Here is a 57,671-nt window from a genome sequence, read left to right on the forward strand (position 1 = left end):
TTGCTGCCACAGCAGATTGATTCCCTGTGGCAGCGCCGGCTGTTGCGCGGCAAAGCCCTGCTCCACCAGCAATTCGCTGAGCTGGCCGGGCAAGTCCAGCAACTGCTGGGCCTGACCTATGTCCATCACCAGCGTGCCGGGTGGCACCGCCGCCCTGACCTGCAAGGCTGGGAGCGGCCGGGCATTCACCGCCTGCGGGCGCTGGCCCTGCTGCCAGCCCAGCTCGGCCAGACTGTCGGCGGCAATCCAGCTCTGCCCCTGATCCAGCAGAAAGAGCTCTAACTCAGCGGTTTCTTCCACCACCTGCGCCAGTGCCCCCTCGCTGGGCAGCGTCAGCGGGTCAATGCCGACCACCTGCAGACGCTGCGGTCCGGTCGGGCCGTCAAACAACAGGGTTCCCTGCAGCAACGGTGATACCGGCCAACCCGCCCGGCGCAGTTGCACATAGATATCCTGGTTGATCAGACCGCTGCCTTCGGCGACCAGCAGGCTCTGCTGAGCGCTACCAAACAGCTCCGCGGCACGCTGGTAACTGTCACGCGCCTGGGTATTCAGCGCCTGCACGCCGCTCCACAGCGCGGTGGCCAGCCACAGGCCAAGCAACAGGCAGGCCGCCTGCAGTGGATGACGGCGCCAATGGGCCAGCAGCGCCCGCCAGCACAGCCAAAAGCGACCCATCACAGCAATTGCCCGCGCACCAGCTGGCGACAGGCGTCCAGACGCGCAGCCTGGCGCTGGCTATGGGTCACCATCAGCAGGCTGCTGCCGCTGTCCGCCACCAGCTCCAGCAACAGCGCCATCACCTCATCGGCATTCTGTTGATCAAGACTGCCGGTCGGCTCATCCGCCAGAATCAATGGCGGGCGCGACGCCAGTGCGCGTCCAATGGCGACCCGCTGCTGCTGACCACCGGACAGCTGCTCGGGATAGCGCTGCAGCAGGCTGCCAAGGCCCAGGCGATCGACCAGTCGGGCCGACCATTGCGGGTCGTGGCGACCATTGAGGCGCGCCTGGAAGTCCAGGTTGGCGGCCACATCCAGCGCCGGAATCAGATTGAACTGCTGGAATACCAGCCCCAGACGCTCGCGCCGCCAGACCGCACGCGCCGCCTCCGGGGCAGCTGGCAGCCTGTCGCCGGCCAGCTGTATGCTGCCGCCGTCGGCCTGATCAAGGCCGGCAATCAGGTGCAGCAGAGTGCTCTTGCCGCTACCGGATTCGCCCATCAGGGCCAGACTGCTGCCGGCCGTCAGGTCCAGATCCAGATCGTGGATGACCGTCAGGGGGCCTTCGGGGGTCAGGTACTGCTTGGACAGGGCACGGATGTGCAGCATCGCAACGACCTTGGCAATGCCGGCTGTTGCCGACAGGTAGCGGCTTCAGCAGCGGGGGACTCTGGGCTTAAGCGTCTTTGACACTAGCGCCGTAGCCGGCACACGTCCAGCTCGGAAAGCAACCGGACATTTCTGCAGACAACAAAAAACCCCGCCGAAGCGAGGCTTTGCAGAATATTGTCCTGATCATCCCTAATGGCGCGTCTCCAGACACTGTCCATAATCCCTGTTGCTATGCGTGCTTCCTGCGTGCTCCCTGCGAAACACATAGTATCCAGCGCGACACTCCGGGCAAATAGGCCATTGCCACCAGCACTTGTAAGCATTTGCTTACAAAGACAGCGCCTGTGCCAGACAATCCGGCACGGACGCTGCTTGTCCGGCTCAGAACTGCTCGGCAGCCAGTTCGAACAACGGTTCGCTGCCGGCACGCACCGACTCGCTCAGCGAGTGAATGCGCGGCAACAGACGCTTGATGAAGAAACGGCCAGTGCTCAGTTTGGCCTGATAGAAGCCATCGCTGTCCTGGTCCAGTTTCGCCAGTGCCGCCTTGGCCATGCGCGCCCACATATAGGCGTAGGCGGTATAACCAAACACGTGCAGGTATTCCACCGAAGCGGCACCCACTTCGTTGGGGTTGCTCTGGCTGCGCTCGATCACCAGCTCGGTGAGCTGCTCAAGGTTTTCCAGCGCCGCCGCCAGCGGTTGCACAAACTCGGCCAGCGCCTGGTCACCATTGGCCGCAATAAAGCCCTTGATCTCGTCGGCAAACACACGGAAGAAGGCGCCCTTGTTGGCAACTGTCTTGCGCCCCATCAGGTCCAGCGCCTGAATGCCGTTGGTGCCCTCGTAGATTTGTGCAATGCGGACATCGCGCACCAGTTGCTCCTGGCCCCACTCGCGAATATAACCATGACCACCGAATACCTGCTGGCCGTGCACACAGCTTTCCAGCCCCAGATCGGTGAAGAACGCCTTGGCCACCGGCGTCAGCAACGCGACCAGATCCTCACCCTTGCGGCGCACTTCGGCATCATCGCTGTACTTGCTGATATCCAGCTGCGAACCAACGTAGGTGGAGAAGGCGCGGCTGCCTTCGGTCAGCGCCTTGATGGTCAGCAGCATGCGCCGAACATCCGGGTGCACGATGATCGGGTCAGCGGCCTTTTCCGGCTGCTGGGCACCAGTCGGTGCGCGGCTCTGGATGCGATCACGGGCATAGGCCACAGCGCTCTGGTAGGAGGCCTCGGCACAGCCGATGCCCTGAATACCGATCGACAGGCGCTCGTAGTTCATCATGGTGAACATGGCGTTCAGGCCCTTGTTGATCTCGCCGATCAGAAAGCCACGAGCACCGTCAAAGTTCATCACGCAGGTGGCCGAACCCTTGATACCCATCTTGTGCTCGATCGACCCACAGGCAAGGCTGTTGCGCTCACCGAGGCTGCCATCGGCATTGACCATGAACTTGGGCACCAGGAACAGCGAAATCCCCTTGGGACCGGCCGGCGCATCAGGCAACTTGGCCAGTACCAGGTGGATGATGTTCTCGGTCAGGTCATGCTCGCCACCGGTGATGAAGATCTTGGTACCGGTGATCAAATAGCTGCCGTCAGCCTGTGGCTCGGCCTTGGTGCGGATAATACCGAGATCAGTACCGGCATGCGGCTCGGTCAGGCACATGGTGCCAGCCCAGGTGCCGCCATACAGGTTCGGCAGATAGGCCTGCTTCAGCTCCTCGCTGCCATGCGCGTCCAGTGCCAGGCAGCAGCCGGCGGTCAGTGCCGGATACAGGGCGAAGCTGTTATTGGCGCCATAGACCATTTCCTCGACCTGCACGCCAAGCGTCTTGGGCATACCCAGCCCACCAAACTCAGGATTACCAGCAAAACCTACCCAGCCACCCTCGGCATAGGTACGGAAAGCCTCCTTGAAACCACTCGGAGTAGTCACCACACCGTCCTTCCACTGGGCACCCTCCTCGTCACCGCTACGGTTCAGCGGAGCGATGGTCTGCGCGGTGATTTTGCCTGCCTCTTCCAGCATGGCATCGGCGGTCTCGGCATCGATCGCACCGTTCAGGCCGGGCAGGCTCTGCCACAACTTGTCGGCTTCGAACACTTCATTGAGGACAAAACGGATATCACGCAGGGGGGCTTTGTAGTCAGCCATGGGGGGCTCCTCTAGCAAAATCGTACCCGGACCATACCGGGAAACTGCCAGAATTGTACCTTGCAAACATTTACGCCGATAGCGTCCCTATATGACTTTTTCTTTATTTTCAGTCACATTTTATCCATTTCCGCTATCAGCCAAGAGCAGCCTGCCTGGTGATCAATAAAAAACCCCGACCACAAGTGGCCGGGGCTTCCGTTTCTTTCATCAGGCTCAGAACTGCTCGGCGGTCAGCTGCATCAGACAGTCGGCGCCCGCTTCCAGTGCCTCGACGTGCGCCTGGGCGCGCGGCAGCAGACGCTTGAAGTAGAACTCCTGGGTCGCCAGTTTGGTCTGGTAGAAGTCCGCCTCGCTGGTACCCGCATCCAGTTGCTGCTGGGCAACCAGGGCCATCTTCAGCCAGAAGAAGGCCAGGGTCACATAACCGGAGAACATCAGGTAGTCGACCGACGCAGCGCCAACTTCATCGCGGTTCTGCATGGCCTTCATGCCGATCTTGGTGGTCAGCTCGCCCCACTGGCCGTTCAGCTGAGCCAGCTTCTTCACATAGCCGCCAAGGGTCGGATGCGCCTCATTGGCCTTGCAGAACTGGTGAACCTGCCTGGTAAAGGCCATCAGCATCTTGCCCTGGCTACCCAGCACCTTGCGACCCAGCAGGTCCAGTGCCTGGATACCGTTGGTGCCTTCATACAACAGGGCGATACGGCAGTCACGCATCTGCTGTTCCTGGCCCCACTCCCGAATGAAACCATGGCCGCCGAACACCTGCACGCCGTGACTGGTCACCTCAAGGCCGGTTTCGGTCATAAATGCCTTGCAGATCGGCGTGAGGAAGGCCAGCTGGTTTTCGGCATCAGCCCGCTCCGCCTCGTCACTGGAGTAATGCGCCTTGTCCAGCAGCTGTGCGGTGTAATAGGACAGCGCACGGTTACCCTCATTGAAGGCCTTCATGGTCAGCAGCATGCGCCGCACGTCCGGATGAACGATGATCGGGTCTGCCGGCTTGTCGGGGAATGCCGGGCCACTCAGGGCGCGCATCTGCAGGCGATCACGGGCATAGGCCACGGCGCTCTGGTAGGACGCCTCGCCATGGCAGAGACCCTGCATACCGGTACCCAGACGGGCATGATTCATCATGGTGAACATGCAGTTCAGGCCCTTGTTGATCTCGCCGATCAGGAAGCCGGTAGCGCCCTCGAAGTTCATCACACAGGTCGCCGAGCCCTTGATACCCATCTTGTGCTCGATCGAACCACAGGCCAGGCTGTTGCGCTCACCGACCTCACCGTTGGCGTCCGGCAGGAACTTGGGCACGATGAACAGCGAGATACCCTTGGTGCCGGCCGGCGCATCAGGCAGCTTGGCCAGTACCAGATGGACGATGTTCTCGGCCATATCGTGTTCGCCGCAGGAAATGAAGATCTTGGTACCGGTGATCCTGTAGGTGCCATCAGCCTCGGGCACGGCACGGGTCTTGATCAGGCCCAGATCGGTGCCGCAATGCGGCTCGGTCAGGCACATGGTGCCGGTCCAGTCGCCAGGGGTCAGCTTGCTCAGGTACAGATCCTTTTGTGCCTGGGTGCCATGCGCACGAATCGCTGCGGCACAACCGTGCGACAGCCCCGGATACATGCTCCAGGCATAGTTGGCAGAAGCCACCATTTCACTGATGACCAGTCCCAGTGAGGCCGGCAGACCCTGGCCGCCATACTCGGTGGGGCCAGTGATCGAGCCCCAGCCATTCTCGACATACTGCTGATAGGCTTCCTTGAACCCTTTGGGCGTAGTCACCACACCATTTTCGATATGGCAGCCTTCCTCGTCTCCGATGCGATTCAGCGGAGCCAGTACCTCACCGGCAAACTTGGCGCCCTCTTCCAGAATGGCATTCACCAGGTCAGGTTCGACATCCTGCAGACCCAGGGCCTGGTAGCCCGCGGCGAAGTCAAAAACCTCATCCATGACGAAGCGCATGTCGCGCAAGGGTGCTTTGTATTCAGGCATTTTCTTCAGCTCTCCGAAAGGGTGGCACGGACCATACCTGCCACCTGGAATTCATACGACCGTTTGGACACTAAATTGCCGGTGGCAAGAGGGTCAAGCGCCCGCAGGCTACATTAAATGCCTTGATACAAGCCCATAACACAGACTGCCCCAAGCCGATGCAGCGCAGGCGATAAACCGGCTTTTTATGCAATTTAGCTATATCAGAATCATTTTTTTGACTTGGACAATACTAACGCCCAGCATTAATGTGACGCCCCAGACGGGTTCCGCAGCGCGGAGCCGATACCTCACACGAGATTCAGGTTACCTATGAGCTGGGACTCCTTGCCCATGTTCGGCGTTGCCGCCCTGCTCTGCTGGGTGTTTTACGCCTTCGCCCGGGAACGCTTCAGCCCCGATGTCGTGGTTGGTATCGCCGTAGCCGTGCTGCTGGTCAGCCAGTTGCTGACTCCTGCCGAAGTCCTCGGCGTGCTGTCCAACAGCGCTCCGATCACCATTGCCTGCCTGTTTATCCTGTCCGCTGCACTGGAGCGCACCGGTTGTGTGGAATCGCTGGGCAATCTGGTCGGCCGCGCTGGCGGCGGAAGTAGCTGGCGCACCCTGTTCAGCCTGATGCTGACCGCCATGCTGCTGTCGACCTTTATCAACAACACCCCGGTCGTAGCGATTCTGACACCGGTCGCCATTGCCCTGGCTACCCGGGTTGGCAGCAAGCCATCGAAAATGCTGATCCCGCTGTCCTACGCCACCATCCTCGGCGGCACCATGACCATGATCGGCACCTCGACCAACATTCTGGTCGACGGCGTGGCACGGGCCAATGGAATGGCGCCATTCAGCATGTTCGAAATTACACTACCGGGCCTGATTATGGCCGGCATTGGCCTGGCCTTTATCCTGCTGTTTGGCCAGCGTCTGCTGCCTGACCGCGAAAGCCTGTCAAAACAGCTGCGCCCTGACCAGAGCCGTACCTTTATGACCGAACTGCTGGTGCCACATGATTCGGCAGTGATCGGCCAGACGATTGCCCAGGCCAACCTGAATGGCAAAAGCGGCATTCAGGTACTCAAGATCTTCCGCGGTGACGAAGAGCTGTCGACACCGGTCAACACTACCGTGCTCAGCGCCGGGGACCGACTGGTACTGCATGCCAACATGCGCGATTTCGTGGAAATCCGCCAGAACGGCCTGCTCGCCTTCAACCGCGAACAGACCGGCGACTTCGAGACCATTTCCACCCGCGACGTGGTGCTGGCAGAGGCGATAGTCGGACGCAACTCGCGTTACAGTCACCGCCCGCTGCGCGACCTTAACCTGACCGCGCGCTACGGCATCCATGTGCTGGCGATCCACCGCCACAACGAGAACATCCAGGACAACCTCGACGAGTTCCAGTTGCAGTTCGGTGATGTGATGCTGGTCGAGGGCACTCCGGCGCAGATCAAGAAATTTGCCGACAATGGCGAGCTGATCAGCCTGAACACCGTGCAGGAGCGCGCCTACCGGCGCGACAAGGCGCCGATCGCGATTGTCTCCATCGTGGCGGTGATGGCGCTGGCGGCGCTTGGCGTAATGCCGATCGAAGGGCTGGCAATGATAGCGGCGGCAGTAGTGATCGCCACCGGCTGCCTGGATGTGGAAGATGCCTACAAGGCGATCGACTGGCGCATTCTGACCATTATTTTCGGCATGCTGGCCTTCAGCATTGCGATGAACAAGGTGGGTCTGGTCAGTGGCATCGTCGGCCAGGTCATGGGGCTGTCGCCGCTGCTCGGACCACTGTTCATGCTGTCGTTCATTTACCTGCTGACCTCGTTACTGACCGAGCTGGTCAGCAACAATGCGGTGGCCGTACTGCTGACGCCGATTGCCATCGGCGTGGCCCAGCAGCTGGGCGCCGACCCCCGTCCCTTCGTCATTGCGGTAATGTTCGCTGCCAGTGCCAGCTTCGCCACGCCGATCGGCTACCAGACCAACACCTTCGTCTACAGCGCTGGCGGCTACCGCTTCAGCGACTTCCTGCGCATCGGCGTGCCGCTCAACCTGATCATGTGGGCTACTGCCACCCTGGTTATCCCGCTGATCTGGCCGCTGTTTCCCGAATAACTGAAAACCCGCTCGCCCCCCGGGGGGGCAAGCGGGTTTCAGCGGGCGTTGCACGGACGTTTCAGCGCGACGCCTCCAGCGCCTGCTGCAGATCCGCCAGAATGTCATCGATATGCTCAATCCCGATCGACAGGCGCACCATGTCACGCGGCACCCCGGCCCTGGCCAGTTCCTCGTCATTCAGCTGGCGATGGGTGGTGGTCGCCGGGTGGCAGGCCAGCGACTTCGCATCGCCGATATTCACCAGCCGCACGATCAGCTTCAGCGCGTCAATAAAGCGCGCACCCGCCTCCTGCCCGCCCTTGATGCCGAACGACAGGATTGATGCCGGCACCCCGCCCATGTAGCGCTGCGCCAGGGCATGCTCGGGATGATCCGGCAGGCCGGCAAACTGCACCCAGGCGACCTGTGGATGCCCTTGCAGGTACTCGGCCACGCGCATGGCGTTCTGGCAATGGCGCTCCATACGCAACGCCAGGGTTTCCAGTCCCATCAGAATCTGGAAGGCGTTCAGCGGTGAAAGTGCCGCGCCCATGTTACGCAGCGGCACCACCCGGCAACGACCGATAAAGGCCGCCGGACCGAAGGCCTCGGTATAGGTGACGCCGTGGTAGGACGGATCCGGGGTGTTCAGCAGCGGGAAGCGCTTGGCATTGTCTGCCCAGGGGAAGCGTCCGCTATCCACAACGATGCCACCAATGGTGGTGCCATGCCCGCCGATATACTTGGTCAGCGAATGCACCACGATATCCGCGCCATGCTCGAAGGGCCGGCACAGCACCGGGGTGGCCACGGTATTGTCGACGATCAGCGGCACGCCATGCCGGTGCGCCGCCTCGGCGAGCGCGGCCAGATCAATAATGTTACCGGACGGGTTGCCGATCGATTCGCAGAATACCGCCTTGGTGCGCTCGTCAATCAGCGCCTCCAGCGCGGCGATATCATCATGCGCGGCAAAGCGCACCTCGATGCCCTGACGTGGCAGGGTATGGGCAAACAGGTTGTAGGTTCCGCCATACAGCTTGGCCACCGAGACGATATTGTCACCCACCTCGGCAAGGGTCTGTATCGCATAGGTGATCGCCGCCATGCCCGAGGCCACCGCCAACGCGCCAACACCGCCCTCAAGGGCAGCCATGCGCTGTTCCAGCACATCATTGGTCGGGTTCATGATCCGCGAATAGATGTTGCCCGGCACCTTCAGGTCGAACAGGTCGGCGCCATGCTGGGTGTTGTCAAAGGCGTAGGAGGTGGTCTGGTAGATGGGGACAGCGACCGCCTTGGTGGTCGGATCCGGCGAGTATCCGGCGTGGATGGCGAGGGTTTCCAGCTTCATGGCGGCTTCCTTGTTGTTTACAGGGTTTACATGTCGCAGCAGCATGCCCAACTGGCATGCCGGGGTCAATCAGCGACATTTTGTCTCGCTATAGGGTGACTGTCTCGGGGAGTTGCCATACTCTTGGTCAGATAAATTCCTTCTGCCCCCATGGAGTTCCGCCGCATGCCAACCATTTTGATGGCCACCGATCTCAGTCCTGAAGCCGATCTGGCCTTGCAACGTGCCTGCCAGGTTGCCAAACGTCTGCATGCTGATCTGCTGGTCGTGCATGCGGTGGACAGCTCCATGCCGCTGGTTGCCCAGGATCGCCTGTGCAAGGAAGCGCGCAGCCAGGTCGAGGAGCAAATAGCCCGCTGCCCACAGACCGCCGATTTGTCAGTGCGCATACTGGTCGAGTCCGGTCATATCACCGAGTGCATTCTGCGCACCGCCGCAGAAGAGGATGTGCAGCTGATCGTTCTCGGCCAGCATCACCAGAGCACCCCTGAGCTGTTTGTCGGCACCACGCTGGAGCGGGTCAGCCGCCTCGCCGCTGTACCGGTATTACTGGTGGCCCGTCAGGCCAATGATTACCGTCAGGGTGTTCTTGCACTTGATTTTTCCGCCTGCGGCAGCGCCGCCCTGCGCATGGCTTCGATGCTGGTCGATGGTGGCAAGTTGCAGGCCGTGCATATCTGTAATCCGCCGCTGAGCACCCGCCTTGGTGGCCAGCGGGCTCGCAGCAGCTACGCGGTGGAACAGCGAGCGACCCTGGAATACCTGATCAAGGACGAGCTGGAAACGCTGGAAATGCAGGGCATCACCAAGCCGGAAATCGGACTTACGCTGGCCGAGGGTGGCGTACTGGCGTCGCTGCTGGAAGAGGTAAAACAACAGCGCCCGGACTTTATTGCCCTGGGCAGCCATGGCCGCAGCGGCATTGGCGAGGCACTGCTCGGCAGTCTGGCGCTGGAGCTGCTGCGCCAGCCACCCTGTGATGTGCTGGTGGCCCGCTGAGAGTTAGCACTGAACAACAAAACGGGCCCGCGGGCCCGTTTTTCATTGGTCGCTGTCGCGCCCCTCAAGGTGGTCATGCAAGGCAATGAATTGCTGGGTCAGCTTGTGCCGGCCATCGAGAAAAATCAGCGGCGTGTTGACCTGATGCGACTCGCGCATGCGCACCGAGCTGGCCAGATGTACCGGCAACACCGGCAGCCCCTCGGCGACCAGTTCGTCAATCATCTGCTGCGGCAGGGTTGCACGCGGTTGGAACTGGTTGACCACGATGCCCTCAACCTGCAGATCCTCGTTGTGTTCCTCGCGAATGTCTTCCAGCTCACGCAGCAGGCCATACAGTGCCTGGCGCGAGAAGGCGTCACAGTCGAAGGGGATCAGGCAGCGATCGGCTGCGATCAGCGCGGATATAGTGTAGAAGTTGAAGGCCGGCGCGGTATCGATATAGATCCGCTCGTAGCTGCCCTTGAGTTCCTTCAGCAGCTTGCGCAGCTTCTGGATCTTGTAGCGCGACTCCAGCTTGTGCTGGAGTTCCGCCAGTTCCGGACTGGCTGACATCAGCCAGAGGTTCTCGAAGGGCGTCTCGCTGACATAGGACTCGGCCTTGCGGCTGAACAGGCTGGCCGACAGGGTTTCACTGAAGAAATCGGCAATGCTCAACGGCACATCGGCCAGTCGCTCACCCATCAGGTAATGGCTGGAGTTGGCCTGCGGGTCCAGATCGATCACCAGCGTCTTGTAACCGGCGGCGGCACTGACAGCGGCCAGATTGCAGGCGATGCTGGACTTGCCGACACCGCCCTTCTGATTGAACACCACGCGACGCATGTTTCTCTCCTTGAATGCGACGGCGCCCGTTACAGGGCTACCGCCGAGGGATCGTGATAAACCGCTGACAATTCGTGTACGGCCTCGATAAAGGCGCCAGCATGCGCCGGATCAACCTCAGGGGTAATACCATGCCCGAGGTTGAATACATGACCATTGCCTTTGCCATAGCTAGCTAGAATCCGCGCCACTTCCTCGCGGATCGACTGCGGGCTGGCATACAGCACGCTGGGGTCCATATTGCCCTGCAGCGCGACTTTACTGCCAACCCGCGAGCGCGCCACACCGATATCGATGGTCCAGTCCAGGCCCAGTGCATCGGCACCGGTGTCAGCCATGCTTTCCAGCCACAGGCCACCGTTCTTGGTGAACAGGATCACCGGAATCTTGCGACCCTCATGCTCGCGAATCAGCCCGGCAACAATCTTGCGCATATAGGCCAGCGAGAACTTCTGGTAGGCATCCGCCGACAGGTTGCCGCCCCAGGTATCGAAGATCTGCACGGCCTGGGCGCCGGCCAGAATCTGCCCGTTCAGATAGGCGATAACCGCGTCAGCCAGCTTATCCAACAGCAGGTGCATGGCCTGCGGATCGTTGTAGAGCATGGCCTTGCTCTTGCGGAAATCCTTGGAGGAGCCACCCTCGACCATGTAGGTCGCCAGGGTCCAGGGGCTGCCGGAGAAGCCGATCAGCGGCACCCGGCCATTCAGCTCGCGGCGGATGGTACGCACGGCATCCATCACATAGCCAAGGTCCTGTTGTGGGTCAGGGATTGGCAGGGCCTGAATATCCGCCAGCGTATCAATCCGCTTGCGAAACCGCGGACCTTCGCCGGTCTCGAAGTACAGGCCCAGGCCCATGGCATCGGGTATGGTAAGGATGTCGGAAAACAGGATGGCGGCATCCAGCGGATAGCGCTCCAGCGGCTGCAGGGTTACTTCACAGGCCATCTCGGGGTTCATGCACAGCCCCATGAAGTCGCCAGCACGAGCACGGCTGGCGCGGTACTCCGGCAGATAGCGTCCGGCCTGGCGCATCATCCATACCGGCGTGACATCCACGGGTTGACGCAGCAGGGCGCGCAGGAAGCGATCATTTTTCAGTTCGGTCATGGGGCTGGTATCCGTTTGCAGAATCAGCGGGCATTGTACCGACATTTACTGGGAAAGATCAGGCCCGGTGCGGCAAAGGGGCGCAGCGCGCCCCCATACAGATATGACAGCCCGTGCGCCCGTCAGACGTCCAGATAATCCAGAATGCCCTCAGCCGCCTGACGGCCTTCCCAGATTGCGGTCACCACCAGATCCGAACCGCGCACCATGTCGCCACCGGCAAACACCTTGGGGTTGCTGGTCTGGAAACGATAGCGGGCCTGTTCGGGCGCTACCACCCGACCCTGACTGTCGGTGTTGATCGCATGCTCGGTAAACCAGGGCGCCGGGCTGGGACGGAAGCCGAAGGCAATGATCACCGCATCAGCCGGCAGCACCTCTTCGGAGCCGGGAATCGGCTCGGGGCTGCGACGGCCATTGGCATCCGGCTCGCCCAGGCGGGTTTCCACCACCTTGACACCCTCTACCCGGCCGTCGCCTACGATGGCAATCGGCTGACGGTTGAACAGGAACTTCACCCCTTCCTCGCGGGCATTCTTCACTTCCTTGCGTGAACCCGGCATGTTTTCCTCGTCACGCCGGTAGGCGCAGGTAACCGACGCCGCCGTCTGGCGGATCGAGGTGCGATTGCAGTCCATCGCCGTATCACCACCGCCCAGCACCACCACACGCTTGCCCTGCATGTCGATAAAGTCCTCGGCGGACTTCTCGAAACCCAGATTGCGGTTGACGTTGGCAATCAGGAAATCCAGCGCATCATGTACACCCGGCAGATCCTCACCGGGGAAACCGCCCTTCATGTAAGTGTAGGTACCCATGCCCATGAACACCGCATCGTACTCTTCCAGCAACTGCTGCATGCTGACATCGCGGCCGATCTCGGTGTTCAGCCGAAACTCGATCCCCATGCCCTGGAAGATTTCGCGACGCCGTGACAACACCGGCTTTTCCAGCTTGAACTCAGGAATACCAAAGGTCAGCAAGCCACCAATTTCCGGATTGCGGTCAAACACCACCGCCTTGACCCCGGCCCGCGTGAGTACGTCGGCGCAGCCCAGACCCGCCGGGCCGGCACCGATAATCGCCACCTTGCGCCCGGTCGGCTTGACGTCGGACAGGTCCGGGCGCCAGCCCATGGCAAAGGCGGTATCGGTGATGTACTTCTCCACCGAGCCGATGGTGACCGCGCCAAAACCGTCATTCAGGGTACAGGCACCCTCGCACAGGCGATCCTGCGGGCATACCCGACCGCACACCTCCGGCAGGGTATTGGTCTTGTGGCACAGCTCGGCCGCCTCAAGGATGTTGCCCTCGGACACCAGCTTCAGCCAGTTGGGAATATAGTTGTGTACCGGACACTTCCATTCGCAATAGGGGTTGCCGCACTCCAGACAACGGTGCGCCTGGGTCGAGGCCTCCTGGGGCCGGAAGTTCTCCTGGATCTCCACATACTGGGTCTTGCGCTGGCGCAGCGGGCGCTTCTTCGGCTCCTGCCGGCCCACATCGATGAACTGGAAATCGTTGCTCAAACGGTCAGCCATTTTCTCAACCTCTCATTCGCATCGGCAGCGCAAGCTGCCGTGCAGCAATCCTCTCGGCCTGATGCCGGCACCCGCAGGCTGCCGGCACACTCGGGTCAGTCGCTTACTGCGGGCTGGCCATGGTGGTGGTCAGCAGCGAGCGCAGACTGGCGGCTTTCGGCTTGACCAGCCAGAAACGCCGCACATAGTTGTCCAGATCCTCCAGCACCTCGGCACCCCAGGCACTGCCGGTCTCCGCCACATACTCCTCCAGCACGCTGGCCAGGTGGCTGCGGTAGGCCTCCATAGGTTCGCCGGTAATCCGCTGCAGCTCGACCAGCTCATGGTTGAGCTTGTCGAAGAAGCTGTTCTCCAGGTCGAGTACGTAGGCAAAACCGCCGGTCATGCCGGCACCGAAGTTGTAGCCGGTCTTCCCCAGCACACAGACCAGACCGCCGGTCATGTACTCGCAGCAATGGTCGCCGGCACCCTCGATCACCGCATGGGCTCCCGAGTTGCGCACAGCGAACCGCTCGCCGGCAGTGCCGGCGGCAAACAACCGGCCACCAGTGGCACCATACAGACAGGTGTTACCGATGATCGCGGTCTGTTCGCTGCGGAACGGGCTGCCGGCTGGCGGTACTATCACCAGTTTGCCGCCGGTCATGCCCTTGCCGACGTAGTCGTTGGCATCCCCTTCCAGGTGCATGTGCAGGCCGCCCAGGTTCCATACCCCGAAGCTCTGACCGGCAGTCCCCTTGAAGCGGAATACCACCGGCGCCTCAGCCATTCCCTGATTGCCATGCCGCTTGGCAATCTCGCCGGAAACCCGGGCACCAATCGAGCGATCACAGTTGGTCAGCGGCAGACTGAACTCGCCGCCGCTCAGTGACTCGATCGCCGGCAGCGCCAGCTCAACCATCTGTTCGGCAGTGTTGCCCGGATCGAACGGCGGGTTGCGCGGCACCTGACAGAACTGCGGCTTGTCCGCCGGTACCAGGTCGCTGCCAAGCAACGGGCTCAGATCGAGGTTCTGCTGCTTGCCGGTGCTGCCGGGCAGCAGTTCGAGCAGATCGGTACGCCCGATAAGCTCTTCCAGACTGCGCACACCCAGCTTCGCCAGCCACTCACGGGTTTCCATGGCGACATAGGTGAAGAAGTTCATCACCATTTCCACAGTGCCAATGTAGTGGTTATCGCGCAGTTGCTGGTTCTGCGTAGCGACCCCGGTAGCGCAGTTGTTCAGGTGACAGATGCGCAGGTACTTGCAGCCCAGCGCGATCATCGGCGCAGTACCGAAACCGAAGCTTTCCGCCCCGAGAATCGCCGCCTTGACCACATCCAGACCGGTCTTCAGACCGCCATCGGTCTGCACCCGCACCTTGCCACGCAAATCATTGCCACGCAGGGTCTGATGCGCCTCGGACAGGCCCAGCTCCCAGGGCGAACCGGCATACTTGATCGAGGTCAGCGGCGAAGCACCGGTACCACCGTCATACCCGGAAATGGTGATCAGGTCGGCATAGGCCTTGGCCACACCGGCAGCGATGGTCCCTACGCCGGGCTCGGCCACCAACTTGACCGATACCAGCGCCTGCGGGTTGACCTGCTTGAGGTCATAAATCAGCTGGGCCAGATCCTCGATTGAATAGATGTCATGGTGCGGCGGCGGCGAAATCAGTGTGACGCCGGGCACCGCATAACGCAGCCGGGCAATCAGCTTGTTGACCTTGCCACCCGGCAACTGGCCACCCTCGCCGGGCTTGGCGCCCTGGGCCAGCTTGATCTGCAACACCTCGGCGTTGACCAGGTACTCGGCAGTTACCCCGAAACGTCCGGAGGCCACCTGCTTGATCTTCGAGCTGCGTACGGTGCCATAGCGTGCCGGGTCTTCCCCGCCCTCGCCGGAGTTGGAGCGCGCACCCAGCCGGTTCATCGCCTCGGCAATTGCCTCATGGGCCTCGGGTGACAGCGCGCCCAGCGAGATGCCCGCCGAGTCGAAACGCTTGAGAATCTGCTCCAGCGGCTCAACCTGGTCCAGCGCCAGAGGGGTCGCCGCCTCGCGCAATTGCATCAGGTCACGCAGTGCCGCCACCGGTCGCTGATTGACGATGGCCGCGTACTGCAGGTACTTGTCGTAGCTGTCGCCCTGCACCGCATCCTGCAGTGCGCGCACCACATCCGGGTTGTAGGCGTGATACTCGCCGCCGTGCACGAACTTCAGCAATCCGCCCTGCTGGATCGACTTGCGCGCACTCCAGGCCTCGGCCGCCAGCAATGCCTGCTCGGCCTGCAGGTCACAGAAACGCGCCCCCTGAATACGGCTCGAGACGCCACGGAAGCAGCGCTCCACCACTTCCTCGGACAGTCCGACCGCCTCGAACAGCTGGGCACCCCGGTAGGAAGCCACGGTGGAGATACCCATCTTCGACAGTATCTTCAGCAGGCCCTTGGCGATGCCCTTGCGGTAACTTTTCATTACCTCGTAGACATCACCGATGATCTCACCGGTGCGGATCAAATCGCCCAGCACCTCATAGGCCAGGTAGGGATAGACCGCGCTGGCGCCAAAACCGATCAGTACGGCGAAGTGGTGCGGATCACGTGCAGTGGCAGTTTCCACCAGAATGTTGCAATCACAACGCAAACCTACGGCAACCAGATGATGGTGTACCGCACCCACCGCCAGCGAGGCATGCACCGGCAGTTTGCCTGGCTCGATGGCCCGGTCACTCAGCACCAGCAGGGTCTTGCCGGCCCGTACTGCCGCTTCGGCCTCGGCGGTAATGCGCTGCAGCGCTTCCTCCAGCGGCTGCTCGGCCGGTGCGTTCAGCTCGATCAACTGGTGGGCAAAACCCGGTCGCTGCAGTTCAAGGATATTGCGCCACTTGGCTGGTGACAGCACCGGCATGGTCAGGATCACCCGATTGGCATGCTCGGCGGTTTCCTCGAACACATTTCGCTCGGCACCCAGACAGGTTTCCAGCGACATCACCACGGCCTCACGCAGCGGGTCGATGGCCGGGTTGGTGACCTGGGCAAACTGCTGGCGGAAATAGTCATACACCGAACGCACCCGGCTGGACAGCACTGCCATCGGCGTGTCATCGCCCATCGAACCGACTGCTTCCTGGCCATTCTCACCCAGCGGACGCAGCACCTGATCACGCTCCTCGAAGCTGACCTGGAACATCTTCATGTACTGGTTCAGACGTTCCGGCTCAAGGAAGTCACTGCCATGGTCTCGGTCATCCAGTCGCCCCTGCAGACGCAAGGCGTTCTCCTTCAGCCACTTGCGATAGGGATGGCGCGACTTCAGCCGGTTGGCAATTTCATCGGTATGCAGCAGCTCGCCGGTCTGGGTATCAACGGCAAGTATCTGGCCGGGCCCCACTCGGCCCTTGCTCACCACATCCTCCGGCCGGTAGTTCCACACGCCGATTTCCGAGGCCAGGGTGATATAGCCGTTCCGGGTAATCACGTAACGTGCCGGGCGCAGGCCATTGCGGTCAAGCATGCACACCGCATGGCGGCCTTCGGTCAGCACCAGACCCGCCGGGCCGTCCCAGGCTTCCATGTGCATCGAGTTGTATTCGTAGAAGGCCCGCAAATCGGCGTCCATGGTCTCGACGTTCTGCCAGGCCGGCGGGACTATCATGCGCACCGCACGGAACAGATCCATGCCACCGGTCACCAGCAACTCCAGCATGTTGTCCATGCTCGACGAGTCTGATCCGGTGACATTGACCAGCGGCGCCAGCGACTGCAACTCAGGCAAAACCGGATTGACGAACTTGTTGCGCCGCGCGTGTGCCCAGTTGCGATTGGCGGTGATGGTGTTGATCTCGCCGTTATGCGCCAGCAAGCGGAACGGCTGCGCCAACGGCCACTTCGGCAAGGTATTGGTGGAGAAGCGCTGGTGGAATACGCAGATTGCCGTCTGCATGCGCTGATCAGCCAGATCCGGGTAGAAGCTGGCCAGATCGGCCGGCATCATCAGGCCCTTGTAAGAAATCACCCGGTTCGACAGGCTGCAGACATAAAAATTCTCGTCGTCCTGCATGGCAATTTCTGCCTTGCGCCGCACGCAGAACAACCGGGTGGCGAACTGCTGTTCGTCCAGCCCTTCACCGGAAACAAACAGCTGACTGATATGCGGCATGCGTTCCAGCGCCAGAGGCCCCAGCACCGAATCATCCACCGGCACCTCACGCCAGCCCAGCAACTGCAGCTGCTGATCTGCCACTGCAGCGGCAAAGGCATCACGGGCACGCTGCTGGGCCTCGGCACTACGGCCACTGAACAGCATCCCAACGGCATATTGCTGCGGCAGACTGACAGACAATTGCTCCTCGGCAACCGCACGCATAAAGGCATCCGGCATCTGCAGCAACAGGCCGCAGCCATCACCGGTCTTGCCATCAGCATTGATGCCGCCGCGGTGTGTCATGCAGGTCAGCGCCTCAATGGCTGTCTGCAGCAAATGATGGCTGGGGTATCCATGCATGTGGGCAATCAGACCAAAGCCACAGTTGTCCCTGAACTGTTCAGGCTGATACAGACCTGCTTTCATAGACTCGACTCTCTGTAACGGATCACGGGCTGGCTGCTGGCCGCACCACAGCGGCGCACCGACCAGTCAGCCTCGAATTGGAGCACGATTGTAGCTGCCGAATGTCGTGCTCACAAATTTTTTTGACGCATTTACGAATTTAAATGTCGTTAAAAAGAAAGCTTTTATTGCATGACAGCGAACCAAAAACGTGCAGCACTATCGCGTTGCGCACCGATGTGGTGCGAAGCATCTTCAGGGCGCCCTAATATGGCACCGGGATCGCACACTGGCTGCCATTCACGCACCCTGACAGCACATTCCAAGCAAGAAAAAGGCCACCTTCAAGGTGGCCTTTGGGTTATGTGTCGACGGGTACCGACGGATCAACTCAGGGCAAGGCCTGCTGAACACTGCCGATACTGCGCGGCCAGGGGGACTGGCGGCGCAGGTTTTCTGGAAGTTTTGCTATCGCTTGCTGCGCGCGCTGACGATCCGCATACACACCTTGGGTCACCACATACCAGGGCTTGCCCTCATGGGTAGTCTCAAGCAAAGCCAGATCACTCAACTGACGGTGCTGTGCTGCAAAATCCAGTGCGGCCTGACGCGAACGACTGCCCAGCAACTGCAGAACATACTCATTGGCTTTGCGCTGCCGGTACCAGTCAGCGCCGTGCAAGCCACCTGCTGGCGCAACAGTGCGCGCCGGAGGCTCGTTTGTACGAGCAGCTGGAGCTGGAGCTGGAGTTGGAGCGGCTGCAGGCTGACTGGCCGGCGGCTGTGCCATAGCTGCTGGCACTGCTGCCGGCACAGGTTCCGCAGCAACAACCGGCGCCACCGTCGCAACAGGTCTGTCTTGCGGCGGCGCAACCACATCCGGCTCAGCATCAACCTCAGGAAGTACGGGCGGCGGCACAGGCTCACTGACCACATCCGCCGCCAGTGACTCTTCCAGCTCATCCTCGGCAACCGCCTGCAGCGCAGCCGCCTGACCTGACTGCACAGGTAACGATGGCTGCGGCGGCGCTTCCATGCTGGCCTCCACCACCGGTTCTGGCAACTGCAAGACGGTTCTGGCCGGCTCCTGCGGTGTATCCCCCATCCGCCAGGCAATCAGGACGCCGACACCCACCAGCACCAAGGCAGCCAGTGAACGCCATGGCATCGCTGGCAGGCTACGCGCAGCTGCGACCGGCTCGTCTTCTGTAGCCAGCAACTCTCTGGCCAGCTCATTGATACGGCCATGCCAGCCCTCGCTGTGCTCGTGCAGCCACTCAAGCTGGGCTTCATCGAACAACTCGATACCCTGCCCTGCCGCCTCAAGCCTTTCGGTCAGATAAACGGCCATTTCGCCGGCATCCAGAGGCTTGAGCAAAATACGCTGCAACCAATCGCCGTCCAACGGGGATTCCACTTGGAGCAGGAGCCGCTCGACAGCTCCATCTGCAAACAAAAACAGGCGGACACCGTCCTTTTGACCCGCTCCAGCCACATCGAGCAACATCTGCAGCGCAGCGGCAGTCAGCAACTGCGCATCATCCACCACCAGCCAGACCTGCATGCCGGTGCGCGCAAGATTTTGTGCGGCTTCCAGTAATGCCGCCTCATCGCGACCGGAAACACCCACCGCAAGGCAGGCATGGGCCAGCAACTGCTCTGCATCAGGCATGTCTTTTCCAGACATAACAACTGATTGCACGCTGTTCTTGTCGCTACTGACAACCAGTGCCTGTCTCAACAGCGTCTTGCCGCTTCCCTCAGGGCCGCTGACCAGAACAGGCCGGTCGCCAAAGCGAGCAAAGTGGTGTAGCTGCGCAAGTACTTCCTTACGCTTTGGCTGGAAAAAACGAAATCCGGCAGGCCGCGGAGCAAACGGATCATGTTTGAGCTGAAACCTCTCCAGCCAGTCCTCGGTAGCTGCAAAGGACTGCATATCATCGCGCATTACAGGCGTGCTCCAGAGTTGAAATCAATGCTTGCGGGGCAAACTCACCGGTTACCACCGCCTCTCCCAGCTGTTTCAAAAGAACCAGCCGTAATTTTCCGTCCATCACTTTCTTGTCTACGGACATATGCAACTGATAGTCGGCAACCTCCATGCCCTCAGGAGAGGAAACCGGCAAACCCGCAGCCGAAATCAGGCTGATTGCGCGCTGCTGATCCTGCTGTGTTATCCAGCCAAGTCGACGGGAAAGATCGGCAGCCATCACCATACCGGCGCCTACAGCCTCTCCGTGCAGCCAACGGCCATAACCGAGATGAGCTTCAATGGCATGCCCAAAGGTGTGCCCCAGGTTAAGAATGGCGCGGACGCCGCCTTCACGCTCATCGGCGGCTACCACCTCGGCCTTGATCTCGCAGGAACGTACGATCGCATGAATTACCGCCGCGGCATCCAGCGTGCGCAGTTTTTGCATGTTCTGTTCAAGCCATGCCAGAAAACCGACGTCCCGAATCAACCCGTACTTGATGATCTCGGCCAGGCCCGCGCTTATTTCTCGCGCCGGCAAGGTGCGAAGCGTATCGGTATCCATGATTACTGCCTGAGGCTGGTAAAAAGCACCAATCATGTTCTTTCCGGCAGGGTGATTGATCCCGGTCTTGCCACCCACGGATGAATCAACCTGTGACAACAGCGTAGTAGGCACCTGAATGAAATCCACGCCGCGCTGGTATATCGCCGCGGCAAAGCCCGTCATGTCGCCCACAACTCCGCCGCCCAGCGCAAGCAGACAACACTTTCGATCGAATCTGGCTTCCAGCAAAGCGTCCAGAATTTGCTGCAGAACCGACCAGTTCTTGAAGGCCTCTCCGGTAGGCAACACCACAGAAATAACGCGCAACCCTTCCAGCTGGCGACTGACGGCCTCAAGATACAGAGGCGCTACCGTATCGTCAGTAACGATACAGACTTGTGAACCCTTGATATGGCTGCGCAGCAGGTCTCCACGCGTAATGAGACCCGCTCCGGCAAGAATTGGATAACTGCGATCGCCAAGATCAACCGAGATTTGCTGCATTATGTTCTCCCCTGCAAGGGGGACAAGAATACAACAGCCAGCGCCGAAAGGCTGCGTCAAAGCGCAGTACCGGCATCCTCGCGCAAGCGTGTAACTATGCTGGAAACAACACCCTTGGGGCCGCGCTGGTCTGTATCTATTACCAGGTCAGCAATTTCTCGATACAAGGGATCCCGTCTGGCCATCAGCTCGCGCAGCACCCTTTCCGGATCTGGCGTTTGCAACAAAGGCCGCTGGCGGTCCTTGGCCGTGCGCTGCAACTGCTGCTCGACACTGGTACGCAGGTACACCACCAAGCCATTGCCTTTCAGGGCATTGCGGTTGCTTTCACGCATTACCACGCCGCCACCGGTCGCCAGCACAATACCCTGCTCATGAACCAACTCGTCGATCATTGCTTCTTCGCGAAGACGAAAGCCTTCCTCGCCTTCCACATCGAATATCCATGGGATATCCGCACCGGTACGCGCTTCAATTTCGCGATCCGAGTCCTTGAAAGGGACGCCCAGTTCCCGGGCAAGAAGACGCCCGATGGTGCTTTTACCAGCACCCATCGGGCCAATCAGAAACACATTGTGCAAACAGGTTACCTGGCTATATTTACAGCGCCGTTATTGATGATTTTGGGTGTCAGGAAGATAAGAAGCTCTTCCTTGTTTTCAACACTTGTATCCTTACGGAACGCTCTGCCAACAATCGGCAAATCACCCAGGAAGGGAACTTTTTGCTGACCCTTGCGATTCTGGCTGGCAAATACGCCACCAATCACAATTGTTTCTCCATCCCCCACCAGAATCTGTGCACTCACTTCATTACGATCAATGGTTGGCGTACCCAAGACTGTTCTGCTGAAGTCAGCTTCATCCTTGGTAATAACCACATCCATTATCACCTGATTGTCCGGCGTAATTTGTGGCGTCACTTCCAGAGACAAAACCGCCTCTACGAAAGTTACCGAAGTCGCACCACTGGAACTGGATTCCTGGTAGGGAATATCCTTACCTTTCAGGATACGGGCAGTTTCCTTGTCCGAGGTCACCACCTTGGGCTGAGAGATAATCTCGCCGTGGCCAGTGCTTTCCATGGCAGAGAGCTGAAGATCCAGAATCGCATTATTGGTGATAAAACCGATGCCGATGCCCGAGGTGGCATTCAAGACGCCCAGATCAACAAAGGGAGTATTGAAAGGAACCTCTGGAATACCGATAAACCCGGCGGTTGTTCTTGAAACTTCACGAGAATCACCAGTCACAGGATCAGTTACAGTAATCGGGTTTGGATCTTCAACAACTCCCATGTTTCCATCTTTGCCATAAGCATTAAAACGCTGCCCCAGATTGACATTACCGCCCCAACGCACACCAAGCTCCTTGTCAAAGCCAACGCTGGCTTCAACAATCCGCGCCTCGATCATCACCTGACGAACCGGAATATCCAGTTGCGTGACAATGCGGCGAAGCTCATCCAGCTTGTCCTGCGTTTCCATTGCGATAATGCTGTTGGTGCGCTCATCCACAGTAATGGACCCACGCTGCGCCTGCCCCTCAGCTGCGACCACTGACTGGAACAGCTTGGCGATATCCACCGCCTTGGCATAGTTGACCTGAATCAGTTCGCGGCGCAGCGGTGCCAGTTCGGCAATCTGCTTCTGCGATTCAAGCTCCTGACGCTCACGGGCAGCGATCTCAGCCGCCGGAGCAACCAGCAGCACATTGCCAACCTGCCGTTTGTCCAGACCCTTGGTTTTCAGAACCAGATCCAGCGCCTGATCCCAAGGCACGTTCTGCAGACGCAAGGTAATACTGCCCTCAACGGTGTCACTGGCCACCAGATTCAGATCAGTGAAGTCTGCAATCAGCTGCAGCACCGAACGAACTTCAATCTCCTGGAAGTTCAGTGATAGCTTTTCACCTGTATAGGCGAAGGCATCGGCACGACGCTGCTCGACCTCGACCCGACTGAGCGGCTTGAAGCTCACAGTCAGGCGGTTGTCCGTCTGATACACCAGGTGCTCGTAGAAACCGCTGGGTTCGATATTGATCACGCTATCCTTGCCGCTGGTGCTGGCATTGATAAAGTTGACAGGAGTGGCGAAGTCCTTCACATCCAGTCGAACACGAAGCTCATCAGGTAGCTGGGTATCGGCCAATACAAGCCTTACACGCCCGCCCTGCTCCTGAACATCCACCCGGATTGAGGGGTCGGAGAGATCGATGATTACATTACCTTCTCCCAGTTCGCCGCGCTGGAAGTCCAGACTACTTACCGCGCGACCTGTAACTGCACGCGCAGCAACGGCAGGCTGCTCAGAATCACGCCAGTTACCTGCCGTAACGGCTGGCGGGGCAACCGGAGCGGCAGCGGTTTGCTGTGGATAGCCGGGTGCCGATGCAGCACCGACCATCACATAGAGGTTATTGCCTTCGGCACGAGTGGTGTAGGGCACCAGATTGGTCAGATTGACGATCAACCGGGTACGCTCATTCGCTTCGACGATAGTAAGGCTTCGGGCATTACCCAAACCCAGCTCCCGGTTGCGCGTTCCAAGCTGATTGGACACACCGGGAAGATCCAGCGCAATTCGCGCCGGCTGCTCAATGGTGTAGCCTCGCGGCACATCCACAACCGGCTCGTCAAAGGTGAGCTTCAGCTCGACCCGATCACCCGGCAGGGAAGATACATCGAGGTTTTTCAGGTTGGCCGCCAAGGCCATCGGGCTCAGCAGCGCGATTACTGCTGCAAGGGTAAACTTCCTGGTCAGAGGCATCTGAGTGCGTTCCACGCGTGACTGTTTGCAGTTCATTTTGTTCTCTCCCTGGTTGATTTATCCGCGCTCAGACAAGCTGAGAGTCCGCGGGCGCTCTAACCAACCGCCTTCACCATCCGGGACTATTTCCACGACTTCGATTGCATTTTCGTTGATGCCGATAATGCGCCCATGATTACGTCCGAGGTAATCCCCGATTTTTACACGATGAACACTGCCGGCACCCCGAACCAGGCCCTGCATGCCGACAGCGTTACTCAATGTACCCACCATATCAAAGGTTTCGATGTTGAAGCCTTCAAGGAACTGACGCGTGCGGCTTTCATCCGGCTGAACATCGCGGGTGCCGCGCTGGCGTTGAGTGATATCGATCCGTACCGGCACCTGAAACGGATTTCTCATGTCCGCCGCTGTGTAGGTAAAGGATTCATAAGGCTTGAAACGTGGCAGCGGCTCAATACTGCCAGCCGGGCGTGCGCGTGTTTCTTCCATGAATGCCTGCAAGTCGCTGAAATCGCCTCCGCCACACCCCGTGAGCAACAGCATGGGCGTCAATGCAAGCGCGGCGAACTGATTGCGTGCTGCCATCACTGAGCCTCCTGTGCGTCACTGTAGCGGTAGGTTTTGGCCTGGATATTCATTTTCAAAGGAGCGGAACCGGCACTCCCGACCTGAATATCAAAGTCGTGCAGTGTCACAATCCTCGGCAATCCGGAGACGCCACTGACAAAGGTTGCCAGGTCATGATAATTGCCCTGAACCACAATATTGATTGGCAGCTCAATGTAGAACTGCTGGGCTACTTCCTGACCCAACGTAATCGATTCGAACTCAAGCCCGCTGTTCAGACCGATCTGGGTGATATCCTCCAACAAACCGGGGACTTCGGTATCGCTGGGCAGTTGACGCAACAAAGAACCGAAACGCTCCTCGATTTCTTCAAGCTGAGCCTTGTAGGCATCCAGGTTGGCCGCGCGGAACGACTTGCTGGAAAACTCGTTTCTCAGCGTCTGCTCTTGTGCCCGGGAGGTCTCGAGACCGGCCTGCAGATCCTTCAGATGGAACTGGTAACCCAGACCAAGAAGGGCAATCAGCACCACCGCAAGCACGATGACCTTGAGTGCGCCAGGCCAGGATCCAATATTGTTGAAGTCAAGATCGTTTATATCGATCTTCTTCAGGCTTTCCAGTGATTTGGCAAGACTCATCGCGCGTCTCCCTCTGCATCCTGCGACTGGGGTGCGGTTTGTTGCACTGTCAGCTCAAACACATTGGCCTGATCCAGCTGACCGGAAGTAACAGCTCTTACAGCAGTGAGGTTCGGCGATGCCAGCCACTCGGAAGCATCCAGCTGTCGCATCAGGCTTGACACCCTGCTATTGGACTCAGCTGCCCCCTTGATTGCAACCGTCTTGCCTTTCATGCCCAGTGTGGTGAAGTGCACACCATCCGGCAGCGTTCGGACCATCTCGTCAAACACCCGCACAATGATGGGACGGTTACCCTGAAGATCCTGAATGATCTTCATACGGTCAAGCATCTGGTTACGCCGGGCCTGCAACTGTTCAATCTCGCGAATGCGGCTATCCAGCAACTGGATTTCCTTGCGCAGCAACTCGTTGCGGGCGTTCTGGTGATCAATCTGGGCGTTCAGCTGGCGGTCTGCCAGAAATACCAGCGCACACCCCAGCACCAGAACCAACACCAGCGTGGTAAGAAACTCTTTCTTGCGCTCTTCCCGGAGCTGCTCGCGCCAGGGCAACAGGTTAATCCGTGCCATCAGTCGAAACTCCTCATTGCCAGTCCGCAAGCGATCATCAAGGCTGGCGCGTCATTACTCAGGGCGACCGCATTGACCTTGTTCGAGAGGGTCATGTTTGCAAAGGGATTGGCAACCAGCGTGTTGGTACCGAGCTTCTGCTGGATCATCTGATCAAGACCGGGAATGGAGGCTGTGCCACCGGCCAGAAGAATGTAATCGACGTCGTTATACTGTCCGCCAGCAAAGAAGAACTGCAACGCCCTTGAAACCTGCTGAACCACTGCATCCTTGAAGGATGTCAGCACTTCACTTTCGTAGTCGTCGGGCAGACCACCCTGCTTCTTCGCCAATCCAGCCTCTTCCTGGGACAAGCCGTAACGCCGCTGAATTTCATCAGTGAGTTGCTTGCCCCCGAACAGCTGCTCGCGGGTGTAGATGGTGCGCCCCTGATTCAGCACGCTAAGGGTCATCATGGTGGCACCGATATCAATCACCGCCACGGTGAGATCCTTTCGACCACCTTCCAGCTGATCCAGAACCAGCTCGCAGGCACGTTCCATGGCGTAGGCCTCAACCTCGACAACCTTGGAACCTATACCCGCCATTGCCAGTGCCGCTTCGCGAATTTCGACATTTTCACGTCGGCAGGCTACCAGCAACACCTCGACACGCTGGGGATTACGGGGGGACGGTCCCTGAACCTGGAAGTCGATGGCGACCTCATCGAGCGGATAGGGAATATACTGGTCCGCCTCGTACTTGATCTGCTCTTCCATCTGGTCGTCATCAAGGCCGGCATCCATCTCGATGATCTTGGTGATCACCGCAGAACCGGCTACCGCCACCGCCGCTTGACGCAGCGACGTTCGCGAGCGTGCCAGAACCTTCTCAAGGGCCTGCCCCACACCCTCGAGCTCGACGATGTTCTTCTCCACCACAGCGGTAGCCGGCAAGGGCTCCACCGCATAGGCTTCGACCTTGAAGCGACCGCCTGACCGGCTGAGCTCTATCAGTTTCACGGTAGTGGAACTGATGTCGATGCCCAGCAGCGCATTTGTTTTTTTCTTGATGAGCCCTAGCACAGCCAATTTCCTATCAGCATCCGACACTTACGGACGGTTTATGTTTTCCTGCATTAAATAACAGTCCAACGTCAAGCGCAAATGGCTTCTGCAAAAAAATTGCGCTTATAATGCGTACTGTTAACCCTTTCTCACTTGGCAGCCTGTGCAGCCATCACTCGCAAACGGTAAAACGACCTACTTCCATGCTGCGTTTTCTGAGTTTTCTTATCTGGTCAGCGGCCGCCCTGATCACCGCACCGATACTGGCTCTATCGGCCACGGCGCTCTATCTCGGGCATTCCCTGCCGGATGTCGAAACCCTGCGTGATGTTCAGCTGCAAACCCCTCTCAGAATGTATAGCACAGATGGCAAGCTGATTGCCGAATTCGGTGAAATGCGCCGAATTCCCGTCTCTTTCGACGAGGTGCCAGCCGACTTCATCAATGCCCTGCTAGCCGCCGAGGATGACAATTTCCTCAATCATCATGGTGTAGACCCCAAAGGCCTGATAAGAGCAGCCACCGAGTTACTGCAATCCGGCCAGATCCAGACTGGCGGAAGCACTATCACCATGCAGGTGGCCAAAAACTTCTTTCTTTCCAGTGAGAGGGTATTCTCACGCAAGCTCAATGAAATACTGCTCGCCTTGCAGATCGAGCGCAATCTCGGCAAGCAGGAAATTTTCGAGCTTTACGTCAACAAGATCTATCTCGGCAACCGCGCCTACGGCATCGAGGCGGCCGCACAGATCTATTACGGCAAAACTATCAGCGAGCTTGATCTGGCTGAGTTGGCGATGATAGCCGGTTTACCCAAGGCGCCTTCGCGCTTCAATCCGATCGCCAATCCGCAGCGCGCACAAATTCGCAGGGACTGGATCCTGCAGCGGATGCTCAGCCTGGGTCATATTTCCGAGGAGCGCTATCTGCAAGCAATCGCGGCCCCCATCAGCGCCCGCATCCATCGCAGCAGCACCGAGCTTGATGCGCCCTATGCTGCTGAAATGGCCCGACTGGATATGCTCGAGCGCTATGGCGAGCGCGCCTACACAGACGGCTTCGACGTTTATCTGACCATTGACTCACAACTGCAACAGGCAGCCGATAGCGCCTTGCGTGAAGGACTGATCGAGTATGACCGTCGCCACGGATATCGCGGAGCGGAAGCCAATCATGCCGACCTGCCGTCAGACCAGTGGGCTCGCTTGCTGGCGCGCACACAGATAATTGGCGATCAGCAGCCTGCGCTGGTTATCGCAGTTGACGACAAGGGCGCCGACGTCATGTTGCGCGACAACGTGACGGATCGTATTGAATGGCCACAAATGCGCTGGGCCAGAGCCTATCGGAACGCCAACAGCATGGGACCGGTACCACGCAACCCGTCCGAGGTGCTCAACGCTGGCGATCTGATAAGAGTGCGCTCAAACACAGACGGGGCGCTTGAGCTGTCGCAGATCCCGACAGCCCAGAGCGCCCTGGTAGCTCTCTCGCCGCAAGACGGCAGCATCCAGGCCTTGTCCGGTGGCTTTTCCTTCCTGCAAAGCAATTACAACCGGGTAACCCAGGCAAGGCGCCAGCCCGGCTCAAGCTTCAAGCCATTTCTCTACGCGGCCGCCCTGGATGCCGGCTACACACCGGCCAGTCTGGTTAATGACGCCCCGCTGGTCTATGTCGACGAATATCTGGCAACCGAATGGCGGCCACGCAACTCCGGCGGCGACTTCCTTGGCCCTATCAGATTGCGCGAAGCACTGTATCGCTCGCGCAACCTGGTATCCATCCGACTGATGCAAGATCTGGGCGTCGACCAATCCCTGAGCTACATCGAACGTTTCGGCTTCAGTCGCCGCGAACTGCCGCGCAATCTCTCAGCCTCACTGGGCACCCCTGAGCTCACCCCTTTGCAAATTGCCCGGGGTTACGCCGTCATTGCCAATGGTGGATATAACGTTGAGCCGTGGCTGGTTGAGCGCATCACTGACCGCCATGGCAACCTGCTGTTCGTGGCAGTCCCGCCTGTAACACCTGACGCGCAACAGCAACATGAGCAGCGCCTGCTGACCCTCAAGGACAAACTGCCTGACTCCCTCCTGCCGCCACAGCCTGTTGCGGCAGACCGGGTTGTTGATCCGCGCACTACCTATCAATTGACCAGCATGCTCAAGGATGTAATTACCCGCGGCACGGCCACGCGAGCACGCGCCCTGCAACGAGGCGACCTGGCAGGCAAGACCGGCACCACCAACGAGCAGAAAGACGCCTGGTTTGCCGGTTACAACGGTGACTTCTCCACCACAGTCTGGGTCGGCTTCGATCAGCCGGATACGCTCGGAAGACGCGAATTTGGCGGCACCGCCGCTCTGCCGATCTGGATGCGTTTTATGGAGGTGGCGCTGGATGGCAAACCTGAACACAGCCAGCCGATGCCGCCCGGGCTGATCAATGTACGCATTGATCCGTTGACCGGTCGTGCCGCCCGTCCCGGCAGTCGTGACGGTATTCTTGAAGTGTTCAAGGAAGAGGATGCGCCGCCGCCCTGGAGTGAACTGGAATCTGGCGGCTATCTGATCGACGATGCCATCACCCCGCTGGAGCTGTTCTAGCCCCTGTCACCCGCCAGCAGCAATAGCTGCTGGCGCAGCCACAGGTTGCAGGCGTCCTGCTCCATGTCCTCATGCCAATACAGATTCAATCCCACTGGCGGCAAGGGTAACGGCAAGGGCAGAATCCGGTTGCCATTGCCGCGGTTGAGCAACTCGGCATGCCGGCGAGCCATGGTCAGCAGCAGGTCGCTGTTGGCGGCAATCAGACAGGCCGCATGGTAGTTCTGACAGCGCTGCCGAACGCTGCGCGCCAGCCCCAAATGACTCAGCGCCAGATCTTCGAAACTCAGACCACGCCGCCAGGAGGCCACTGCGACATGCCCCGCGGCCAGATAGGCTTGAGCATCCAACTCTCCGACAAAGCCCGGGCCGGCGACCACGCACAGGGGCTCACTAAGCAATTGCACCTGACGCAAGGCTGCCTCGACCGGACGGGCGATCTCGATAGCCATATCGATCTGCCCGGCGGCCATCGCCAGTGGCAGCTCGCGCCAACGCACACTGGAAGTCCGGACCCGCAGCCCAGGAGCCGCCTGCGACAGCTGCTGCAACAACCCGGGCAACAGCGTTGGCTCCAGCTGCTCCGGCATGTTCAGGGTGACCAGCCGGGTATCGGTGGCCGGATCAAAGCGCCCGAGCCGTGCCAGGCTTTGCTGCAACCCGGCCAGACTGTCGAAGATGCCCGGCGCCAGCCGCTGCGCCATCGCCGTTGGGGCCACACCCCGTCCCTGCCGGACAAACAGAGGATCGGCAAACTGCTCGCGCAGGCGAGCCAGCGCATGGCTGACCGCCGATTGACTGACATGCAATACCGCCGCCGCACGGGTCAGATTGCGCTCGCGATAGATCACCTCAAACACCCGAAACAGATTCAGATCCATCCGCCCCAGTGATGGCGCACCATGTCTTTCAGTCATACATTGTTCACTACGAATAAATTTGAGCCTGTTCCAAGCGAGGAATATCGGTCATTACTGCAAAATAATGAATGAAATTCATGCTTTATGATGAAGAATCATCGCTTCACCGTCCACTGACAGACGTCCTAAGCTGCATGGATTGACAACAAGACAAGAACAGCGGAGCACCACATGCAGCTACAGGACTATCTTGCACGGCTCAGCCAATTGCAGCGGCAACACTGGCCCGCAGGCCATGCCAGCGAACCCGTGTATCCGCTCGGGCAGCGCCCCTTGACCGCCTACCTGCGCCACTGGGCAGACACCACCCCGCACAAGACCGCCATTGCCTTTTATGGCCACCAGACCAGCTTTGCCGAGCTGGATGAGCAGGCCGACCGCTTTGCTGCCCTGCTACTGGCCCAGGGTGTCAAGCCCGGCGACCGAGTCGCGGTGTATATGCCCAACTGCCCGCAGTTCCATATCGCCTTTTTCGGCATACTGCGGGCTGGTGCCATCCACTGCCCGGTGAGTCCGATGGCGGTAGGTCTCGAGCTCGAATATCAGTTGAAGGATTGTGGCGCCAGCGTAATGGTCTCCTTTGACCAGCTGCTGCCTGCGGTGCGTCAGGTACAGAGCAATACGGATCTGCGCCTGCTGATCAGCACCAGCCTGTCCGAACTTTGCCCCGCGCAGCCGCCGATTCAGGTGCCTGACCTGCTGTTGGCACCCAAGCTGCCGGTCACCGACAATCTGGACCTGCTCAGCGAACTACCCAATTACAGCCCGCGCCGCGACCTGCACGAACCGGAGCTGGATACAATTGCCGCGCTCAACTACACCGGCGGCACCACCGGCCTGCCCAAGGGCTGCATCCATACCCACGGCGACATGCTCTATACCTGCGCCAGCTTTGTTCCCGCCGCACTGGGTCTGGACAGCGAGCGCGTCAGTCTGAACTTCATGCCGGAGTTCTGGATTGCCGGGGAAAATGCTGGCCTGCTGTTCCCCGCCTTTACCGGCACCACACTGGTGCTGCTGGCGCGCTGGGATGCGCTGGCCTTTATGCAGGCGGTACAACATTACCAAGTCAAGCATACGGGGCTCCTGGTCGACAGCGCTGCTGAAATCCTCGACCACCCACGGGTTGGCGAATTCGACTTCAGCTCCCTGCAGATCACCAGTTGCGTGTCCTTTATCAAGAAGCTGACTCCGGAATACCGTCGTCGCTGGCGTGAACTGACCGGCTGCACCCTGTTTGAAACCAGCTTTGGCATGACCGAAACCCATACCTGCGATACTTTCACTGCCGGCCTGCAGGACGACGACTTTGACCTCAAGTCTGCACCCACCTTTGTCGGTCTGCCGGTGCCGGGCACCGAGTTCAAGATCTGCAGTTTCGAGACCGGAGAACTGCTGCCGCTGGGCGAGGAAGGCGAGCTGTGCCTGCGCAGCCCCTCCCTGCTCAAGGGTTACTGGAACAAGCCTGAGGCCAGTGCTGACGCGCTCAAGGACGGCTGGCTGCATACCGGCGACAGCGGTGTGATTACCGAGCAGGGCTTTATCCGCTACCTGGGTCGGCGCAAGGAAATGCTCAAGGTCAATGGCATGAGCGTGTTCCCCAGCGAACTGGAAGCCCTGCTGGGCCAGCACCCGCAACTGCTGGCCTCTGCGGTGATCGGTCGCCCGGACGAGAAAAAGGGCGAAATACCGGTGGCCTTTGTGGTGGCCAAACCCGGCAGCGGACTGGATGCCAACAGCCTGACCAACTGGTGCAAGGAGGCCATGGCGGTGTACAAGATTCCGGAGTTTCGCCTGGTCGAGTCATTGCCGATGACGGCAACCGGCAAGGTGAAAAAGAATGAACTGAAGGCCTTGCTGTGATGCGCCACAACCTCCGTGCCAGCTAGCCCTTGGCGCCACCTGCTGTGGACACGCCGTAAACCCATCCCTGGGGGCTCGACTATGCCCGTCCAGGGCATAGACGGTCCACAGCAGGTGGCGCCAAGGGCTGCATTATTGATCTGTGCCAGCAACACCATAAACCCAGTTGCGCTCTCAAGAATAACTACGCGCAACAAACAGAAGCCAGCAGGACAGGATTCATGCCCATCACCAAACTACTGATCGCCAACCGTGGCGAAATCGCCATCCGTCTGGCTCGCGCCGCCGCCGAACTGGATATTCCCAGCGTCGCGGTATACGCCGAGGATGATGCCGCCTCACTGCACCGGCACAAGGCTGACCGGGCGATTGCCCTCAAGGGCCGTGGCGCCAGCGCCTATCTGGATGCCAGCCAGTTGCTGCGCATTGCCTACGAAGAGGGCTGCGACGCCATCCACCCCGGTTACGGCTTTCTCAGCGAAAACGCCGCCTTCGCCGCGCAATGTGAGGATGCCGGGATTCGCTTTGTCGGCCCCAGCGCCACGGTACTGGAACGCTTTGGCGACAAGGCCAGCGCCCGCGCCCTCGCACTGGAGCTCGGGATTCCGCTGGTGCAAGGCACCAATGAGCCGACCTCACTGGAGCAAGCCCACGCCTTTATGCAGCAACTGGGACCGGGGGCAGCAGTCATGCTCAAGGCACTGGCCGGTGGCGGTGGCCGGGGCATGCGTGCGGTGCTGGACCCGGCTGAACTGGATCAGGCCTATGCACGCTGTCAGTCCGAAGCCAAGGCCGCCTTTGGCAGCGATGCGCTCTATATCGAACGACTGATCCGCCGCGCCCGACATATCGAAGTGCAGATCATCGGCGATGGCCGCGAAGTGGCGCATGTGTGGGAGCGCGACTGTACGCTGCAACGACGCAACCAGAAGCTGCTGGAAATCGCTCCGGCACCGGGACTGGACCCGGCGCTGCGCGAGCAACTGTTGCAGGCCGCCTTGAAACTGACCGGCGCGGTCGGCTATCGCGGCCTGTGCACCGTTGAGTTTCTGCTCGATGAAGACAGCGGCGACTTTGTCTTTATGGAAGCCAACCCGCGCATTCAGGTCGAGCACACGGTCACCGAGGCGGTTACCGGCCTGGACCTGGCCCAGATCCAGCTGCGTCTGGCTGCCGGTGCCAGCCTGGCTGAACTGGGTCTGACCCAGGACCGGATACCCGTACCGCGCGGCTACGCCGTTCAGCTGCGGATCAATCTGGAAAGCATGGCCAGCGACGGCAGCGCCCGTCCGGCCGGCGGCACCCTGAGTGCCTATGAGCCGCCCAGTGGCGCCGGTATCCGCGTCGATGGCTACGGCTACAGCGGCTATACCACCAGCCCCAGCTTTGATTCGCTGCTGGCCAAGCTGATCGTGCAGGCCGCAGCCGACTACCCGCAGGTGCTCAAGCGCGCCTACCGCGCGCTGTGCGAATTCCGCTTGGAAGGCGTGGCCAGCAACCTGCACTTTCTGCAGAACCTGTTGCAGCATCCGGCGGTGCAGGCCAATCAGGTCAGCACCGGCTTTATCGAAGCCGAAGCGGCTACGCTGGTCGGCGCCGGCAGCAAGGCCCATCCGCACCTGTATGCCAAGGGAGCGGCCACCAGCCAGACCCAGCGCCAAGCGGAGATCGACGCCCCGGCCGGCACTGAACCGTTGAGTACCCCCGTGCAGGGTGTGCTGGTCAGCATGGATGTGCAGGTCGGCGATACCGTCGCGGTTGGCCAGCAGGTCGCTGTGCTGGAAGCGATGAAGATGGAATTCGTGGTCAAGGCGACCCAGAGCGGGATTATCCGCGCCTTGGCGGCTGCCCCCGGCGACAACCTGTTCGAGGGCAGCGCCCTGCTGTTTCTCGAACCGGCCGAAGTCAGCAACGATGGCCTTGTCTCCGAGGAAAGTATCGATCTGGCACATATCCGCGCCGACCTGCGTGATGTCCTGGAACGCCAGGCCGACCTGAGCGACGAGCGGCGCCCAGAGGCGGTGGCCAAACGACGCAAGACCGGCCAGCGCACCGCCCGCGAGAACCTCGCCGACCTGCTGGATGAGGGCAGCTTTATGGAATACGGCGGCTTTGCCCTGGCCGCCCAGCGCACCCGCCGCACGCATGAGGAACTGCTCAAGCTGAGCCCGGCGGACGGTCTTATTACTGGTCTAGGCACGGTCAACGCCGCGCAGTTTGGCGCCGAGAAAGCCCGCTGCATGGCCATGAGCTACGACTACACGGTCTTTGCCGGCACCCAGGGCGTGACCAATCACAAGAAAACCGACCGCATGCTCGAGCTGGCCGAGCAGTGGCGTCTGCCGCTGGTGTTCTTCACCGAAGGCGGTGGTGGTCGCCCCGGCGATATCGACAAGGTCGGCGTGGCCGGACTCGACTGCACCACATTCATGCGCATGGCCCGCCTCAGCGGTCAGGTACCGCTGGTGGGCGTGGTGTCCGGCCGCTGCTTTGCCGGTAACGCCGCGCTACTCGGCTGCTGTGACGTGATTATCGCCACCGAGAACGCGACCATCGGCATGGCCGGCCCGGCGATGATCGAAGGTGGCGGGCTGGGCCGCTTTACCCCGGAACAGGTCGGTCCGACCAGTATGCAGGGCCGCAACGGGGTGATCGATGTGCTGGTCAAGGATGAAGCCGACGCCACCCGGGTCGCCAAACAATATCTGAGTTATTTCCAGGGCGACCTGCCCGGCGGCGAGTGCGCCGATCAGCGCCTGCTGCGTCACCTGATTCCGGAAAACCGCCTGCGCGTCTACGACATTCGCGAGGTGATCGAGACCCTGGCCGATAGCGGTTCGGTACTGGAACTACGCCGGCAGTTTGCTCCCGGCCTGATTACCGCGCTGATCCGCATCAACGGCAAGGCCTTCGGCCTAATGGCCAACAACCCCATGCATCTGGGCGGCGCCATCGACGCGGTATCCGGCGACAAGGCCGCGCGCTTTATGCAGCTGTGCCAGGCCCATGGCCTGCCGATGGTATCCCTGTGCGACACCCCCGGCTTTATGGTCGGCCCGGACGCCGAACAGCAAGCCACCGTACGGCATGTCTCGCGCATGTTCGTTACCGCCGCCAGCCTGACGATTCCGTTCTTCACCGTGGTGCTGCGCAAGGGCTACGGTCTGGGCGCCCAGGCCATGGCCGCCGGCAGCTTCCATGCGCCGATGTTCACCATCGGCTGGCCGAGCAGTGAATTCGGCGCCATGGGGCTGGAGGGTGCGGTACGCCTGGGCTATGCCAAGGAGCTGGCAGCGCTGGAGGACCCGGCCGAACAGCAGGCGCTGTTCGACCAGCTGGTGGCCGAGCTGTACCAACGCGGCAAAGGACTGAGCATGGCCAGTTTTCTGGAGATAGACGCGGTGATCGACCCGCTGGAAACCCGCGACTGGCTGCTGCGCGGACTCAGCTCAGCACCACCGGAATCACTGGAGCGCGGCCTGCGGCCCTTTGTGGATACCTGGTAAGTTGCCGGGGTGAGCCCAACCGGCTCACCCCAACCAGAACAGCCACAGGGTCACCCCGAGCGGCAGCAGCAGTGCGGTCAGAATACCCATCAGGCTCATGCCCAGCGCGGCAAAGGCACCGGCCTCCTCGCTCTCTTCCATGGCCCGCGCGGTACCCACGGCATGGGCACAGATACCCATCGCCAGACCCCAGGCAGCCGGGTGGGTGATCCGGCACAGGCGCAACAGCGCCGGGCCTAGCAGCGCTGCCAGAATCGCCGTGAGCATCACGAACACCGCGGCCAGCGCGGCTACACCTCCGATCTGCTCGGCCACCAGCATGGCAATCGGCGTGGTTACTGATTTCGGCGCCAGGGTCAGCATCAGCATCGGATTGAGACCAAACAACCAGGCCAGCAACAGGGTACTCAGGGTGGCAAAGCCGCCACCCAGCAACAGGGTCAGCAGCACCGGCCAGGCAAACTGGCGGATTTTGCGCAGGTTCAGGTACAGCGGCACTGCCAGCGCCACGGTGGCGGGCCCGAGCAGGATCAACAGCGGATCAACCGCTGCGCTGTAAGCTGCAAAGTCGACGCCGAACAGCCAGAGCGCGGCAATGATCAGGGCAATCGACACCAACACCGGGTGGAACAAGGCCAGGCCGCTGCGCTGGTACAGCTCCAGCCCCAGCTGATAGGCCGCCAGGGTTACCCCGAGCCAGAACAATGGATGCCCGGCTATTGCCTGCCAGGCCTCAGCCATGGGGTTGCTCCGCCGCCGCGCGCCGATGCAACTGGCGCTGCATCAGCCAGCCGCACAGCGGCAGGGCCAGCAACAACGACAATACCAGGGTCAGCCCGATGCCCAAGCCAAAGCTGCGCAATTCGGCACCATAGGCCATCACCCCAACCGCCGGCGGCACCAGAATCAGCGGCAGATACTGCAGCAGCCCATTGGAAGCCTGCTCCACCGACTCCGGCACCTTTCCGCGCAACAGCAGAAAACCGAGCAGCAACAGCATGCCGATGATTGGCGCCGGTACCGCCTGCAACCAGAGCACCTGCAGGCCGGTGCCAAGCAACTGGAACAAAATCAGCCAGGTCAGGCCGCGTAGCAGCATCCATATATCTCCAGGACAGAAACAGCTGCGGCAGTTTAGCAAATTCGGCTGAAACAGCTTCTCATGAATACTATATGGGGTATAAAATCAATCTTTTATTACCACCTGCAAACAGCTGCCGCAGCACAACCTATAATTCAGGCTGATTGCTTCCAGTTCCAGAACGCAGCCGACCAGGTGCGCCTGCCTCGACTGTGAATCAGTGCGTATCCCCTGCTACACAGGACGTCCAGTTACCATGCAACAGAGCTCTACGCCCGAAACCCCGCTGCAACGCCTTGGCCAGCGCCTGCTCGACAGCCGCTGGCCGTTGCCGGCGATGCTGCTGTTACTGCTGCTGGGTATGGCCGCGCTCTGGTACACCCCTCGCGAGGAAGAGCCGCAGATAGTGGTGCCGGTGGTGGACATCCGCATCCAGGCCCCCGGCCTGTCGGCCCGCGAGGTCGAGCGTCAGGTGATCCAGCCGCTTGAACAACTGATTGCCACCCTGCCAGAGCTGGAGCACAGCTATGCCACCAGCCAGCGCAACCAGGGTCTGCTGACCCTGCGCTTCCGCGTCGGCAGCAACCGTGACGACGCGCTGTTCCATGCCTTCAGCAAGCTGCACAGCCACACCGACCGCATTCCCCCTGCCGTCACCCACTGGCAGGTCACCCCGGTGGATATCGACGATGTGGCCATCGTGGTGTACGGCCTGTGGAGCCATGACCCGCAGCAGCTCGACCAGTTCCAGCTGCGCCGGCTGGCTGAGGAAATGGCCAGCCAGTTGCAACGGCTGCCCAATACCAACCGTATCGAGGTGATTGGCGGCCAGCCGCGCCAGCTTCGCATCCAGCTCGACCCGACCGCCATGGCCGCGCGCGGTGTCAGCGCTGTGGACGTATTGCAGGCGATCCGCCAGAGCAACCTGATCGAACCGGTTGGGCAGCTGACCCTGGACAACCGTTCGATCAATCTGGAAAGCGGCCTGCTGCTGCAACCGGAACAGCTCCCGGAGCTGGTGGTGGCGGTGGTCGACCAGGTGCCGATCAGCCTGGGCGAGGTGGCGCAGGTCATCGACGGCCCGGCCGAGGTCGCCAGCTACAGCTGGCTGCGTACCGGCGAGCAGCATCCGCAGGGGCCAGCCTCTGAGGAGTTCCCGCTGGTCACCCTGGCGATCTCCAAGCAGCCGGGCAGCAATGCCGTGTGGCTGGCCGACAGCCTGCACCAGAGTGTGGCGCAGATGCAGACCGAATGGCTGCCGGATGCGCTGCAGGTAGAGGTGTTGCGCGACTACGGTGAAACCGCCGACGAGAAGGTCAACAACCTGACCAGCAGCCTGCTGCTGGCGGTGCTCACGGTGATCGGTTTTATCGGCATATTCCTCGGCTGGCGTCAGGCCCTGCTGGTCGCGCTGGCAGTGCCACTGTGCTACTCGATCGCGCTGGGTATCAATGCGCTGGCCGGTTACAGCATCAACCGGGTAACCCTGTTTGCGCTGATTCTGGCCCTTGGCCTGCTGGTCGATGACCCGATCACCGGCGTCGACAATATCGACCGCCACCTGCGCCGCCGCGGCGCTGACAAGTTCACCGCCGTGATCAACGCCATGCTGGAAATCCGCTGGCCACTGCTGATGTCGACGCTGGTGATCATTATCGCCTTTGTGCCACTGGCCTTTATCACCGACATGATGGGCCCCTATATGGCACCGATGGCACTCAACGTGCCGGTGGCGGTGACCGCCTCGACCCTGGTGGCCTTCCTGTTCACCCCCTGGCTGGCCGCACGACTGCTCAAACCGGGCCAGTCCGAGGCCCCGCCCTCCGCCTTCTACAGCCGCCTGCTGGCACCCTGGATCGCCTCTCGGCGGCGCGCCTGGGCGGTGATCATCGCCATGATCGTTCTGCTGCTGCTGAGCATGCTGCTGCCGATGCTGCGGCTGGTGCCACTGAAACTGCTGCCCTATGACAACAAGAACGAGCTGGCGGTCATGGTCGAGTTGCCCGAGGGCAGCAGCCTGGAGCAGACCCGCGCCGCCGTCCAACAGGCCGGCGAAGTGTTGCTGCGACTGCCGGAGGTCAAGGCGGTGGCTGCCTATGTCGGCGAGCCGGCACCGATCGACTTCAACGGCCTGGTGCGCCGCTATTATCTGCGCCAGGCACCGGAGCTGGGCGAACTGCGCCTGACTCTGGCCGACAAGCTGCAGCGTGAAGACCAGTCCCACGCCATTCTGTTGCGCCTGCGCCCACTGCTGGCAGAACTGGAGCAACAGGGCAACGCCCGTTTCAAACCGGTCGAGGTGCCGCCCGGGCCGCCGGTAATGAGTACCCTGGTGGTGGAAATCAGTGGCCAGCCGAATACCCCCTGGCACGACCTGCAACGGGGGGCCCTGGCCCTGCAGCAACGACTGGCCCGTGAACCGGGCGTGGTCGATGTCGACAGCAGCCTGAGCAGCGAACACCAACGACTGCGCTTTGTGCCGGACTGGCGCAAGGCCGCGCTGTCAGGCATCAGTGTCGCCGATATCAACCAGCACCTGCGCCTCGCCCATGACGGGCTGACCGCCGGGCACCTGAAACAGCCGGACGAAGTCCGCGCCTTGCCGCTGCGGCTGGAACTGGCACCCGAGTGGCGGCGCGATCCGCTGCGCATGGGCGAGCTTACCCTGCGCGGCGAGGCCGGCTACCGCCAGCAGATTCAGGGCGGCGTGGTGCAGGCGCCGCGGCCGATGGTGGCGCTGGCCGAGCTGGGCAGCTGGCAGCAACTGGAGGATGACCCGGTGCTGCAACGCAAGGACCTGCAACCGGTGATCTACGTGATGGCCGAGATTGCCGGGCGCCAGCCGGCAGAGATCATCGCCGATGTGGTGGCCGACCGTGACAGCAACAGCGACCAGCCCCGCAGCCTGAACTGGCGCACTTATTTCAATTCCGGCGGCGGCCTTGGCTGGAGCCTGCCTGAGGGCGTCAACGCGCGCTGGACCGGCGAGGGCGAGTGGCGGGTCACTGTGCTGGTGTTCCGCGACCTCGGGCTGGCCTTTGCCTTTGCGCTGGTCGGCATGGCACTGGTACTGCGCATCCAGACCAGCAGCTGGGCCCTGACGGGGCTGATCATGAGTGCGATACCGCTGTCGATGATCGGCCTGATGCCAGGGTTCTGGTTGCTCAACCTGCTGACGGCCGGGGAGTCAGGCGGCATCGCCGACCCGGTGCTGTTCACTGCCACGGCGATGATCGGCATGATCGCACTGGCCGGCATCGTGGTGCGCAACGGCCTGATTCTGGTTGAATTCATCGACGAGCGCCTGCGCGCCGGGGATGCCCTGCGTGACGCCCTGTTCAGTGCCGGTGCCTTGCGCCTGCGACCAGTGCTGTTGACCGCCGGCACCACCCTGCTGGGCAATCTGGTGATCACCCTGGATCCGGTGTTTGCCGGACTGGCCTGGGCGATCATCTTCGGCCTGATTACCTCAACCCTGTTTACGCTGGTCGTGGTGCCCTGTGCCTACTACCTGCTGCATCATGACAAGGAGATTCAACCGCCATGCGCACCCTGATCAAGATAGCCCTGCTGCTTGGCGCCCTGCTGCTGGTCATGGCCTGGTTTGCCGGGCTATTCAATACCCGCATCAGCCCTGAGGTCGCCGAAACACCTGCACTGGCGGCCGGCGACACCCTGTTGCTGCAACCTCGCGAACAGGCACTGACAGAAACCGTGGCCGCCACCGTGATTGCCCGTGAGGCCTCGCAGGTCAGCAGCCGGGTACTGGGCAGCGTCAACCGCGTTCTGGTTCGCGCCGGAGATCCGGTGCAACGCGGCGATTTACTGCTGGAGCTGGACGACCGCGAATTCCGCGCCCGCCTGGCCCAGGCCGAACAGCAACTGGCAGCGGTGCGCGCCCAGGCTGACGAGGCCCGCCGCGAACTGCAACGCGCCAGCCAGCTACTGGAACGCGGCGCCGGCACCCAGGCCATGCTGGACCGCGCCCGTGCCCAGTCAACCAGCCTGCAGGCCGACCTGCAGCGTGCTGAACAGGCCCGTCAGGAGGCCGAGACCGCGCTCAGCTATACCCGCCTGCTGGCACCCATCAATGGCCGGGTCACCGAGCGCCATATCGAGCCAGGCGATACCGCCAGCCCCGGACAGCTGCTGGTCAGCCTGTACGACCCGCAGTCCTTGCAACTGGCAGCCCAGGTACGCGAAAGCCTGGCCCTTGGCCTGCGCGGCGGCCAGCCACTGCTGGCCCGTATTGATGCGCTTGACCAGCAACTGGAGGTGGTGGTCGAAGAACAGGTACCTGGTTCCGACCCAGGCGCCCGGGCGATTCTGATCAAGGCCGGACTGCCGCAGCTCGATGGCCTGCTGCCGGGCATGTACGCCAGCCTGCAGATTCCCGCCGGCCGTGCCGAACTGCTGTGGATTCCGCACACTACCATCAGCCGGGTCGGACAGATCAGCACCGTCGACGTCATCGACAGCCAGGGCCACAGCCATCGCCGAGTGATTACCACCGGGCGTCAGCAGGACGGTCAGGTGGTGGTAACCAGCGGCCTTGAAGCCGGTGAGCGTATCCGCCTGGCGCAGTGAACCGCATTGCAACACGACTCGCTTTTTATGGCGAAATCATTACCATGGCGGGTTTTCAGCAACCCTGTGGAGCCTTACCCGATGCATACCCTGAGCAAAGCCGTACTCGGTGGCAGCCTGCTGCTGTGCAGCTCGCTGGCCAGCGCCAGCCCGTTGCAGTGGCAGAACAACAGCCTGACCTATCTGGTCGGCACCGATTTCCAGGTTGACCCCAAGACCCAGCAGACCGTCACCTTCGAGCATGTCAGTGGCTGGAACTTCGGTGATCTGTTCTTCTTTGTCGACAGCATTCACTACAACGGTGGTCGCAATGCCCGTGGTGACAACAGCAGCTGGTATGGCGAACTCTCGCCGCGCTTCTCTCTGGGCAAACTGAGCGGTCAGGAAATCAGTTTCGGTCCGGTCAAGGATGTACTGCTGGCAGCCACCTGGGAATTCGGCCGTGGCGACCTGCACAATTACCTGCTCGGCCCCGGTTTTGATCTGGCAGTGCCCGGTTTTGACTTCGTCCAGCTGAACACCTACTACCGCCGCGCCGACACCCCGGATGGCGGTCGCGGTGTGTGGCAGGTCACCCCGGCGTGGGCCTGGACCCAGCCGCTGGGCAAGTCCGACCTGCTGATCGACGGTTTTATCGACTGGGTGGTCGACAACGACAGCCGCAGCGGCTACCACGCCAATTTCAAGTTCAACCCACAGGTCAAATATGACCTCGGCAAGGCACTGGACTGGTCGCCGAAGCAACTGTATGTCGGTGTCGAATACGACTACTGGAAGAACAAGTACGGTATCAAGGACAGCAGCGCGTTCAAGACCGACCAGAGCGCTACCAATCTGATCGTCAAGCTGCACTTCTGAGCTATTGGCGGCAGCCCGGCTGCCGCCCTGAGCTTATCGGGCGTGCCGTTGCAGCAGCTGTTGCAACGGCACCAGCTCAACCTCTCCGTCCGCTAGCGGCTTTGGCAGTTCCCGCTCCAGCACCTGCAGAGTCTCCTCGTAGGGATGCCCGATCATCAGTGCCCAGCCCTGCGCGCGTGCCGTATCAATAGCCTCCGCCAGCTTGCCGGCAATCAGCCCGGCGTCGCGCCGGTGATCGAGAAAGCCGCTGCGTGACAGCTGTTGCACGCCCGCCGCCTCGGCGGCAAAGGCCGCCTGGGTCTCGGCGGTGGTGCGACTGTCGATAAAGAACAGCCCGCGCTCGCGCAGCACCGGCATCAGGGCATCCATGGCACGACGCTCGGCGGTCAGACGACTGCCCATATGATTGTTCACGCCGCTGGCCTGCGGCAGGCTGTCGAGGTTAACCATCAGCACTTGGCGCAGCTGCTCGTCGCTCATATGGCTGTAAAGCCCGCCAGGGCCGATCGGCAAGCCTGCACCATTTTCCATCGGCTGGTGCAGCATCACGCCATGCCCGGCAGCCAGCGCCTCATCGGCCAACTGGCTGGCAAACCGGGTATGCGGCAGGATGGCCAGGGTCAACGGCACCGGCAGACGGATCAGCCGGCGACCCGCCTCAAGGGAATGCCCAACATCATCGATAATGATCGCCAGTTGCGCAGGCCTGTCTGCTAGCGCGGCAACAGGGGGCGTTTGCGGCGGCAGTTGCTGCGACTCGGGCACCTCGACCTTGGCCGCCTCCAGCTGCCGCCAGAGCGACCCTCGGTCATCCACAGGTCGCACCAAAGGCACCAGCGGCACAACCGGGGCAGACTCCACCGCTGCTACCGGCTCGCTCACTTCGGTAGTGGAACGCTCACAGGCAGCCAACAGGCCCAGGCACAGCAGGGCCAGGTACAGCCTGCGCATCAGGGCCGGCGTACCACATTCAGCCCCTTGAGCAGATTCAGCGCCTGCGCCAACTGGTAGTCGGCATCCTGCGGCCGCTCCTCACGGGCCTGACGCAGCTCGCGACTGCCGCGTTCGGTGCTGCCGTTGGCATTGCCCAGATGACGCTGCAGGTCGGCCTCGCGGAAGCCCTCTTCCTCGGCCTCACGGGTGACACGGGCACGTTCGACACGGATATCCGGCACAATCCCCTGGGCCTGAATCGAGCGACCATTTGGTGTGTAATACAGTGCCGTGGTCAGCTTCAGCGCACGGTCGTTGTTCAGCGGCAGCACCGTCTGGACCGAGCCCTTGCCGAAGCTGTCGGTGCCCATGATCACCGCCCGGCCGTGGTCCTGCAGGGCGCCAGCGACGATTTCCGAGGCCGAGGCCGACCCACCATTGATCAACACCACCACCGGCACCTCGCCAGCGGGCTTGTTGCGCGTGGCGTTGAAGCGCATTTCGGCATTGCTCAGGCGGCCCTGGGTGTAGACGATGGTGCCGCTGTCGAGGAAGCTGTCCGCCACCTCAACCGCCGACTGCAGCACACCACCGGGGTTGTTGCGCAGGTCCAGCACCAGCCCCTTGAGGGCATTATCGGTATTCAGGCGAGCCAGCGTACGTCGCACCTCGTCACCGGTATTGTTCTGGAACTGGGTAATCCGCAGCAGCGCATAGCCCGGCTCCAGGTCCAGACTGCGCACGCTGCGCACCTTGATCACCGCGCGCTTCAGCTCCACCACAAAGGGACTGCCGGTGCCGCGCACCAGGGTCAGACTGACGCTGGAGCCCGGCTCGCCGCGCAGGGTATTCACTGCATCCATCAAACTCATGCCCTTGGCCGGCTGATCATCAATCTTGATGATCAGGTCACCCGCCTCGATGCCGGCGGCGGCGGCCGGCGTCTCATCGATTGGCGCCACCACCTTGATAAAGCCGTCTTCCTGGCCGATCTCGATACCGAGGCCACCAAACTGGCCGCTGGTGGTGTCCTGCAACCCCTTGAAGGATTCCGGATCCAGATACGCGGAATGCGGGTCAAGCCCCTCGAGCATGCCGCGAATGGCATTTTCCAGCAGCGTGCTGTCATCTACCGGCTCGACATAGGCCGTGCGGATACGCTCCAGCACCTCGGCAAAGGTGCGCAGTTGGTCCAGCGGCAATGGCGCGTCCTGCGGCTCGGACTGGGCCAGCCCGAGTCCGGGAAGCAGCAAAGCCAGAACCAGGCCACTGGCCCGCAATGTACGCACGGCAATCATGTTGTTCTCCCGACTATTGTTCCTGTGGCCAGCTTGTCTGCAGCCGCTCTACAGCATACACCAGGCCGCCGGATCAAGGGCGCGGCCCTGGTGGCGGATGGAAAAATACAGTGACGGGCCGGCCTGGCCACCACTGCTGCCCACGGTGGCGATGGCTTCGCCCGGCTGCACCCAGCTGCCAACATCACGCAACAGGCTCTGGCTATGACCATACAGGCTCAGGTAGCCATTCCCGTGGTCCAGAATCAGCAGCAGCCCGGCGCCACGCAGCCAGTCAGCAAACACCACCCGGCCACCGTGGATCGCATGCACCGTATGCCCCTCGGGCGCGCGTATCACCAGGCCGTCCCATTTCATCCGTGCATCATCGCCACGCTGACTGCCGAACCGCGCAATGATCTCGCCGCGCACCGGCAACGGCAGCTTGCCGCGGGCCTGGGCAAAGGGCTGGCTGCCGGCGGGAGTGGGAATGCGAGTGATCGCTTCGTCGAGGCGCTTGACCAGTTGCTCCAGCTCGGCGCGCTCGGCCTCACGGGCCTTGAGTTGCTGGCTTTGCTCACGGGTGCGATTACGCAGATTGGCCAGTACCGCATTACGTTCGTCCTGACGCCCGGCCAGTTGCTGCTCGCGCTGCTTCAGCTGCTCACGGCGCTGCTGCTGATCAGCCAGCAACTGTACCCGCTCGGCTCGCGCCTGCTGCAGACGTGTCAGACTCTCGCGATACTGCTGGATTTCCTGCATGCGCGCACGATTGAGGTACTGGTAATAACGCAGCATGCGGCTGGCACGCTGCGGATCATCCTGACTCAGAAGCACCCGCAGCGAATCCTGCTCCCCCGCCATCCAGGCGGCACGCAACTGCCGGGCAATCTGTTGCTGCTGCCCGGCCACTTCCTGCTCGAGTGCCTGTGACTGCAACTGCATCTGCTGCAATTGCTGCTCACCCTGCTGCAATTGCTGCTGCAACTCGCGGCTTTGCCGGCGGATCTGGCCGATATCACGCTCCACCGTGGCCAGCTCGCGTTCCACGCCACCCAACTCGGCCTGCAGGCCGCCCAGCAGCTTTTTCAGCTGCTCGACCTCCTTTTGCGTTTGCTCAAGTTCAGCGCGGGCTTGGCGCGAATCATTCGCCTGTGCCGATGACAGCAATGGCGCCAACGCCAGCAGCACACCCAGCAGGCAGACCGCGACGGCGCGCATCGGCAGCCGCCACTCAGCCTTGCAGGCTGACGATCGAGCGACCGGTCATTTCCGGCGGCTGCGGCAGGCCCAGCAGGGCCAGCATGGTCGGCGCCACATCAGACAGGATGCCTCCCTCGCGCATCGTCAATGTGCGCTGACCGACATAGACAAAGGGCACCGGCTCACAGGTATGTGCGGTATGCGCCTGGCCGGTGCTGTGGTCTTCCATCTGCTCAACATTGCCATGATCGGCAGTAATCAATGCCTCGCCGCCGACCTTGTGCAGCGCTGCCACCAGCCGCCCGACACACTGGTCCAGGCACTCCACGGCCTTTACCGCGGCCTCGAACACCCCGGTATGGCCAACCATGTCACCATTTGCATAGTTGACGATGATCACGTCGTAGCGCTGCTGTTCGATGGCCTCGACGATACGGTCGGTAACCTCGGGGGCGCTCATTTCCGGTTGCAGGTCATAGGTGGCCACCTGTGGTGAGGGAATCAGGATGCGTTCCTCACCGTCGAAGGGCTCCTCGCGACCACCGGAAAAAAAGAAAGTCACGTGGGCGTACTTTTCCGTCTCGGCAATCCGCAGTTGGGTCAGCCCCTGGGCTGCCAGGTACTCGCCCAGCACATTGTTCAGGGACTCCGGCGGAAAAGCGCAGGGTGCCGGGATATCCGCCGCATACTGGGTGAGCATTACATAGCCCGCCAGTTGCGGCACCCGATGGCGGGCAAATCCGCTGAAATCCGGCTCGACAAAGGCCCGGGTCAGCTCGCGGGCACGGTCGGCACGGAAGTTCATAAACACCAGCGCATCGCCATCCTCGACGGTCACTGCCTCGCCGATCACCGTGGGCTTGACGAACTCGTCACTCTCGCCGCGCGCATAGCTGGCCAGCAGGCCGTCAACCGCGGTGTCGGCGGCAAATTCGCCAACGCCATCGACAATCAGCTTGAAAGCCTTCTCGACCCGCTCCCAGCGGTTGTCCCGGTCCATCGCAAAGTAGCGTCCGACCAGACTGGCAGTACGGCCCACGCCGAGGCGGGTAAAGGCCTCATCGAACAGGCGCAGCGAGGCTTCGGCGCTCTTCGGCGGGGTGTCGCGGCCATCAAGGAAGGCATGCAGATAGATTTTTTTGGCGCCGCGCCGCACTGCCAGTTCAAGCATGGCCACCAGCTGTTGCTCATGGCTGTGCACTCCACCCGGGGAAGCCAGCCCCATCACATGCACCGCCTTTCCGGCCGCCACCGCGGCATCCACCGCCTTGCAGATCTCGGGATTGTCGAAAAATTCGCCGTCGCTGATCGCCTTGGTCACCCGGGTGAAATCCTGATAGACCACCCGGCCGGCACCCAGATTCATGTGACCAACCTCGGAGTTGCCCATTTGCCCGTCGGGCAGGCCGACATCCATGCCCGAGCCGGAAATCAGGGTATGCGGTGCCTCACGCCAGAGCCGGTCCCAGTTGGGGGTATTGGCGGCCATGATGGCATTCGAATCCGGTGACTCGCTGTGTCCGAAACCATCGAGAATCACCAGAACCAGGGGTTTGCGCGCTGAACTCATGCTTGATCCACTCGTCAAAACTGGCTGCACCAGGGGGCTGAAAAACTGCCGACAGTGTACTTGCCCGCCGGTCGACTGTCATGTCAGGCGGCCTATCGACCTGATGCGCGCGCTCAATGGTTCAGCAGTGGACGGCGGCTGTGTATACTGCTCCACTTTCTCTGGTACCGCGGAAGCAACCCACATGCAGTTTTTCCAGCAACTCGTCGAATTCATCGGAAACCACCTGATGCTGGTCATCGCCTTTCTGGTGGTTTTGACCCTGCTTATCATCACCGAGGGCCGCCGCTCCGGCGCAGCCCTTACCACCCAGCAGGCCACCGCGCTGATCAACAAGGAAGACGCGCTGGTGCTGGACATCCGTCCGAAGAAGGAATTTTCCACCGGTCATATTGTCGACTCGATCAACATCCCTCTCGACAAGCTGGCGACCCGCATGAGCGAGCTGGACAAGCATCGCGAACGACCGATTCTGGTCGTCTGCAACAGCGGCCAGACTGCCGGAGCCTGCACCAAGCAACTGAAGACCGCCGGCTTCAACGTGGCACGTCTGGCCCATGGCATCAACGGCTGGAAGGGCGACAATCTGCCCCTGGTGAAGTGACATGGCCGACATCATTATTTATTCCAGCAATTACTGCCCGTTCTGCAGCCGCGCCAAGCATTTGCTCGACAGCAAGGGCCTGAGCTACCGCGAAATCGGCGTCGACGGCCAACCTGCAGTCCGTGCGGAAATGACACGCCTGGCCGGACGCACCTCGGTTCCGCAGATCTGGATCAACGGCACCCATGTGGGTGGCTGTGATGAACTGCTGGCACTTGATCGCACCGGCAAACTCGATACTCTGCTGGCCGGTTGAGCCACAGCCCCCTGCTAACCCAAAACAAAAGGACCACTGAACATGGCCGAAGAGAACCAGACCAATCCCGCCGCCAATGGCGCCCAGGGCGAACAGCAACAGCCGCAGTTCAGCCTGCAGCGCATCTATGTCAAAGACCTGTCCTTTGAATCCCCGAAGGCACCGGCTGCGTTTCAGGCCCAGTGGAATCCACAGGTCAATCTGGACCTCAACACGCGCAACAGCCAGCTTCAGGACGGCGTTTACGAGATCGTCCTGAGCCTGTCCGCCACCGTGACCAACGGTGACGAGACCTGTTTTATCGCAGAGATCCAGCAGGCTGGCATCTTCATCATCCAGGGCCTGGATGAGGCCGCCATGCGCCACACCCTCGGCGCCTTCTGCCCGAGCATCCTGTTCCCCTATGCCCGCGAGGCGATCGACAACATGGTCCTGCGTGGCAGCTTCCCTCCCCTGCTGCTGGCACCGGTAAACTTCGACGTTCTCTATGCCCAGGCCGAACAGCGCCGGGCTGCCGAAGCCCAGGGCAACGCCTGAGCCTGCGGGCCCGGGCAGTCCCCGGGCCCCACGCTTGTCCGACACAGGCACATGTTCTAAGGTTGCATGCCTGAGTCACAGATCTTGACGGACCATGCAATGACCCTTCCTGCTTCCCGCCCGCTGTATCTGCTGGCCCTGATAGGCGCCATCCTGCTGCTCGGCAGCGCTTTGTACATGGAACATGTCATGGGGCTGGAACCCTGCCCGCTGTGCATCGTACAGCGCGTGGCAGTGATCACCCTCGGCCTGATCAGCCTGATTGCTGTACTGCACACCCCGCTGCCAGAAGGCAACCGGCGCCGCCCCGCCGCACGGGTATACGCAGCCCTGACAACCCTTGCCGGGGGCTTTGGTGCCGCGATTGCCACTCGCCAGATCTGGTTGCAGCACCAACCTGCCGACCAGTTACCCAGTTGCCTGCCCAGCATGGATTACATGCTGGAAGTATTACCCTTCTGGGAGATGCTCAGCCTGGTGTTCAGCGGTACCGCCGACTGCGCCGAGGTTGGCTGGACCTTTCTGGGCCTGAGCATCGCTGAATGCATGCTGCTGGTATTCATTGTCTACACGGCATTCGGACTGGTACAGCTATTGCGCCGCCAGGACACCTGAAGTCGCGCAATCTGTTGTTGAAACCCTCTTGCAGGCTGGCCTATTCTGTCCGTTCGACGACAGGCAGGTGATGGCCTGATCGGCCTACAAGCTGCAAGGAGGTGCCCGATGCTGGAAAGCTGCAAAACGGCAGAGGAACGCTGGGGTGGCGTACACCAGCTGATTGACCGCTGGCTCGATGAACGCCGCCAGCTGATCCATGCCTTCAACGCCCTGCGTGACGCCCCTTCGGCAAACAACCGCCTGCGCGACTTCTGCGACCTGCTGGTGGATTACGCCTCGGCCGGGCACTTTGAAATCTATCAGCAACTGATTCGCGAAGCCGAAGACTTCAACGACTCCGCAGCCCTCGACCTGATCGGGCAGCTGTATCCCCGTATCGAAACCATTACCCGGCTCTCGGTGGACTTCAACGACCAGCATGCCGGGCCTGCTGGTGACAGCGACAGCGCCTCACTACCCGAGGACCTTAGCGCACTGGGAAGCCTGCTGCGTGAACGCTTCGAGCTTGAAGACTGCTTGATCGAAGTACTGCACAACGCCCACCGCACACTGCTCCAGACCACCTGAGAAGCCATCATGAGCAAAGCCATAGCGACCCCGCTGCACCTTCTCCAGACACTGACACATACCCTCAACGAGGAACTGCAAGGTGCCTGCGCGCGCGCCGAGCAGGAAGCCCTGAAGGCACTGGAGAAGCTTGACCGCCAGCAGGCCAAACTACGCGACAAGCTGGAAGAGTCCGAACAACGACTGGCGCAAAAGCGTCAGGAACAGGCCAGCAAAAAATCCATTGCCCGCACCACCGACAAGCTGGCCGATCTGCGCCTCGCACTGAAAGAACTGCAAGGCGCACGCAAGGATGCCCAGGCCTATGTGCGTCAATTGCGCAGCGACACCCGCGAGACCCTGCGCCTTGCCAAAGGCCTGCAACGTCTCGAACAGCAGGTTGACGAAGCCATCGAACGCCGCGACAACCCTGCCGCCGCTCCCAGACGTCGCCGCTCCCCGGCCAAGGCTGCCAGCGACAGCAGCGCCCAGCCTGCCTGATCTAGACCCCAGCCATACGGCAGAGCTGCGACAGCAGCTCTGCCGGAGGCTCCCCGCGGCAGGCCGCACAAGTCTGAATCTGCAGCTCAATGCTTGTCTGTGCCTCCCCTGCCAGCCCCTCCAACTGTTTTTCCAGCCGCGCCAGCAACCACCACTCCACGGCCAGCTCCGCCTCCAGCACCGGCCCCTTGATCAACTCACCATTCGGCAAGCCATTCAATAATCGACGGACCCGACGCAATGGCTGCACCAGTTGCTCGGCATACTGTGCATGCCCGGCATCCAGCGCCGGCCAGTCCAGCGCTTGCGGGCTCACCCTGCGCCGCCCCAGCCAGCAGGCGGTCAGCAATAGCAGGACATCCAACCCATGCCGATCCTGCAACTCGAGCAACAGCGCCGCCACCCCCGGGCGACGGTAAAACTCATCGGCAAACTGCTGCAAACTGCTCATCACAATCCCCTGCCTGGCCATGCTGCCCCTGATATACTCCGCGCCCATGATCAGGATAGATAACCTCACCCTGCAACGCGGCCCGTTGCGCCTGCTTGAACAGGCCAGTCTGACCATTCACCCCGGCCAGAAAATTGGTCTGCTCGGCACCAATGGCGCCGGCAAGTCCAGCCTGTTTGCCCTGCTGCTCGGCAACCTCTCCGCCGATGCCGGCGATTGCCGGCTGCCGGCGGACTGGCGGATCGCCCATATGCGCCAGGAAATCGAAGCGCTGGAGCGCCGCGCTGTCGACTACGTGCTTGACGGCGACCAGCGCCTGCGCCAGCTGCAGGCGCGCCTGGCCGAGGCCGAGGCGCGCCACGACGCACATGCCCTTGGCAGCCTGTATGCCGAGCTGGAGGCGCACGGCGGCTTCAGTGCCGACAGCCGGGCACGCAGCCTGCTGGCCGGTCTGGGCTTCAGCAGCGAGCAGTGCGAGATGCAGGTTGGCGAGTTTTCCGGCGGCTGGCAAATGCGCCTGAATCTGGCCCAGGCGCTGATGTGCCCCTCCGACCTGCTGTTGCTTGACGAGCCGACCAACCACCTGGATCTGGATGCGATTCTCTGGCTGGAAGACTGGCTCAAGGGTTATCCCGGCACCCTGCTGCTGATTTCCCACGACCGTGACTTTCTCGATGCGGTGGTCAGCCACATCGTGCATGTCGAAGGCCGCCAGCTCAACCTGTATCGCGGCGGCTACAGCCAGTTCGAGCGCACCCGCGCCGAACGTCTCAGCCAGCAGCAGGCCGCCTTTGAGCAGCAGCAGGCACAGCGGGCACACATGCAAAGCTATATCGCCCGTTTTCGTGCCAAGGCCAGCAAGGCACGCCAGGCACAGAGCCGGCTGAAGGCGCTGGAACGCATGCAGGATCTGGCGCCGGCACACATTGACTCACCCTTCGAGTTCGAGTTTCGCGAGGCACTGCAGCAATCCAGCCCGCTGCTGGATCTGCGCGATGGCGAGCTTGGCTACCCGCAGCGCACGATCCTGCACAACGTCAAACTGCAGCTGGCACCCGGCGCACGAATTGGTGTGCTCGGCCCCAACGGCGCCGGCAAATCAACGCTGATCAAGACCCTGGCCGGCAGCCTGCCGCTGTTGGCCGGCGAGTTGACCCGCGGCGAGCACCTGTCGATCGGCTATTTTGCCCAGCATCAGTTGGATAGCCTTGACCCCGAGGCCAGCCCGCTGCTGCATCTGGCACGCATTGCCGGCGGCGAGCGTGAGCAGAACCTGCGCAATTTCCTCGGCGGTTTCGATTTTCGCGGTGACCGAGTGGAACAGCCGGTCCGGCATTTTTCCGGTGGCGAGAAGGCCCGACTGGCGCTGGCACTGATTGCCTGGCAGCGGCCCAACCTGCTGCTGCTCGACGAGCCGACCAACCACCTCGACATGGACATGCGCCACGCCCTGACGGTGGCACTGCAGGCCTTCGAGGGCGCCATGCTGCTGGTCTCCCACGACCGCGCACTGATCCGCGCCACCACTGACGAGTTGTGGCTGGTGGCCGATGGCCAACTGCAGGGCTACGAGCAGGATCTGGACAGCTACACCCAGTGGCTGACCCAGTTCCGCCAGCAACAGCAACGCAACCTGCAACCCCAGAGCAACACGGCGCCGCGCGTGGATGCCCGTGAACAGCGCCGTCAGGCAGCGGAGCTGCGGCAGAAACTGGCGCCACTGAAAAAGACCGTTGACGGTCTGGAGCTGCAACTGGCCAAGGCCCAGCAGCAACTGACCGGGATCGAACAGCAGCTGGCCGACAGCAGCCTGTATCAGGCGGAACACAAGGGTCGCCTGAAAACCCTGTTGGCCGATCAGGCCGACTGCCGCCAATTGATCGAGCGCCTGGAGGCGGACTGGCTGGAGGCCCTGGAAGCGCTGGAAAACCTGCAGGCAGAACTGGAAGCCTGATTACCAGGGGATCGGCTGACCGTCCCACGCATAGAAGTTGCCGCTGTCCGCCGGGCCATGCCCGGCAATGACCTGTAAAAGTCGTTCAGCGACAAACGCCGGGGCAAACAGCCGGCCTTCGGGCACATTCGCCTGAAAGGGCGCCGACAGCCCGGTATCTGTGGTGCCCGGATGCAGCAGCAAGCAACAGCCATTCGGATTCAGCCGGGCCCACTCGATGGCAAAGGTACGCAGCAGCATGTTCTGCGCCGCCTTGGCTGCGCGATAGGCATACCAGCCGCCAAGCCGGTTGTCACCGATTGAGCCGACCCGCGCCGACAGCGAGGCAAAACGGCACAGATGACGTCCGCGCAACAGCGGCAACAGCTCGCGGGCCAGCAACAGGGGCACGGCGGCATTCACCGTGAATGACTGCAACAGCCAGTCCAGCTGCACATCGGCCAGGCGTTTTTCCGGCTGCAAGCCATCCGGCTCATGCAACAGACCAACACAGTTGATCAGCAGATCCAGCCGCAGGCATTCGGCGCGCAGTTGCTCACCCAGCCCATGCAGCACCTGCGGATCGGTCAGGTCGACGCACAAACGCTGTTCTCGCGGATCACCCGCCGGCTCAGACCAGTGCCGCGCCAGCACATAAATCCGCCCGATATCCTGACGCTGCAGCAGCGCTTCAACCAGCGCCCGACCAATCCCGCGACTGCCACCCGCCACCAGTACAGTGGCCGGCTGGTCACTAGCAAACAATGGCTGCATGCTGCACATTCCCCCTTAACTGGGCGACAATGGCCACCCGACTTGCCGAGACCCGTGTATGACCCTGTGGATTGATGCCGATGCCTGCCCCAAGCCCGTGCGCGAAGTCGTTATGCGCGCCGCCCGCAAGCGCCAGCTGCAACTGGTCCTGGTAGCCAACAGTCCGCTGGGCCTGCCACCAGCACCGGGCATGCGCCAGATCACCGTACCCGGCGGGGCTGACGAGGCCGATCACTACATCATTGCCCATGCGGTGCCCGGCGATCTGGTGGTGACCGCCGACATACCGCTGGCCGATGGTCTGGTACGCCGGGAAATCACCGCGATCAACCCACGCGGGCAGATTTATGACAAGGGCAGCATTGGTGAGCGACTGGCAGTGCGCAACCTGATGGATGAACTGCGTGGCGCCGGACTGGCCGGTCGCGGCGGCCCGCCGCCTTACAGCGACCGCGACAAGCAGGCCTTCGCCAACGCACTGGATCGGCTGCTGGCACGGGGTCTGGGCGCCTAGCGCTATCAGGCGCGGCTGACCAGAAACTGCTGTACCTGGCTGTCCAGCTCGCCACGCAACCGGTCCAACTGGCGGGCCAGGCCGGCCAGCGCCTGTGCCTGTTCGGCGTTCACCCCGGCAATACTACCGACTTCAGCCAGATGCCGCGCCACATCCTCGCCGACCGCCGACTGCTGATGGGTGGCAGTGGCTATCATGTCGTTCAGACGCGAAATCTGGCTGACTTCCTCGGCCACTCCGGCCAGCGTCTGCGCGCCCTCTTCGGCACCCTCCAGACAACGCTGCACGGATGCCTGGCTACGCTGCATGGCGCTGCGCGCCTCCTCGGCAGTTCGCTGCAGACGGGCGATAAAGTCCTGGATCTCGGCCGTGGAATGGGCGGTACGCTGCGACAGGTTACGCACCTCGTCGGCCACCACGGCAAAACCGCGACCTTGTTCGCCGGCCCGCGCCGCCTCGATGGCAGCATTCAGTGCCAGCAGGTTGGTCTGCTCGGCCACCCCCTTGATCACATCCACCACCTGATTGATCTCGTTGGCCAGTTGCGCGGTCCCGTTGACCGCCTCACCGGTGGTGCCGATATCGCTGCTCAGTGAGCCAATTTCAGCGCGAATCGCCTGCATCGCCGCATTGCCCTCACCGGCGTGGGTGTTGGCATTGCGCGCCGCCTCCGCCGCCTCCGCTGCACTGCGCGCCACCTCGGCAGTGGCACCACTCAACTCGGCCATCGCCTGCCCCATGTACTGCGACTCGCCAACCTGCTTTTGCGAGCCACCCGCCACCTGGGATGACTTGTCAGACAGCTCGCCGCCCACCACATCCAGTTGCCGCACATCACTGGCAACATCGGCGACCAGACGATCAAGCCGCGACAGCAGATCATTGAAGCCGTCCACCAGCTTGCCGCGACCCTCGGCACGCACCGCCAGATCCATCCGCCCATCAGCCCCGCCGACCCGGGTCAGGGCCATCGCCAGACTGTCACCCTCGCGGGCGTCCTGATAGCCCTGACGGGCCAGATAGATCAGCACCGCCGCCTCGAACACCACATAGCCGGCATGGATGAAAATCAGCCCCAGCCGCCATCAGCGATCACCCAGACGCCGATCAGTTGCTGCTGCAGCCAGAAAAACAACAGGTGGTGCACGGCAATTACCAGCGCACCCACCACCACCGGCAACCAATCGCGGTAATAGATCAGGAAAGCCAGCAGTACAAAGATTGAGAAGTGCATCTCCACCGTACCGTGACTCTGGTTGATGTGCAGTGCCGCCATCACCATCAGCGCCGCTGCCACCGCGCAGCGGAACAACCGCCGACCGGCGATCAGCGCATGCAACACATGCATCACCAGCATGGTGCCGCCTCCTACCAGCACCGCCTGAAGCCAGGTGGAGTGCCAGGGCGCCAACACGAATAAATAGAGCACGCAAATCCACAAAACGCCCAACATGATGCGGTCAGCCTTCAGATACAGCGCCTGCAATTCGCCCTGCACGGAGTCAACGCCTGACATTGATTACCCTCAATCAAGTTCACACAGACAAGACACTGTGTCCTGCCGGGTTACGCTGGCTTCCCTGCCAGCCACCAACGTTCTCAACAACGGCTCTATCAAACTGCTGTCACTGGTACAGGCCACACCATCACTGTAAGGCCCCACATAGGCCAGGCGGCCCTCGGCATTCCAGATTGCCACGGCAGGAGCACCCGGCCAGTGATCCCAGTCCTGCGGAAGCGCCTTGAAAGGCAGGCTGGCCAGCAAGGTAGATTCCTTCTCGACGGACTGGGCACCGCTGCGGGCAAAGCGCACACCCTGAGCAGAAAAACGCTGCGTCATATCCTCAACATAGCCCAGGTGCCCTGAATTGCACGGGCAGCCGGACTGCCACACATGCAATACTTGTATACCGCCCCCTGCGAATGGCGCTGACACCTCCACACCATCAAAAAACGCCGGCCGCAAAAAAGCCTTGATATGACGTGCCTCAAACCACCACCAGGCCCAGGCCAATCCGGCCAACCAGACCAGCAGAACCAAAACAGCCAGCAGATTTCGCTGCCATGCTCCCATAGGGCACATCCCTCAACCGGAAGAAATATCGGAGTTTAACGGCAGCCTGCTGTGCAGTGGCTGCATATAATTATACACATGAAACCATTAATAAAATTCTTGTATAAGATTGGCAGCGCATAATTACCGACAAACGGCCAAATAACCCTTAGTGACCGATGAGTCACTTGTCTATACTCGACTGTTTAATGGATTGGTGTACAGGGCCCGCCCCGAACAAGGAAGATCAGCAATGCCGGTTGAACTCGACATTACAACCCTGTCACTGGTACTCGCACTGGTGACCCTGTGTCTGTCGCTCCTGCTGACACTGGCAGCCCTGCATGCCGAGCAGCAACGCGGCTTGCGTCACTGGGCTCTGGGGCATTCAGCACTGACTATCGGACTGCTGCTGGGCGTCAATGCCCAGACACTGCCCAGCATGCTCTCCGTAGTGATCGCCAGTGGATTGATGGTGCTCGGTGTCGGGGTAATCTGGCTGGGTCTTCGCGATTTTCGCCAGCAATCACAGTCACAACTACCTGTGTTACTCACCGCACTGCTGTGCATGCTGCTGCAATGGCTGTTGCTGGACATTTATCAAACGCCCGCCGCCACCTACCCGATTTCCTCTACCGCGCTCTGCCTGTTCACCCTGCTGTCCGCGCGCGAGCTTCTCAGGCCCTGGCCACAACCCCTGCGCAGCGCCTGCTGGCTCGCCGGGGGACTGTTTCTGCTGGCCTCGGCAGGACTGGTACTGCGTGCACTTGCAACACTGTCCGACAACGGAGAACAGCTACTTCCCGGACACGGACCGCATGCCGCCAGTCTGCTGGGACTGCTGTTGCTGCAGATTGGCCTGGCCTGCTGCTTTATGCTGATGACCCTCTACCAGACTGCGTTGTCACTGGCGCGACTGTCCGAGCGAGACGGGTTGACCGGCATCCTCAACCGGCGCAGCCTCTGCCGCCAGGGCAGCAACCTGCTGCAACGCTGCCAGCGCCAACAGCAGCCAGCCTGCCTGTTGATGCTGGATGCGGACCATTTCAAGCGGATCAACGACGAATTTGGCCACCAGACCGGCGATGCCGTGCTATGTCACATGAGTAGCCGTATCGGCAACCAACTGCGCCAAGGCGATCTGTTCGGCCGCTTTGGCGGCGAGGAGTTCACCCTCCTGCTGCCCGGCCTGCAACCCGATGAAGCCATGCGCACGGCAGAACGCATTCGCCTCGCCCTGTGCAACCAGCCCTGCAGCAGCGCGGGCCAGCTGGTACAACTCAGTGCCAGTATCGGTATGGCACACAGCAACGACTTCGGCTACGACTTCGAGAAACTGTTGGGCGCTGCAGATCACGCCCTGTATCGGGCAAAACACCTCGGCCGCAACCGCGTGGAGGCAGCAAGCCCGCCAGGCAATGAAGTGGACGATCTGACTGCCATGCATCTACTGACACAATTCCGTCACAATCTGGATATATAAGGGAAGCAGGCTCAACAGAGCGGGCTGGCTGTGGCAGACTGGACTGGTTTGTTCGATAACCCGCTGGCCGGTGCACAGGCACCTTCGGAGTCCCTTCGTGAGCAATCCTATTTCCCGCAGCTTCCCCGCCACTCGCCTGCGCCGGCTGCGCCGCAGTGAGTTCTCGCGCCGCCTGGTGCGTGAAACCGTTCTGACCCCCGCCGACCTGATCTACCCGGTATTTGTGCTGGAGGGCGAAAACCAGCGCGAGGCCGTTGCCTCGATGCCCGGCGTCGAGCGCCTGAGCATCGACCTGCTGTTGCAGGAAGCCGCCGAACTGGTCGAACTGGGCATTCCGGCGGTGGCGCTGTTCCCGGTGACCCCCCTGCCCCTGAAGTCTCTGGATGCTGCCGAAGCCTGGAACCCGAATGGCCTGGCG

47 protein-coding genes (2 of these 47 only partly in view) are annotated in these 57,671 nt (G+C 61.3%); 18 read left to right on the forward strand and 29 right to left on the reverse strand.

What is annotated here, in order from left to right:
- The 4 genes from BMZ23_RS03540 to BMZ23_RS03555 form a co-directional block, all read right to left on the reverse strand.
- Positions 1 to 678, reverse strand: the start of a protein-coding gene (locus BMZ23_RS03540; RefSeq protein ID WP_093472795.1) for an FtsX-like permease family protein. Its footprint begins 1,791 nt before the window's first position; the window shows 678 of its 2,469 coding nt (coding positions 1-678); its start codon is at positions 676 to 678; its stop codon lies beyond the left edge, outside the window.
- The gene (locus tag BMZ23_RS03545; RefSeq protein ID WP_093472798.1) at positions 678 to 1,331 is read right to left on the reverse strand and encodes an ABC transporter ATP-binding protein; all 654 of its coding nucleotides are present in this window, start codon (positions 1,329 to 1,331) and stop codon (positions 678 to 680) included. Before BMZ23_RS03545 ends, BMZ23_RS03540 begins: the two co-directional genes overlap by 1 nt.
- Before the next feature lie 384 nt (positions 1,332 to 1,715).
- A complete protein-coding gene (locus BMZ23_RS03550) occupies positions 1,716 to 3,503 on the reverse strand; it encodes an acyl-CoA dehydrogenase C-terminal domain-containing protein (protein ID WP_093472801.1) in 1,788 nt (595 codons plus the stop codon).
- Between the two features lie 216 nt (positions 3,504 to 3,719).
- On the reverse strand, positions 3,720 to 5,510 hold the full coding sequence (locus BMZ23_RS03555; RefSeq protein WP_093472804.1) for an acyl-CoA dehydrogenase C-terminal domain-containing protein: 1,791 nt from the start codon (positions 5,508 to 5,510) through the stop codon (positions 3,720 to 3,722).
- Positions 5,511 to 5,822: 312 nt separating this feature from the next.
- On the opposite strand from BMZ23_RS03555, the gene BMZ23_RS03560 reads away from it, so the two are divergent.
- Complete coding sequence (locus BMZ23_RS03560) at positions 5,823 to 7,619, forward strand: SLC13 family permease (protein WP_093472807.1); 1,797 nt, start codon at positions 5,823 to 5,825, stop codon at positions 7,617 to 7,619.
- A 61-nt stretch (positions 7,620 to 7,680) separates the two neighbouring features.
- On the opposite strand, the gene BMZ23_RS03565 is transcribed toward BMZ23_RS03560, so the two are convergent.
- Positions 7,681 to 8,955 carry a bifunctional O-acetylhomoserine aminocarboxypropyltransferase/cysteine synthase gene (locus BMZ23_RS03565; protein WP_093472810.1) on the reverse strand — a complete coding sequence of 425 codons (1,275 nt, stop codon included), beginning with the start codon at positions 8,953 to 8,955 and terminating at the stop codon, positions 7,681 to 7,683.
- A 165-nt stretch (positions 8,956 to 9,120) separates the two neighbouring features.
- Here BMZ23_RS03565 and BMZ23_RS03570 point away from each other — a divergent pair, with 165 nt between their 5' ends.
- Complete coding sequence (locus tag BMZ23_RS03570) at positions 9,121 to 9,954, forward strand: universal stress protein (protein ID WP_177197209.1); 834 nt, start codon at positions 9,121 to 9,123, stop codon at positions 9,952 to 9,954.
- Positions 9,955 to 9,996: 42 nt separating this feature from the next.
- Here BMZ23_RS03570 and BMZ23_RS03575 read toward each other — a convergent pair whose 3' ends face one another.
- From BMZ23_RS03575 to BMZ23_RS03630, 12 genes are all read right to left on the reverse strand, one after another.
- Positions 9,997 to 10,779 (reverse strand): ParA family protein, encoded by a 783-nt coding sequence (locus tag BMZ23_RS03575; RefSeq protein WP_093472815.1) that lies wholly within the window; start codon positions 10,777 to 10,779, stop codon positions 9,997 to 9,999.
- 29 nt (positions 10,780 to 10,808) lie between these two features.
- On the reverse strand, positions 10,809 to 11,891 hold the full coding sequence (gene hemE / locus BMZ23_RS03580; RefSeq protein WP_093472818.1) for a uroporphyrinogen decarboxylase: 1,083 nt from the start codon (positions 11,889 to 11,891) through the stop codon (positions 10,809 to 10,811).
- Positions 11,892 to 12,013: 122 nt separating this feature from the next.
- Positions 12,014 to 13,432, reverse strand: coding sequence for an FAD-dependent oxidoreductase (locus BMZ23_RS03585; protein WP_093472821.1), 1,419 nt, complete (start codon positions 13,430 to 13,432; stop codon positions 12,014 to 12,016).
- Positions 13,433 to 13,535: 103 nt separating this feature from the next.
- Positions 13,536 to 17,984 carry a glutamate synthase large subunit gene (gene gltB, locus BMZ23_RS03590; RefSeq protein WP_093472825.1) on the reverse strand — a complete coding sequence of 1,483 codons (4,449 nt, stop codon included), beginning with the start codon at positions 17,982 to 17,984 and terminating at the stop codon, positions 13,536 to 13,538.
- 370 nt (positions 17,985 to 18,354) lie between these two features.
- Complete coding sequence (locus BMZ23_RS03595; RefSeq protein ID WP_093472829.1) at positions 18,355 to 19,911, reverse strand: AAA family ATPase; 1,557 nt, start codon at positions 19,909 to 19,911, stop codon at positions 18,355 to 18,357.
- On the reverse strand, positions 19,901 to 20,986 hold the full coding sequence (gene aroB / locus BMZ23_RS03600) for a 3-dehydroquinate synthase (RefSeq protein ID WP_093472832.1): 1,086 nt from the start codon (positions 20,984 to 20,986) through the stop codon (positions 19,901 to 19,903). The genes BMZ23_RS03595 and aroB overlap by 11 nt, the downstream gene beginning before the upstream one ends.
- Before the next feature lie 56 nt (positions 20,987 to 21,042).
- Positions 21,043 to 21,567, reverse strand: coding sequence for a shikimate kinase AroK (gene aroK / locus BMZ23_RS03605; RefSeq protein ID WP_093472834.1), 525 nt, complete (start codon positions 21,565 to 21,567; stop codon positions 21,043 to 21,045).
- Positions 21,568 to 21,572: 5 nt separating this feature from the next.
- Entirely contained in the window at positions 21,573 to 23,789 is a 2,217-nt protein-coding gene (locus BMZ23_RS03610; RefSeq protein WP_425431653.1) for a type IV pilus secretin PilQ, read from the reverse strand.
- Between the two features lie 21 nt (positions 23,790 to 23,810).
- Complete coding sequence (locus BMZ23_RS03615) at positions 23,811 to 24,341, reverse strand: pilus assembly protein PilP (RefSeq protein WP_093472836.1); 531 nt, start codon at positions 24,339 to 24,341, stop codon at positions 23,811 to 23,813.
- Entirely contained in the window at positions 24,341 to 24,961 is a 621-nt protein-coding gene (gene pilO, locus BMZ23_RS03620) for a type 4a pilus biogenesis protein PilO (RefSeq protein ID WP_093472838.1), read from the reverse strand. Before pilO ends, BMZ23_RS03615 begins: the two co-directional genes overlap by 1 nt.
- Complete coding sequence (locus BMZ23_RS03625) at positions 24,958 to 25,533, reverse strand: PilN domain-containing protein (protein ID WP_093472840.1); 576 nt, start codon at positions 25,531 to 25,533, stop codon at positions 24,958 to 24,960. The genes pilO and BMZ23_RS03625 overlap by 4 nt, the downstream gene beginning before the upstream one ends.
- A complete protein-coding gene (locus BMZ23_RS03630; RefSeq protein WP_093472842.1) occupies positions 25,533 to 26,597 on the reverse strand; it encodes a pilus assembly protein PilM in 1,065 nt (354 codons plus the stop codon). Before BMZ23_RS03630 ends, BMZ23_RS03625 begins: the two co-directional genes overlap by 1 nt.
- 185 nt (positions 26,598 to 26,782) lie before the next feature.
- Here BMZ23_RS03630 and BMZ23_RS03635 point away from each other — a divergent pair, with 185 nt between their 5' ends.
- Positions 26,783 to 29,185: a penicillin-binding protein 1A gene (locus tag BMZ23_RS03635; RefSeq protein ID WP_093472844.1), complete on the forward strand. Its 2,403-nt coding sequence runs from the start codon at positions 26,783 to 26,785 to the stop codon at positions 29,183 to 29,185.
- On the opposite strand, the gene BMZ23_RS03640 is transcribed toward BMZ23_RS03635, so the two are convergent.
- Positions 29,182 to 30,102, reverse strand: coding sequence for a LysR family transcriptional regulator (locus BMZ23_RS03640; RefSeq protein WP_093472846.1), 921 nt, complete (start codon positions 30,100 to 30,102; stop codon positions 29,182 to 29,184). The two genes, BMZ23_RS03635 and BMZ23_RS03640, sit on opposite strands and share 4 nt — an antisense overlap.
- Before the next feature lie 174 nt (positions 30,103 to 30,276).
- Here BMZ23_RS03640 and BMZ23_RS03645 point away from each other — a divergent pair, with 174 nt between their 5' ends.
- Together BMZ23_RS03645 and BMZ23_RS03650 are read left to right on the forward strand one after the other, a co-directional pair.
- Complete coding sequence (locus BMZ23_RS03645; protein ID WP_093472849.1) at positions 30,277 to 31,968, forward strand: AMP-binding protein; 1,692 nt, start codon at positions 30,277 to 30,279, stop codon at positions 31,966 to 31,968.
- A gap of 221 nt (positions 31,969 to 32,189) precedes the next feature.
- Positions 32,190 to 35,474 (forward strand): carboxyl transferase domain-containing protein, encoded by a 3,285-nt coding sequence (locus tag BMZ23_RS03650; RefSeq protein WP_093472852.1) that lies wholly within the window; start codon positions 32,190 to 32,192, stop codon positions 35,472 to 35,474.
- Between the two features lie 24 nt (positions 35,475 to 35,498).
- On the opposite strand, the gene BMZ23_RS03655 is transcribed toward BMZ23_RS03650, so the two are convergent.
- Positions 35,499 to 36,215: an LrgB family protein gene (locus BMZ23_RS03655; protein WP_093472855.1), complete on the reverse strand. Its 717-nt coding sequence runs from the start codon at positions 36,213 to 36,215 to the stop codon at positions 35,499 to 35,501.
- Positions 36,208 to 36,573, reverse strand: a complete 366-nt coding sequence (locus BMZ23_RS03660; protein WP_093472858.1) for a CidA/LrgA family protein — start codon at positions 36,571 to 36,573, stop codon at positions 36,208 to 36,210. Before BMZ23_RS03660 ends, BMZ23_RS03655 begins: the two co-directional genes overlap by 8 nt.
- Positions 36,574 to 36,811: 238 nt before the next feature.
- On the opposite strand from BMZ23_RS03660, the gene BMZ23_RS03665 reads away from it, so the two are divergent.
- The 3 genes from BMZ23_RS03665 (at position 36,812) to BMZ23_RS03675 (ending at position 42,000) form a co-directional block, all read left to right on the forward strand.
- On the forward strand, positions 36,812 to 40,111 hold the full coding sequence (locus BMZ23_RS03665; RefSeq protein WP_218143558.1) for an efflux RND transporter permease subunit: 3,300 nt from the start codon (positions 36,812 to 36,814) through the stop codon (positions 40,109 to 40,111).
- Positions 40,099 to 41,142: an efflux RND transporter periplasmic adaptor subunit gene (locus BMZ23_RS03670; RefSeq protein WP_093472861.1), complete on the forward strand. Its 1,044-nt coding sequence runs from the start codon at positions 40,099 to 40,101 to the stop codon at positions 41,140 to 41,142. The genes BMZ23_RS03665 and BMZ23_RS03670 overlap by 13 nt, the downstream gene beginning before the upstream one ends.
- 81 nt (positions 41,143 to 41,223) lie before the next feature.
- Positions 41,224 to 42,000: an outer membrane protein OmpK gene (locus BMZ23_RS03675; protein WP_093472865.1), complete on the forward strand. Its 777-nt coding sequence runs from the start codon at positions 41,224 to 41,226 to the stop codon at positions 41,998 to 42,000.
- Positions 42,001 to 42,033: 33 nt separating this feature from the next.
- Here BMZ23_RS03675 and BMZ23_RS03680 read toward each other — a convergent pair whose 3' ends face one another.
- The 4 genes from BMZ23_RS03680 to gpmI are packed head-to-tail and all read right to left on the reverse strand — an operon-like array spanning position 42,034 to position 46,983.
- Positions 42,034 to 42,951 carry a divergent polysaccharide deacetylase family protein gene (locus BMZ23_RS03680; protein WP_093472868.1) on the reverse strand — a complete coding sequence of 306 codons (918 nt, stop codon included), beginning with the start codon at positions 42,949 to 42,951 and terminating at the stop codon, positions 42,034 to 42,036.
- The gene (locus BMZ23_RS03685) at positions 42,951 to 44,231 is read right to left on the reverse strand and encodes a S41 family peptidase (protein ID WP_093472871.1); all 1,281 of its coding nucleotides are present in this window, start codon (positions 44,229 to 44,231) and stop codon (positions 42,951 to 42,953) included. The genes BMZ23_RS03680 and BMZ23_RS03685 overlap by 1 nt, the downstream gene beginning before the upstream one ends.
- A gap of 48 nt (positions 44,232 to 44,279) precedes the next feature.
- Positions 44,280 to 45,431 (reverse strand): murein hydrolase activator EnvC family protein, encoded by a 1,152-nt coding sequence (locus BMZ23_RS03690; RefSeq protein ID WP_143069556.1) that lies wholly within the window; start codon positions 45,429 to 45,431, stop codon positions 44,280 to 44,282.
- 13 nt (positions 45,432 to 45,444) lie between these two features.
- Complete coding sequence (gene gpmI / locus BMZ23_RS03700; RefSeq protein WP_093472877.1) at positions 45,445 to 46,983, reverse strand: 2,3-bisphosphoglycerate-independent phosphoglycerate mutase; 1,539 nt, start codon at positions 46,981 to 46,983, stop codon at positions 45,445 to 45,447.
- 184 nt (positions 46,984 to 47,167) lie between these two features.
- Between gpmI and BMZ23_RS03705 the strand changes: the two genes are divergently transcribed.
- The 6 genes from BMZ23_RS03705 (at position 47,168) to BMZ23_RS14960 (ending at position 50,045) form a co-directional block, all read left to right on the forward strand.
- On the forward strand, positions 47,168 to 47,587 hold the full coding sequence (locus tag BMZ23_RS03705; RefSeq protein ID WP_093472880.1) for a rhodanese-like domain-containing protein: 420 nt from the start codon (positions 47,168 to 47,170) through the stop codon (positions 47,585 to 47,587).
- 1 nt (position 47,588) lies between these two features.
- Positions 47,589 to 47,843 (forward strand): glutaredoxin 3, encoded by a 255-nt coding sequence (grxC, locus tag BMZ23_RS03710; protein WP_093472883.1) that lies wholly within the window; start codon positions 47,589 to 47,591, stop codon positions 47,841 to 47,843.
- 42 nt (positions 47,844 to 47,885) lie between these two features.
- A complete protein-coding gene (gene secB / locus BMZ23_RS03715) occupies positions 47,886 to 48,380 on the forward strand; it encodes a protein-export chaperone SecB (RefSeq protein ID WP_093472886.1) in 495 nt (164 codons plus the stop codon).
- Positions 48,381 to 48,479: 99 nt separating this feature from the next.
- A complete protein-coding gene (locus tag BMZ23_RS03720; protein ID WP_093472889.1) occupies positions 48,480 to 48,995 on the forward strand; it encodes a disulfide bond formation protein B in 516 nt (171 codons plus the stop codon).
- A 108-nt stretch (positions 48,996 to 49,103) separates the two neighbouring features.
- A complete protein-coding gene (gene rsd / locus BMZ23_RS03725; RefSeq protein WP_093472891.1) occupies positions 49,104 to 49,565 on the forward strand; it encodes a sigma D regulator in 462 nt (153 codons plus the stop codon).
- Positions 49,566 to 49,574: 9 nt separating this feature from the next.
- Positions 49,575 to 50,045: a hypothetical protein gene (locus tag BMZ23_RS14960; protein WP_093472894.1), complete on the forward strand. Its 471-nt coding sequence runs from the start codon at positions 49,575 to 49,577 to the stop codon at positions 50,043 to 50,045.
- Between the two features lies 1 nt (position 50,046).
- Here the strand turns inward: BMZ23_RS14960 and BMZ23_RS03735 are convergent, their stop codons facing one another.
- Entirely contained in the window at positions 50,047 to 50,496 is a 450-nt protein-coding gene (locus tag BMZ23_RS03735; protein ID WP_177197210.1) for a TIGR02444 family protein, read from the reverse strand.
- A gap of 46 nt (positions 50,497 to 50,542) precedes the next feature.
- On the opposite strand from BMZ23_RS03735, the gene BMZ23_RS03740 reads away from it, so the two are divergent.
- On the forward strand, positions 50,543 to 52,450 hold the full coding sequence (locus BMZ23_RS03740) for an ATP-binding cassette domain-containing protein (RefSeq protein ID WP_093473145.1): 1,908 nt from the start codon (positions 50,543 to 50,545) through the stop codon (positions 52,448 to 52,450).
- Here the strand turns inward: BMZ23_RS03740 and BMZ23_RS03745 are convergent, their stop codons facing one another.
- On the reverse strand, positions 52,451 to 53,203 hold the full coding sequence (locus tag BMZ23_RS03745; protein ID WP_093473148.1) for an SDR family NAD(P)-dependent oxidoreductase: 753 nt from the start codon (positions 53,201 to 53,203) through the stop codon (positions 52,451 to 52,453).
- A gap of 58 nt (positions 53,204 to 53,261) precedes the next feature.
- Here BMZ23_RS03745 and BMZ23_RS03750 point away from each other — a divergent pair, with 58 nt between their 5' ends.
- Positions 53,262 to 53,717: a YaiI/YqxD family protein gene (locus BMZ23_RS03750; protein ID WP_093472897.1), complete on the forward strand. Its 456-nt coding sequence runs from the start codon at positions 53,262 to 53,264 to the stop codon at positions 53,715 to 53,717.
- A gap of 5 nt (positions 53,718 to 53,722) precedes the next feature.
- Here BMZ23_RS03750 and BMZ23_RS03755 read toward each other — a convergent pair whose 3' ends face one another.
- The 3 genes from BMZ23_RS03755 to BMZ23_RS15395 are packed head-to-tail and all read right to left on the reverse strand — an operon-like array spanning position 53,723 to position 55,800.
- Positions 53,723 to 54,748: a methyl-accepting chemotaxis protein gene (locus tag BMZ23_RS03755; protein WP_177197211.1), complete on the reverse strand. Its 1,026-nt coding sequence runs from the start codon at positions 54,746 to 54,748 to the stop codon at positions 53,723 to 53,725.
- Between the two features lie 38 nt (positions 54,749 to 54,786).
- A complete protein-coding gene (locus BMZ23_RS03760; protein WP_093472902.1) occupies positions 54,787 to 55,233 on the reverse strand; it encodes a hypothetical protein in 447 nt (148 codons plus the stop codon).
- Positions 55,234 to 55,242: 9 nt separating this feature from the next.
- Complete coding sequence (locus BMZ23_RS15395; RefSeq protein WP_483866627.1) at positions 55,243 to 55,800, reverse strand: DUF6436 domain-containing protein; 558 nt, start codon at positions 55,798 to 55,800, stop codon at positions 55,243 to 55,245.
- Between the two features lie 223 nt (positions 55,801 to 56,023).
- Between BMZ23_RS15395 and BMZ23_RS03770 the strand changes: the two genes are divergently transcribed.
- A complete protein-coding gene (locus tag BMZ23_RS03770) occupies positions 56,024 to 57,253 on the forward strand; it encodes a GGDEF domain-containing protein (protein ID WP_093472907.1) in 1,230 nt (409 codons plus the stop codon).
- 97 nt (positions 57,254 to 57,350) lie between these two features.
- Positions 57,351 to 57,671: the 5' end (the start) of a porphobilinogen synthase gene (gene hemB, locus BMZ23_RS03775; protein ID WP_093472909.1), read on the forward strand. Its footprint extends 690 nt past the window's final position; only the first 321 of its 1,011 coding nucleotides appear in the window; its start codon is at positions 57,351 to 57,353; the stop codon falls past the right edge of the window.

The sequence above is a fragment of the Halopseudomonas yangmingensis genome (genome assembly GCF_900114825.1).
Classification (GTDB): domain Bacteria; phylum Pseudomonadota; class Gammaproteobacteria; order Pseudomonadales; family Pseudomonadaceae; genus Halopseudomonas; species Halopseudomonas yangmingensis.

Coding starts and splice junctions, on each gene's coding strand:
- BMZ23_RS03770 (WP_093472907.1), top strand. CDS start 56,024: ATGCCGGTTGAACTCGACATTACAACCCTGTCACTGGTACTCGCACTG.
- BMZ23_RS03720 (WP_093472889.1), top strand. CDS start 48,480: ATGACCCTTCCTGCTTCCCGCCCGCTGTATCTGCTGGCCCTGATAGGC.
- BMZ23_RS03640 (WP_093472846.1), bottom strand. CDS start 30,102: ATGACTGAAAGACATGGTGCGCCATCACTGGGGCGGATGGATCTGAAT.
- BMZ23_RS03735 (WP_177197210.1), bottom strand. CDS start 50,496: ATGAGCAGTTTGCAGCAGTTTGCCGATGAGTTTTACCGTCGCCCGGGG.
- BMZ23_RS03680 (WP_093472868.1), bottom strand. CDS start 42,951: ATGCGCAGGCTGTACCTGGCCCTGCTGTGCCTGGGCCTGTTGGCTGCC.
- BMZ23_RS03610 (WP_425431653.1), bottom strand. CDS start 23,789: ATGAACTGCAAACAGTCACGCGTGGAACGCACTCAGATGCCTCTGACC.
- BMZ23_RS03645 (WP_093472849.1), top strand. CDS start 30,277: ATGCAGCTACAGGACTATCTTGCACGGCTCAGCCAATTGCAGCGGCAA.
- BMZ23_RS03555 (WP_093472804.1), bottom strand. CDS start 5,510: ATGCCTGAATACAAAGCACCCTTGCGCGACATGCGCTTCGTCATGGAT.
- hemE (WP_093472818.1), bottom strand. CDS start 11,891: ATGACCGAACTGAAAAATGATCGCTTCCTGCGCGCCCTGCTGCGTCAA.
- BMZ23_RS03760 (WP_093472902.1), bottom strand. CDS start 55,233: ATGTCAGGCGTTGACTCCGTGCAGGGCGAATTGCAGGCGCTGTATCTG.
- BMZ23_RS03635 (WP_093472844.1), top strand. CDS start 26,783: ATGCTGCGTTTTCTGAGTTTTCTTATCTGGTCAGCGGCCGCCCTGATC.
- BMZ23_RS03690 (WP_143069556.1), bottom strand. CDS start 45,431: ATGCGCGCCGTCGCGGTCTGCCTGCTGGGTGTGCTGCTGGCGTTGGCG.
- BMZ23_RS03625 (WP_093472840.1), bottom strand. CDS start 25,533: ATGGCACGGATTAACCTGTTGCCCTGGCGCGAGCAGCTCCGGGAAGAG.
- gpmI (WP_093472877.1), bottom strand. CDS start 46,983: ATGAGTTCAGCGCGCAAACCCCTGGTTCTGGTGATTCTCGATGGTTTC.
- BMZ23_RS03740 (WP_093473145.1), top strand. CDS start 50,543: ATGATCAGGATAGATAACCTCACCCTGCAACGCGGCCCGTTGCGCCTG.
- pilO (WP_093472838.1), bottom strand. CDS start 24,961: ATGAGTCTTGCCAAATCACTGGAAAGCCTGAAGAAGATCGATATAAAC.
- BMZ23_RS03670 (WP_093472861.1), top strand. CDS start 40,099: ATGCGCACCCTGATCAAGATAGCCCTGCTGCTTGGCGCCCTGCTGCTG.
- BMZ23_RS03585 (WP_093472821.1), bottom strand. CDS start 13,432: ATGGCTGACCGTTTGAGCAACGATTTCCAGTTCATCGATGTGGGCCGG.
- BMZ23_RS03565 (WP_093472810.1), bottom strand. CDS start 8,955: ATGAAGCTGGAAACCCTCGCCATCCACGCCGGATACTCGCCGGATCCG.
- BMZ23_RS03705 (WP_093472880.1), top strand. CDS start 47,168: ATGCAGTTTTTCCAGCAACTCGTCGAATTCATCGGAAACCACCTGATG.
- grxC (WP_093472883.1), top strand. CDS start 47,589: ATGGCCGACATCATTATTTATTCCAGCAATTACTGCCCGTTCTGCAGC.
- BMZ23_RS03560 (WP_093472807.1), top strand. CDS start 5,823: ATGAGCTGGGACTCCTTGCCCATGTTCGGCGTTGCCGCCCTGCTCTGC.
- BMZ23_RS03550 (WP_093472801.1), bottom strand. CDS start 3,503: ATGGCTGACTACAAAGCCCCCCTGCGTGATATCCGTTTTGTCCTCAAT.
- BMZ23_RS03750 (WP_093472897.1), top strand. CDS start 53,262: ATGACCCTGTGGATTGATGCCGATGCCTGCCCCAAGCCCGTGCGCGAA.
- BMZ23_RS03575 (WP_093472815.1), bottom strand. CDS start 10,779: ATGCGTCGCGTGGTGTTCAATCAGAAGGGCGGTGTCGGCAAGTCCAGC.
- BMZ23_RS03660 (WP_093472858.1), bottom strand. CDS start 36,573: ATGCTGCTACGCGGCCTGACCTGGCTGATTTTGTTCCAGTTGCTTGGC.
- BMZ23_RS03685 (WP_093472871.1), bottom strand. CDS start 44,231: ATGATTGCCGTGCGTACATTGCGGGCCAGTGGCCTGGTTCTGGCTTTG.
- secB (WP_093472886.1), top strand. CDS start 47,886: ATGGCCGAAGAGAACCAGACCAATCCCGCCGCCAATGGCGCCCAGGGC.
- BMZ23_RS03545 (WP_093472798.1), bottom strand. CDS start 1,331: ATGCTGCACATCCGTGCCCTGTCCAAGCAGTACCTGACCCCCGAAGGC.
- BMZ23_RS15395 (WP_483866627.1), bottom strand. CDS start 55,800: ATGTGCCCTATGGGAGCATGGCAGCGAAATCTGCTGGCTGTTTTGGTT.
- BMZ23_RS03615 (WP_093472836.1), bottom strand. CDS start 24,341: ATGGCAGCACGCAATCAGTTCGCCGCGCTTGCATTGACGCCCATGCTG.
- aroB (WP_093472832.1), bottom strand. CDS start 20,986: ATGCAGCAAATCTCGGTTGATCTTGGCGATCGCAGTTATCCAATTCTT.
- BMZ23_RS03650 (WP_093472852.1), top strand. CDS start 32,190: ATGCCCATCACCAAACTACTGATCGCCAACCGTGGCGAAATCGCCATC.
- gltB (WP_093472825.1), bottom strand. CDS start 17,984: ATGAAAGCAGGTCTGTATCAGCCTGAACAGTTCAGGGACAACTGTGGC.
- BMZ23_RS03595 (WP_093472829.1), bottom strand. CDS start 19,911: ATGCGCGATGATATGCAGTCCTTTGCAGCTACCGAGGACTGGCTGGAG.
- BMZ23_RS03655 (WP_093472855.1), bottom strand. CDS start 36,215: ATGGCTGAGGCCTGGCAGGCAATAGCCGGGCATCCATTGTTCTGGCTC.
- BMZ23_RS03570 (WP_177197209.1), top strand. CDS start 9,121: ATGCCAACCATTTTGATGGCCACCGATCTCAGTCCTGAAGCCGATCTG.
- BMZ23_RS03745 (WP_093473148.1), bottom strand. CDS start 53,203: ATGCAGCCATTGTTTGCTAGTGACCAGCCGGCCACTGTACTGGTGGCG.
- BMZ23_RS03675 (WP_093472865.1), top strand. CDS start 41,224: ATGCATACCCTGAGCAAAGCCGTACTCGGTGGCAGCCTGCTGCTGTGC.
- BMZ23_RS14960 (WP_093472894.1), top strand. CDS start 49,575: ATGAGCAAAGCCATAGCGACCCCGCTGCACCTTCTCCAGACACTGACA.
- BMZ23_RS03665 (WP_218143558.1), top strand. CDS start 36,812: ATGCAACAGAGCTCTACGCCCGAAACCCCGCTGCAACGCCTTGGCCAG.
- rsd (WP_093472891.1), top strand. CDS start 49,104: ATGCTGGAAAGCTGCAAAACGGCAGAGGAACGCTGGGGTGGCGTACAC.